Raw genomic sequence first — 57,188 nt, 5'->3', positions numbered from 1 at the left:
CCGGTTCGGTCGCGCAGGCGCTGGACGCGATGTACGGGCAGTCGGGCATCACCACGTTCTGGAACGGCGACAGGACCACGGTCGACGATCCGAAGAACGTCGCGGCGCTGGAGAAGTACGTCGGGCTGTACAAGAAGACGACGCCCGAGGCCGACGTCAACAACGACTTCGCCAAGATGGTCGCCCAGTGGGACTCCGGCACGATCGGGATGCTGAGCCACAATCTCGGCTCCTACCAGGACCACGTGAAGGCGCTGGGTGAGGAGAAGTTCGCCGGCATCCCGAATCCGACCGGGCCCGGCGGCGTGCGCGTCCAGGTGTCCAACCCGGTGGACGGTCTCGGCCTGTTCAAGGCGAGCAGGAACAAGGCCGCGGCGTGGAAGTTCATCGAGTTCGCGGCGTCGCACGAGTCGAACAGCAAGTGGAACGAGGCGGCCGGCGCGATCCCGGCGAACACCGACGCGGCGAAGGACGCCTGGATCAGCGAGTCGGAACCGACGAAGCTCGCCGCCCGGTCCCTCACCGACGGCAGCACGAAGATCGTGCAGCTTCCGTACTACCTGCCCGACTGGAACGGGATCACCAAGGCCGGCAACGAGCCCGAGTTCCAGAAGGTCCTGCTCGGGAAGTCGACGCCGGAGGCCTTCCTGGACAAGCTCGCCGGTGAGCTGAACGAGGCGCAGGCCGAGCGGAAGCAGCAGAACAAGTGATCAGCCGTCGGCGCGTCCTGGCGGCGACCGCCGCCGCGCTGCCGCTCGCCGCGGCCGGCACCCCGCCGGCCGCGGCGGGCGCTCAGGAATCCCGAAGGAGCCGAGGACCTCACCGTATGCGTACCGTCTTTGTTGCCGGAGACTCCACCGCCGCCGACAAGTTGGTCTCGGCCGCACCCGAGACGGGGTGGGGCATGGCGCTCCCCTTCTTCCTGCACGAGCACCTCGGGGTCGCGAATCACGCGGTGAACGGCCGCAGTTCGAAGAGCTTCATCGACGAGGGGCGGCTTACGCCGATTCTGGAGGCGATCCGGCCGGGCGACTTCCTGCTCATCCAGTTCGGTCACAACGACCAGAAGCGTGAAGACCCCACCCGGTACACCGAACCGTGGACGAGTTATCAGGAGCATCTGCTCCAGTACGTCGCCGGGGCGCGGGCCCGCAGTGCGCTTCCGGTGCTGCTGACGTCCGTGGAGCGCCGGCGGTTCGACGCGGCCGGTACGGCTGTGGCCACGCACGGCGCGTACCCGCAGGCTGTGCGGGCGTTCGCGGCGGAGCAGGACGTACCGCTGCTCGACATCGCCGCGCTCTCGCTCGCCCTGTGGCAGAAGCTGGGGCCCGAGCCGAGCAAGAAGTACTTCCACTGGCTGGCGCCGGGCGAGTCCCCCAACTACCCCGACGGCGTGGCGGACAACACCCACTTCCATCCGCCCGGCGCCATCGAGGTGGCCCGGATGACGGCGCGGGCACTGGAGAGCGAGCAGGTACTCGGCGCGCACGAGTTGCGTCGCCTGAGTGCGGACATTCCCGAGACCTGGCTGACCTGGCACGAGGAGCCGTAAATGCGCAGACCCACCTCCCCCGCACGCCTCATGGCTTTGGCCGTCGCGGCGCTGACGCCCGGCCTGCTCGCCGCCGCCCCGGCGGCGCCCGCTCATCCCTCACCGGCGCGCGGGGCTCACGTCCTTCCGGCGAACGACGGGTGGGCGTCGGCCGACGGCGGCACCACGGGCGGTGCCGGGGCCGACGCGGCACACACGTACACCGTCACCACCTGGGACGAGTTCAAGCAGGCCCTCAAGGACGGCGGCGACGCGCCCAAGGTCATCAAGGTGCGCGGCACGCTCGACGGCATGGGCGGCCGGAGCTGCGAGGACTTCGCCACCGATGGTTACACCCTGGACGCGTATCTGGCGGCGTACGACCCGAAAATCTGGGGCACCGCCCCGCCCTCCGGCCCGCAGGAGGAGGCCCGCGCCGCCTCGGCCGCCGCGCAGGCGCAGCAGATCAAGGCGTACGTCCCGGCCAATACGACGATCCTCGGCCTCGGGCGCGGCGCGCGCCTGCTCGGCGGGTCGCTTCAGATCAAGGACGCCGACAACGTCGTGGTCCGGGGCCTCACCTTCGAGGACGCCTTCGACTGCTTCCCGCAGTGGGACCCCACGGACGGGGACAGTGGCGCCTGGAACTCGGAGTACGACAACCTCGTCGTGTACGGCTCGACCCATGTCTGGATCGACCACAACACGTTCACCGACGGGCGCCGGCCGGACAGCGAACAGCCCTTCTACTACGGCCAGTTGTTTCAGCAGCACGACGGCGAGCTGGATGTCGTGAGGGGCGCGGACCTGGTCACTGTCTCCTGGAACGCCTTCACCGACCACGACAAGACCCTGATGATCGGCAACAGCGACAGAGCGGGTGCGACCGACCGGGGCAGATTGCGCGTCACCCTCCACCACAACCTGTTCCGCGACGTCGTCGAGCGGGCGCCGCGCGTGCGGTTCGGCCAGGTCGACGCGTACAACAACCACTTCGTGGTGGCGGCGCGGGGGTACGCGTACAGCTTCGGCATCGGGCTGGAGTCCCAACTGGTGGCGCAGAACAACACCTTCGCCCTGGCGCGCGGCGTGAGTGCGGCGAAGATCCTGAAGAAGTGGAAGGACGCGCCGGTCACCGTGCGGGGCAACCACGTCAACGGCCAACCGGTGGATCTGCTGGCCGCGCACAATGCGGCGAACCCCGGCAACCCGCTGCGTGCGGGCGCGGGCTGGACTCCGGTGCTGCGCACCCGGGTCGACGCCCCGCGAGCCGTCCCGGCGCTGGTCACCAAAAACGCGGGCGCGCCCCGCCGGCGCTGACCTCCCCGCCCACAGCCCCCTCAGCCCCCTCCGCGCCAAGGAGCCCCGCATGCCCGGCCCCCACCCCACCCGCCGCACCGCACTCCTGACCGCCGCCGGCCTCGGCACAGGCGCCGCGGTCGCGCTCACCGGCGCCCGGCCCGCTTTTGCCGCCCCCCGGCCGTTCGGCCCCTACGGGTCCCCGACCCGGCGCCTCGGACCCCGCACCCTCTACGTCGACCCGCACGGCCGCGGTGACCACACCACCGTGTCCGCCGCCGTCACCGCGGCCGCAGGCGCAGGCTGGACGCTGGTACTCGCCCCGGCGACGTACCGCGAGACAGTGACCGTTCCCGCCGACCGCACCTCACTCACCCTGCTTGGTGCGGCGGCCGACCCCCGGAACACGGTCATCGTGTACGACAACGCGGCGGGCACGCTCAAGCCCGACGGCACGCCGTACGGGACCGGGGGGTCGGCCACCACCCTGGTGCAGGCCGACGGCTTCACCGCCCGCCGGGTCACCTTCGCCAACGACTGGCTGCGCGCCGAGCACCCCGACATCACCTCGGGCACCCAGGCGGTCGCGATCCGCGTCCTGGGCGACCGCAGCGCGTTCCACCACTGCCGCTTCCTCGGCCACCAGGACACCCTGTACGCCGATACCCGCTCGCTGGGCGTCACGGCCCGCCAGTACTACGCTCATTGCCACATCGAGGGCGACGTGGACTTCGTCTTCGGCCGGGCCACCGCCGTCTTCGAGGACTGCCGCTTCCACACCCTCGACCGGGACGTCGGTTTCACCCCGTACGGCTTCGTCTTCGCCCCCTCGACAGCGAGGGCCACGGCGCTCGGCTACCTCGCCACCCGCTGCCGCGTCACCAGCGCCGCACCCGACCGGGCGTACAAGCTCGCCCGCCCGTGGGTGCCGAGCTCCGACACCACCGCCCGGCCTTCCCTGGTCGTACGTGAGACCTGGCTGGGCCCCGGCATCGACGCCGCGGTTCCGTACGCCAACATGCGCGACGCCCACCCGTGGCAGGACCAGCGCTTCGCCGAGTACCGCAACAACGGGCCGGGCGCCCGCGTCACCGCCCCCGCCGAGCGGCCGCAACTGACGGCGGCAGGGGCCCGCGCGCACACGCGCGAGACCTACCTGGGCGACTGGACTCCCCCGCGCACCGGCTGACACCGGCGAGTGCGCCGGCTGTACGCCGGGGGGGGGGGACGGCGGAGTGACGGCGGAGTGACGGCGCCCCCGCACCACCGGTCCACGGCCGGTGGTGCGGGGGCGCCTTGCCGCGCCGGTGGCGCTACAGCGCCGGGTGGGCGTTCTTCATGAGCTCCTGGAACTGGGCGGAGAACCAGTGCCCGGAGAGCGGGGCGTTCGGCAGCGCCCCCGACATGTTGTTGTTGTTCCGGGGATTACCGGTGTACGTCGGGTCGCACATCCGGTCGAAGCCCTTGCCCTCGTTGTTCGGGATGGCCTTGCTGGAGCCGTCGGACTCGCCCGGCGGCTTCATCCAGACGTACGCGTCGATGCCTGCGGCCGGGGCTGACCGGGGCCGCTCACCGAGGCCCGCGCCCGACTGGTTGCACCAGTTGCCGAGGTGGATACGCCGGTCGTAGCGGCCGCCGTCGACATAGGTGTCGACGCTGGTCCGCGCTCCCGGCGCGGTGGGCCTGGCCGTGCCGCCCCAGCCGTTGCGGGAGGTGTCGATGAGCATGCCGAGGCCGGAGTCGAAACCGAGCGAGACCAGCTTGGCCCGCATGGCCTGGGCGTACGACAGCTCGTCGGTGTACCGGTTCCAGTCCACCCACTTGGACTGCCGTACGGACACCCCGTTCACGCTGTCGTCGATGGTGAAGTGGTCCTCCTTCAGCGCGCTGTAGTTGGCCGTGTTGACGATGAAGCCGTGCACCTTGGCGAGGCTGGAGCCCTCGGCGGTCGCCGCCTGCTTGAAGAGTTCGGCCGAGGCACTGAAGTTGTCGTCCCAGCCGAGCCAGCCGTGGTGGCCGGCGTCCACGTAGTTGTAGACCCCTGGGAGCGCTCCCAACTTGTTCAGCGCGTACCCGACGCCCTTGATGTAGTTGCCGTTGGCTTTCATGGTGTCGCAGTTGGGGGTGGCGGTGGGGCGCGGTGTGGTGTTGGTGACGAGGTTCGGCAGCGAGTCGATCTCGACCGTGTTCACGATCCGCAGCCCGGCGTACTTCGGGTCGGCGAGTATCGCCGCGATCGGGTCGATGTACTGCGTCTTGTACTTGTCGATCTCGGCCGGGCCCAGTTCGCCGTTGGAGGCGAGCGCGGCGCAGTCGCGGCCCGGCAGGTTGTAGATGACCAGCTGGACGACGAGTTGGCCGGTGCCCTTCTGCCTCAGGGCCTCGTCGAGGTGGGCGCGCAGCCCCATGGAGCCGTTCGTGCCCGCGATGGCGGCGGTCCGGTCGAGCCAGACACCGGTGGGCTGGCCGGCGATTCTGCTGCCGCCGGGCTCGGCCGCGGCCTTGGCGGACCACTCGGGGTTCACATACACCTTGGCACCGGCGTACGGGTTGTCGACGCGGCCGCCGGGCGGGTCGGTCGGGCCCGGCGGGTCGGTCGGGTCCCCCGGACCGCCGTTACAGGTGACGCCGTTCAGCTTGAACACCGTCGGCACGGCGTTGCTTCCGCTGTACGAGGCGTTGAAGCCGAACCCGGTGGAGGCTCCGGTGGCCAGAGTGCCGTTGTGCGAAACGTTCTTGGCGGTGACCGCCGACCCGGCCTGGGTGATGTCGGCGTTCCATCCCTGGGTGACCTTCTGGTCGCCGGCGTAGGACCACTCCAGCTTCCAACTGCTCACCGCGTCACCGGTGTTGGTGACGGTGACGGCGGCGCCGAAGCCGGTGTTCCACTGGTTGGTGACCTTGTAGTCGACGGTGCAGCCGGGAACGGCGGCACCGGCCGGGGTGGTCAGGGCGGCGGCGGTCCCGCCGGCTGCCGCGATCACGGCGCAGGCCGTGATCAGGGCGCCGCGCCGTCGGGAGGGCGCGTTGATGCGGCTCATGATGGTGTGTGCCTCTCAGTCGAGGGCGCGCGAGCGTCGCGCGGCCCGAATACCGAATGCGGGGGCAGGCGAAGCGGTGCGTTGGATGTGCCGACGTGCCGGGCCTCGGCCGGATCGGAGATCACGGCGTGGCGTCACGGCCAACGCCGTCGGTGGTCCCCGCCACCGGCGGCAGTCGTGGGGGTGGTACCTGAGCGACTCCTTGTCTGTCGAGATCAACTGACGGAATCGCTCCCACTGGTGAGCTGGAAGCTAGCACCGAGTCGCCGCGGGGAACAGAAAAGGTTGCCAGGTTTCTCAAAATTGGTTGTCGAATTAATTCGACGACCCGATACGCACGGGAGGTCTTGACACCTCCTGCCGGCGAAGCCATTTTGGGAGCGCTCCCACTGGTTCCCGCACTTTCGCCGATCTCCCCCTCATTCACCAGGAGATGACGCACATGCGCGCCCCCACCTCGCCGGCTCAGCCGATCGGAAGGGAGACGGGCGTAACGCCCCGAGCCGCGTCGACGGGGCTGTGAATACGGCCGGCCACCAAGTCCTCGACTCGCGCGGCAGCGGAACGGAGGCCTTCACCGCGACGCTGTGGCACGACGGCCGCCCGCCGATAGGGCTCGGCTTCGGCGTCACGCGGTTTCCCATGCTCCGGGCGGGCCGTGCCGCTCGTAGGTTCCGCATTCCGTTCCTTCCCGCCGCGCGGGGAAGGCGCGCAAGCCGGCGCGCCGCAGCCCGCTTCGGCAGGAGGCACATCGGGAACGGCCTTCGCGGTCTGAACGCCACCCGTTGCGGCATCCGGCCGGGAACGGGGGGCGGCTGCCGGGGAGTCGAGCACCCACCTCTGCTCCACTGAGCTGTCGCGGATCTTGACCACCACATCGGCGCCGTTCTCCGCGGACGTGGGAACGACGGCCAGGCCTTCGGCCCAGCGAGGCAACAGCTGACCCTGCACCGTCAGGTCGTAGCGCAGGTCGTCGACGTTCGCGGCGGAGGAAGGGCCCACGCACCTGCGGAGGGTGGTCGCACCGTCGTCCGCACGGGAGTCGAGACACAGTTCCAGATCCGCGAGACTGCGCAGCAGGCCGTCACTTCCGTACGACCACTGCTGGTTCTTCGCGGCGGAGCACTCCGCCATGGTCGTCCCGGCGCCGGGCTTCGCCGCGCCCCGGACGTCCAGGCACAGGTCCGTCGCGGCATTGCGGAGTCTGGCCTGGCCTGAGACTCCGGGAAGTCCGGCGGACTCGGCCGGCGGCGGCCCGGCCGACGGAAGCACGGGACGCGGGCTCGGTGAGTCCAGGTGACCGCCGGCCGCCCCCACAGACGCCGCGGACCCCGGATGGCGGCCGTCGTCCGACCAGAGGCTGGTGACGAGAACGGCCGAGAGAACGGTGGCTGATACGAGGCCAAGGCCGCTGAGCAACGGCTTCGAGTGCTTCCGCGACGGTGCGAACCGGTGGACCGGCGGGATGGCCCCGGCGAGCAGACGGTGGCGTCCGCCTTCCGCGCGCCGGTCGACCCGACCGGTGGAGGTCCCGGAGGGCGACTTGTCGCCACCGCGCCCCGGCCGCGACTCGAGATAGCGCCGGGCGCCCCAGCCGAGCACGGCATCGGTGAGCAGTACGCCCACATCACCCGCGCAAAGGGCGAGTTGTTCGGCGGCGTCCCGGCAGTAGCGGCACGCCAGCAGATGCTGCTGGACGTCGGGCAGCAAGGCGCCCCCGCGTCGAATCGGGATGTCCAAAAGGCGGTTGTAGAAGCGGCATTCCGTGGTCGGCGCGAGTTCCCTGTGGGCCCGGACGCAGCCCTCCCGCAATTGTTCGCGCGCCTGTTCCAGTACGGCCGTCGCGGTGTCCGCGTCCAGGGCCAGCAGACCGGCGGGTACGGCTATGGGCTCCCCCTCGACCTGGGTGTGCCACAGCAGACACCGGGCGGGCCCCGCGAGGGTCCGGAAAGAGCGCTCGGCCAGCTCACGTTTTGTGGACGCCATGGACTTCGCGGCCCGCATACCGCGCCCCCCGGCCGATTTCGTCAGTTCCGGCAGGGCACCGGATATGCCGTCGTCGGCGGACCACGCCCTCACGGTGCCCCGTACGGTCACCAGGAGCCGGGGACGCAGGGCCTCGGCCGACTGTCCTCGCCCCAGGGTCTCGAACACCTGGTGGAAGGCCGCGGCGGTGGCCATCGAAGCGACGCTCCCCGAGGACGCGAGGCAGATGGCCGCGTAGTCGTACGCCGCCTGCCAGTGCCGCGCCAGCAGCAGCGCCACGGGGCGGCCGGTCGCTCCCTCCGCCCGCCCCCGAAGCCGGGCGCCGAGGATTTCGTCGGATTCCCCGGACACGACACCGGGACGAGGAGAGTAAGAGGGGCGAGGGGGGTGGGGGGAGTACACGGAACCGATTCCTTCCAAGGCGCCGGACGGAAAGGTGCGTACCTTTCTGGTCTGCGGGAGAGAAAAGCGGTCCGCGCCCGGAAGAATGGCATGGACCAGTGTGCCTGTGTGAGGGGGTTCACCCTCGCACAAGTGACTGACGGGAAACAAGCAAAACGAGTGACATCCATTCAGCAAGGAAAGGCTGCCGCCGGGTTGCCCCGAACCTGTGTGAGCGAGAGGTATGACGCCGGCCCGCACCAGCAGGACCTGTGTGAGCACGCCAAATAATGGGCCGGTGAAATTTCACCGATGGCCGGCTTTCATTCCGCCCGCCGCACAGGTCCCGCGAGCATCTGGTCCCCAGATCTGTCCCTCCGAGGCTCCGCGGGCTTAAATGTGATCCCTGAGCCGCTCATCCAGCGGCCACCGCGTCCGCGGTGCGCGGGCTCGCCCGGCGTATGCGGGAGGTGTAGAAAGAGGTCATGGCCGGACGCAACGGCCGCCCGCGCTCGGTTTTGCGGATGCGAACTGTCGCAGGTCAGGTCTTCCTCCTGCAGGTGGCGATCGTCGTCCTGCTCGTCGCCAGCGCCATGGCGGTGCTGGTGCTGCAGTCAAGGACCGACAGTGAACGCGAGGCCCGCAACCGGTCGGTCGCCGTGGCCGAGACCTTCGCCCATGCGCCGGGTATCGAGGAGGCCTTGAAGAGTCCCGACCCGACCGCCGTGCTGCAACCGCCGGCCGAGGAGGCCCGTAAGCGCTCCGGAGTCGATTTCATCGTCGTACTGAACCCGGACGGGACCCGTTACACCCATCCCCTGCCTGACCGGATCGGGAAGAAGTTCGTCGGCAATCTGGCGCCCCCGCTGGCCGGTCAGGTCGTCACCGAGAAGATCACCGGGACGATCGGTCCCCTGGTGCAGGCCCAGGTGCCCGTCACCGACCGTGACGGCAAGGTCATCGGTGTGGTCTCCGCCGGGATCACCATCGAGAAGGTGAGCGGCGTCGTCGAAGAGCAGATTCCGCTGCTGTTCGGGGCCGCCGCAGCGGTGCTGCTCCTCGCCACGGGCGGGACGGCACTGGTGAGCAGAAGGCTGCGCCGCCAGACGCGCGGTCTCGGCCCGGCCGAGATGACCCGGATGTACGAACATCACGACGCCGTCCTGCACGCCGTACGGGAGGGGGTGCTCATCGTCGGCGGTGACGGCCGGCTGATGCTCGCCAACGACGAGGCGCGCCGGCTGCTGGGTCTGCCGAACGAGGTGGAGGGGCTGCATGTCTCGGACCTGGGTCTCGACCCGCAGACCGCCCAGTTGCTCGCGTCCGGCCGGGTCGTGACGGACGAGGTCCATCCGGTCGGAGACCGTCTGCTCGCTGTCAACCAGCGCACCACGGACCAGCACGGCGGGCCGCCCGGCAGCGTGACGACGCTGCGGGACACCACCGAGCTCCAGGCGCTCAGCGGAAAGGCGGATGTGGCTCGCGAGCGTCTGAAGCTGCTCTACGACGCCGGTACGGAGATCGGCACCACCCTCGACGTGGTGCGCACGTGCGAGGAGCTGACGGAGTTCGCCACTGCCCGCTTCGCCGACTACGCCACCGTGGACCTGGTGGAGGCCGTGCTGCGCAGCGAGGAGCCGACCGCCACGGCCGCGGGCACGGGTGTGGACCTGCGCCGGGTGGCGTTCAGCGGCCTCAGCGAGGACACGTCGCTCTACCCGCTCGGCAAGACGATCCGCTTTGTGCCGTCCACGCCGGTCGGGTTCAGCCTCGGCAAGGGCGAGGCGGTCCTCCAGTCACATTTGGCCGGCTTCTCCGGCTGGCAGGAGCAGGATCCGGAGCGGGCCCGGCAGCTCGTGGAGCACGGAATCCACTCGATGATCGCGGTTCCGCTGCGCGCTCGCGGCGTCATTCTCGGTCTGGCCATCTTCTGGCGCTCCGAGAAGCCGGAGCCCTTCGAGGAGGAGGACCTGTCCGTCGCCGAGGAGCTGGTGGCGCGCGCCGCCGTGAGCGTCGACAACGCCCGTCGCTACACGCGTGAGCACACCATGGCGGTGACACTGCAGCGCAGTCTGCTGCCCCGCAGTCTGCCCGAGCAGAACGCCGTCGAGGTCGCCTACCGGTATCTGCCCGCGCAGGCCGGGCTCGGCGGGCTCGGGGGCGTGGGCGGGGACTGGTTCGACATCATCCCGCTGCCCGGTGCCCGCGTGGCGCTCGTCGTGGGCGACGTCGTGGGTCACGGGCTCCATGCCGCCGCCACCATGGGGCGGCTGCGGACCGCGGTCCACAACTTCTCGACCCTGGACCTGCCGCCCGACGAGCTCCTGTGGCACCTCGACCAACTGGTCGTCCGCATCGACCAGGACGAGATCGGTGACGACGCGGACGCGGGCGTCACCGGGGCCACCTGTCTGTACGCGATCTACGATCCGGTGACCGGGCACTGCGCCATGGCGCGGGCCGGCCACCTCCAGCCGGCGATCGTCCATCCGGACGGCACGACGGTCTTCGCCGATGTGCCCGGCGGCCCGCCGCTCGGGCTCGGCGGACTGCCCTTCGAGACGCTGGACGTGCGGCTGCCGGAGAACAGCCGGCTGGTCCTGTACACGGACGGGCTCGTCGAGGACCGGGACCGGGACATCGACGAGGGGCTCGCGCTCCTGCGCCGTACGCTCGGCGACCATGCCGGCCGGACACCCGAGGAGACCTGCGAGGAGGTGCTCGCCGCGCTGCTGCCCGAGCACCAGCGCGACGACATCGCGCTGCTCGTCAGCCGTACGCGGGTACTGGGCGCCGGCCGGGTGGCCGACTGGGACGTGCCGCCCGATCCGTCGGCCGTGGGCGAGGTACGGGCCGCGGTGACCCGCAAGCTGGCCGAGTGGGACATGGCGGAGGAGTCGTTCACCACCGAGCTGATTCTCAGCGAGCTGGTCACCAACGCCATTCGCTACGCCTCGGGTCCGATCCGCGTACGGCTGATCCGTGACCGCAGCCTGATCTGCGAGGTCTCGGACCACAGCAGCACCTCTCCGCATCTGCGGCAGGCGGCGAGCACGGACGAGGGCGGGCGGGGGCTGTTCCTGGTCGCGCAGTTCGCCGACCGCTGGGGCACCCGGTACACCGGGCACGGCAAGGTCATCTGGACGGAGCAGCCACTGCCGGACGGCCAGGCGCCGCCGGACTTCCCGTGAGGCCGGGGCGCGAACACGGTGACGTGACAGTGACAGTGACGGTGGTCAGGGTCTGAGGTCTCCGACCACGTCCGCGGTGGCGGCGATCCCGTTCTGGATGGTCGGCGCCATGCTCGTACCGGCCAGGAAGAAGCCGAGCAGGGCGCAGACGAGCGCGTGCGAGACCTTCAGGCCTCCGTTGCGCAGGAAGATCACCGCGAGAAGCAGCAGGAGCAGTACCAACGAGATCGAAATGGCCATGGTCAACCTCCTCCGCCGCGCCTGAATTGCGGCATTCGGCCGCCAGTCTGGCGTAGCGGAGGGCCCGTCCGGGCGGAAGACACGTCCGCCGTACGGGTGTTGACTGGTTGTGATGACCGGCTACGCGTCGTGCGTACGGAGGAAACGCTCCAGGCCGGCGAGGTCGTCGGTGTTGATGTGGTCCACGTCCGCGGCGAGGAGCTCGGTCCAGACGGCGTCCCGCGCCGGGCCCGGCAGGTCGGGTGTGGCCCAGAAGCGGACGCGCTGCCCGCGCGTGTGGGCAGCGGAGACGAGGGCGTGCAGTTTCGACCGTTCGGCCGCGGGGAACGGGCCGGCGCCCTGCCAGGTGAAGCTGTGCGTCCAGTTGCTGCTGATCAGCGGGATGAAGGAGGCGGGGGCCGGGTCCACGGCGCCGAGGTCGTCGAGCCGCCCGTCGTAGAAGGCGTGGCGCACCCGCTGTGCCTCCATGGGGGCGCGGGCGGCGCGGTCGCCGGAGATGACGGGCGTCACCGCGCCGGGACGGACGTGGCCGTGCGCGTACGTGCTCAGCATCCGGCGGTGGCCGCGCAGTTGGCGGTGCAGTTCGAGGTAGGCGGCGGCGCCGTCGTTCTTGATGTCGATGAGCAGTTGCACGGGACGGCGGTATCCGCGGTACACGGAGCCGTGGTTGGCCCTGACTCTGGCGGCGAGCGGGGCCAGGTAGAGCGATTCGAGGGTGCGGGAGGGGTCGAGGTCGACCGGGTCGTGGGCGACGAGGAGCTGTCCCTCCACGAGGAAGACGTCCGCCTCGACACTCGTGAAGCCGTGGGAGAGCGCGTCGTGAAGGGGGCGCGCGTGCTCGTAGTCGTTGTGCGCGTGGGCCCGGCGCAGCGGCCTCCGGCCGGGCTGCTGACCGGGTTTCCTCCCGGCGGCCTCGGCGTGCGCCGGGACGGCGAAGGTTCCCGCGACGGCGGCGGCGAGGGTCGTGACGACTCTGCGGCGGGTGGGCGCGGCGACGGCCATGGTGCCTCCGGAGGTGTACGGGGCGTTCGGGACTCCGGCGAGTATCCGCTCCGTACGGCCCCAATGGGCAGGGCCCTGACAAGAGTTCGACCACCCGTCGCCCGCGGTTCAGACCGACTGGAGGTTCGTCAGGTCATGGGCGGCCGGCCCGGACGCGGGGGCTCGGCTGGAGAAGCCGAAGGTGGTCTGCTGTCCAGGCAGCAGCGGACGAAGTCCCGGACGACGGGGTCGGTGTCGTCAGTGGCTGACCAGGCGACTGCGACATGAGTGGGGGTGACGCCGCTGACGGGCCGGTAGGTGACGCCGGGGCGCGCGTAGAAGCGCGCGGAGGATTCGGGGGTGAGGGCGATGCCGTAGCCGTTGGCGATCGCGCTGAGCCACTCGTCCGGCTGGTCGGTGACGGCGCCGACGCGGACCGGTTGGCCGTCGCGTTCGTCGGCGGCGAGCCAGTAGTCCCGCCACGGTCCGGTTTCGGGTGGGGCTGCCACGAACGGCTCGTCCCACAGGTCCCGGAAAGAGATCAGGTCGCGTGCGGCGAAGGGGTGTGCCGTCGGGAGCGCGACACAGCGAGGTTCGGTGAACAGCTTTTCCACTCGCAAAGCGTCCTGACCGGGGAAGGGCAGCCGCACCAGGGCGGCGTCGACGTCTCCGGTTGCCAGCCCGGCGCTCGGGTCCGACCATGCGGCCTGCCGCATCTCGGCCCTCCAGCCCGGCCGGCGCCGGGTGAACGCCGCGATGATGCCCTGCGTGGCCTCGTTGGCGGCGCTGGCCAGGAAGCCCACCCGCAGCACGCGGGCGGCCCGGACGGCCGAGCCCCTCGTGTCCCGCAGCGCCCGGTCCCAGCCGGCCAGCAGGGCGGGCACCCGCTCCGCCAGCACCTGACCCGGTTCGGTGAGGGCCATGCCGGCCTTGGACCGCGTGAACAGCCGTACGCCGAGCCGGTCCTCCAACTGCCTGATCTGCTTGGTCAGGGCGGGCTGGGACACGAACAGCCGTTCCGCAGCCCGCGTCAGGCTCCCCTCCTCCGCGACGGCGACGAAGTAGCGCAGCAGCCGGGTGTCGACATCCATGCCGTCAGGTTATAGATGCCGGTATTGGACGCCACGCCGGGACTTGATGAGGCTTGACGCCATGTTCATCACTTACGCAGTCGTCACCGGCGTCGCGATCGCGGTCAACGCCGCGGAAGCCGTCACGAACTTCCTGAGGTCCAGGGCCGTCCTCGCCAACTCCGCCGAAGTGGGTGTCCCCCCGTCCTGGCTGCCGGTGCTCGGCGCCCTGAAAGGTGCCGGAGCTGTCGGGCTTCTGCTGGGGCTCCTTGGCGTCCCGTTCATCGGCACAGCCGCCGCGGCCGGGCTTGTGCTGTTCTTCATCGGCGCCGTCGTGGCCCATGTCCGCGCCCGCGTCTTCCACAACATCGCCTTCCCCGCGAGCTTCTTGGCGCTGGCCGCCGCCTCGCTGCTCCTCGCCGTCGCGCGATGAAGCCGGAAGCTCAGGCCGTCGTGACGTCCTCCCAGCGGACTGTACGGTCGCACCAGCGCTCCAGCAGGACGCGGTCGTGGCCGACGGTCAGCAGGCCCGCGCCGCGTTCGCGCCGGTACTCCTCGACCACGGCGACCAGGGCTGCCGTCGTCGACGCGTCGAGCATCGCCGTCATCTCGTCACACACCAGCCAGCGCGGGCGCAGCACCAGGGCGCGGGCCAGGCAGGCGCGTTGCAGCTGGCCGTCGCTCACCTCGTGCGGGCGGCGGCCGAGGAGGTCCTCGCCGAGTCCCACGGTCCTGGACAACTCGCTCACGGTGGCGGCCGCTTCGCCGCGCCGTCCGGTGGCGCGCAGTGGTTCGGCGATCAGGTCGCGCAGGCTCAGGCGGGGGTCGGCGGACAGCCGGGGCTGCTGGAAGACCACGCCGATCGCGGTGCGCTGCTCGCGCGGGGCGCGGTGGCGCCAGCCCGTGACGGGGCGGCCGTCGAGGGTGACGGTGCCCGCGTCGGGGCGGTGCAGCAGGGCGGCGACCCTGGCGAGCGTCGACTTGCCGCAGCCGCTGGGTCCGAGGAGGCCGACCGCTTCGCCGGGTGCGACGGTGAGGTGCGCGTCGCGTACGACCGGAGACCCGCGCTCGTAACCAGCGGTGATCGCGTCGAGTTCAAGCACGGGCACGCTCCTCGGCCGGCGGGTGGTGGCAGGCGACGCCGTCCGCGAAGTGCGGCTGTGCGGCGCAGGCGTCGGTGGCGTGCGTACAGCGCGCGGCGAAGGCGCATCCCGGCGGCAGGTCACCGAGCTCGGGCGGCATGCCGGGGATCGGGGTGAAAGCGCGCTCGGGAAGGGCGTTCAGCAGACCTCGGGCGTACGGGTGCTGGGGTCCCGGCGTTCCGAAGAAGCGGGCGGCATCCGCGAGTTCGACGATCCGTCCGGCATACATCACCGCGACGCGGTCGGCGATGCGCTCGGCGGCCGCGAGGTCATGGGTGATCATCAGCAGGGCGTGGCCCTCGTCGACGTGCCGGCGCAGCTCGTCGACGGTGCGGTCGACGAGGTCTCGGTCGAGGCCGGTGGTCGGCTCGTCCGCGAGCAGCAGAGGGGCGTCCCCGACGAGGGCGAGGGCGGTCGCGGCGCGCTGTGCGAGTCCGCCGGACAGCTCGTGCGGGTAACGGTCGAGGTGGTCCACGGGGAACGCAGCCCGCTCGGCCGCCGCGCGGGCCGCCCGGCGCACGTCGTGCTTTTGCGTACCGGTCAGCTCGCGCAGCGTCTCTTCGAGCTGCGCTCCGACGGTCCGTACGGGGGTGAGGTGCGCGGCGGGACTCTGCGGAACGAGTCCGATGCGGCGCCCCCGCACCGTACGCGCCAGGGTGCGTTCGCCGGCGGTGAGCAGATCGACGTCCCCGAAAAGCGCGGAACCCGCGGTCCGGGCGTTGCCTGGGAGCAGTCCGAGCAGCGCGGAGGCGAGCACGGACTTGCCGCACCCGCTCTCCCCGACGAGTGCGAGGCACTCCCCCTGTGCCAGGTCGAAGCCGGCGTCGGCGACGGCGGCGATGTGCCGCCCGCCCCGCATCCGGAACCGCACGGAGAGACCCCGTACGGACAACAGGGGCGTACCGGGTGTGCCGTCGCGCGGGGAACCGGACGTCTTGCGAACGTTCGACGGAACGGATCCGGGCGCGACACGGGACGCGTTCTCGTGCGGTGCCGGAGGGATCGTCACGGCCGCTTCCGTGGCGGGCGCGGTGGTCGCGGCACGGGCCCGCGCACCGGCGTCGGCCGTGTCCGGGGCCACGGCCGGGGCCGGGGCAGGGCCCTGGGGAGCAGCCGGCCTGGCGTTCTGAGGCGTCGTCACAGCATCAGCTCCGATCGGCGGCGCGGGTTGATCCGTTCCCGCCAGGAGCCCGCAAGGCCCGCGATGGCGAGGGTCGGGATGATCAGGAGGAGGCCGGGGAAGAGCGTCGGCCACCAGTCGCCGGCCAGCAGCGAACTGCGCGCCGACTGGACCAGGTTGCCCAGGCTCGCCTGGTGCGTCGGCAGGCCGAGGCCCAGGAACGAGAGCGCCGACTCGTGCCACATCGCGTGCGGAACCATCAGCACGGCGGCGAGCCCCGCCTGCGGCAGTACCCCCGGCAGCAGGTGCCGTACGGCGACCCGCCACCGCGACGCGCCGCCCGAGACCGCCGCGTCGATGTACGGGCGCGAGCGCAGCGACAGCACCTCGGAACGCACGATGCGGGCCGTGGACAGCCAGTGGGTCAGCGCCACCGACACGATCACCGGCCACACGCCCGGCCTGAACATCGCGACGATGAAGATGCCGAGCAGCAGGTGCGGGATCGAGGAGAAGGTGTCGACGATGCGCATCACCACGCGGTCCGTCCAGCCGCCGAACGCCGCTGCCGCCGCCCCCACCGCCGTACCGATGAACGTCGCGACGAGCGCCGCGACGAGCCCGACCAGCAGTGAGACGCGCAGCCCGTACACGCAGCGCAGCAGCAGGTCGCGGCCGACGTCGTCCGTCCCGAAGGGGTGGGCCGGGGACGGTGGCCGCAGCTTCATCGACAGGTCGACGGCCTGCTGGTCGAGATGGGCCAGCGGCGGTACGACGAGGACCGCCAGAACCACCGCGGTCACGATCACCGCCGAGGTGCGCACGCGCAGCGTGCGCGTGGAACGGCGGGTGCGCCCGTGCGAGCGCCACACAGCCGGTTCGGCCGCGAGTTCACGAGTGAGTTCAGCCATCGAAGCCCACCCTCGGGTCCGCGAGTCCGTACAGCAGGTCGGACAGGAGGTTTCCGGCGAGGACGGCCGCCGTGGCGAGGACCGTCAGCGCCGCCAGCAGCGGGAAGTCCACCGATGTCGCCGCCTGTACGGTCGCCGCCGCGATGCCCGGCCAGCTGAAGACGGTCTCGACGAGAAGGGCGCCGGTGATGAGTTCGGGCACGCGCGAGCCGACGAGCGTGAGCGTCGGCAGCATCCCGGAGCGCAGGGCGTGTCCGAGCAGTACGGTGCGTTCGTTCAGCCCGCGCGCGCGGGCGCCCCGTACGGGGTCCTCCTCCAGTGCGTCGGCGACGCCCTGGCGCACGTAGAGGAAGAACCAGGGAAGCTGCGAAACGCCGAGAACGGCCGCGGGCAGCACCAGGTGGGTGGCGACCTGTCCGAACGTCACCACATCGCTGTCCGTGTCGGTCAGGCCGCCTGCCGGCAGGACGCCCAGCCGCAGCGCGAAGAACCACATGGCGAGAAGGCCGAGCCAGAAGGCGGGCGCCGCTTCCAGGGTGTACGCCGCCGAGCTGACCGCCCGGTCCAGCCAGCCGCCCTGCCGGCGCGCGGCCAGTACGCCCAGTGACGTACCGAGCAGGATCGCGACGAGGAACGCGGTGACGGCGAGCAGCACCGACCAGCCGAGGCGTTCGGTGATGACGTCGGCGACGGGCTGGCGCATGACGCTGGAGTCGCCGAGGTCTCCGGTGACGGCCGAGGTCAGCCAGTGCCACCAGCGTTCGACGAGCGGCTGGTCGACGCCGAGGTTGGCGCGGAGCTGGTCGAGGTTCTCCTGCGAGGCGGTGAGGCCCGCGGTGCCCGCGTACGCCTTGACGGGGTCGAAGGGTGAGGCGGCGGCGACGGCGAACACGCCGAAGGTCACCACCAGCAGGACGGGGGCGGCGAACAGGGTCCGCCGCCCCGCCATCCTCGCCATCGGCCCCCAGGGGAGCTTCCGGTCCGGGTATGTCACTTCTTGGGCGTCCAGTCCTCGACGTTCCACCACGGGCCGGAGGCCAGGCCGTGGTCGTGCGGCTCGGTCTGCGTCGTCAGCCCCGACCACTTGTCGTCGACGACGTAGAGGTGGTCGATGTGGGTGAGGAAGGTGTAGCCGGGGTTCTTCACGAGCTCGCGCTGGACGGTGTCGTAGGCGGCCCTGCGGTCGGCCGTCTCGCCGCTTTCGCGGCCCTTCTTGAGCGCCTTGTCGACGGCGGGGTTGTCGTACCAGGCCATGTTGTTGAAGGCGTCGCCCGCGAGGGAGGACTGCAGCAGCGTGTACTGGTCGAAGTCGGGGTCACCGGGCGCGCCGCCGCCCGCGAGCACGGCGTCGTGCTTCATGCGCGGCATGATGACCTCCCAGGTGCCGGCCTGGGTCTTGATGTCGATGCCGGCCTTCTTCGCGTCGGACGCGTAGGCGAGGGCGTGGTCCTGGCGGAGCTTGTCGCCGGAGAGGTACCAGAGGGGGAACTGGGCGCGTACGCCGTCCTTGACGCGGATGCCGTCGGTGCCCGGCTGCCAGCCCGCCTCGTCGAGGATCTTCTTCGCCCTGGCGAGGTCGTGCGTGCGCTCGGTGCCCTTGGCGAACCAGGGGCTGTCCGTCGGCACGGGGCCGTAGGCCGGCTTGCCCGCGCCTTCGAGGATCTTGTCGACCATGGCGCGGCGGTCGACGGCGACGTCGAGTGCCCGCCGTACGTCCGTGTCGCCCGCGACCTTGTTGTGCGTCGGCAGGGTCACGGTGCGGTAGTCGAAGGACCGGGCGGCGTACGTCGTCCTGCCGTCGTCGTCCTTGAAGGTCTTGGCGAGGTTGGGCGGCAGGATGGCGCCGTCGAGGTCGCCGGTGCGCAGCCGGGTGGCGCGCACGTCGTCGTCCTTGATGATCGCCATGGTGAACTTCTTCACCTTCGGCGCGCCGCCCCAGTAACCGGGGTTGGCCTTGAGGCTGAGCTTCTCGCCCTTGGACCAGCCGGTGAGGATGTACGGTCCGGTGCCGACCGGCTTCGTCGTGAAGGAGCCGCTGTTGACGTCCTGCTTGCTGGCGACGTGCTCGGGAGCGACGGGCAGGACGGTGCGCTCGGCGAACGGCGCGTACGGGTACTTGAGCGTGAAGACGACCTTGTGGTCGCCGTCGGCCCTGACGTCCTTGACCGCGTCGAGTTCCGTCTTGGACGCGTTGTTGGTCTTCTTGTCGAGGATGGTCTGGTAGGTGAAGACCACGTCCTTCGACGTGAAGGGCTTGCCGTCGCTGAACTTCACACCCTGGCGCAGGGTGTACGTGTATGTGCGGCCGCCGTCGGTGACTTCGGGCAGCTCGGTGGCGAGCGCCGGCCGGAGCTTCATCTCTTCGTCGAAGGTCAGGAGTCCGTCGAAGATCTTGGAGTTGCCGTCCTTGCCGTAGCCGAGGAGCGGGCTGAGCGTCTCCGGCTCGTACGCGATGCCGACGACGGCGGAATCCCCGGCGTGCCCGGCGGCGCCGCCCGCGCCCGGCTTCGAGCAGGCCGCCGCGGTGATGGCCAGGGTTCCGGCCAGCGTCGCGGCGGCCGCCCCACGTATCGATCGGGACAGCATGGCTCTCCACACCCCTAATAAAGATCAACGGTTATTGCGAACAGCTCGCAATTAAACCGTATGTAAAGGGGTGCTTGCGCCACCGCCCCTTACCGGGGCGCGGGCAGATCCACGAGTTCCGCCACCGCCTGCGTGTGCCTGCCGGGCGCGCCCAGCGCGATCGAGTCGGCCTTGGCCCGCTTGAGGTACAGGTGCGCGGGGTGCTCCCAGGTCATCCCGATGCCGCCGTGCAGCTGTACGCACTCCTCGGCCGCGTGCACCGCGACGCGGGAGCAGTACGTCTGCGCGACGGCCACCGCGAGGGGCGCGTCCTCACTGCCGGTGGCCAGGGCGTCGGCGGCGTTGCGGGCGGCCGCCCGCGCGGAGACGACTTCGAGCCACAGTTGCGCCATGCGGTGCTTGAGCGCCTGGAAGGAACCGACCGGGCGGTTGAACTGCTTGCGGTCGCGCGTGTAACGGACCACCTCCTCAAGACACCACTCGGCGAGCCCGAGCTGCTCCGAGGCGAGCAGCCCGGCCCCGGCGAGCAGTCCGCGCCGTACGGGGGCCGCCGCCGAGCCGGCGAGCCGGCGGCCGGGGGCCCCGTCGAGGGTGACGGTGGCGAGCGGCCTGGTGAGGTCGAGCGGCGTCAGCGATTCGACGGTGACGCCGGGAGCCCGCGTCTCGACCGCGTACAGCCCGTCCTCGGCCGGTACGAGCAGGACGCCGGCGGCGGCGGCGTCCGCGACGGCGGTGATACGTCCGCCGAGGGAGCCGTCGTCGGCCCGTACCGCACGTGGCACGTCGGCCCCCGGAGCGGCGGAGAGGGGAACGGCGAGCGCCACGACCGTACGGCCGCCCGCGAGCGCGCCGAGCAGTTCCGCGACCGCCGCCTCCTCGGTGTCGCACCCCAGCAGCGTCTCGGCGGCGACGACCGCTCCGGTGAGGTACGGGGCCGGGGCGACGCTGCGGCCCAGCTCCTCCAGCACCACCGCGGCCTCGCGGTGCGTGGCGCCCTGGCCGCCGAGCTTCTCGGGGACGAGGAGCCCCGCCAGCCCCATTTCGGTGGCCAGCGAGGCCCACAGCCGCGGGTCGTACGGGGTGTCCGACTCCGCGCGGGTGAGGACGGCCGCGGCGTCGCAGCGGTCGGCGAGGAGGGAGCGTACGGCCGCGCGCAGGTCGTCCTCGGCCTCGGAGTAGAGCAGATCAGTCATCGAGCCAGGTCCTTCCAGGCGATGTCCTTGTCGCTGCGCGGCTCGGACGGCAGGCCGAGTACGCGTTCCGCGACGATGTTGAGCAGCACCTCGCTCGTACCGCCCTCGATGCTGTTGCCCTTGGAGCGCAGGTAGCGGTAGCCGGCGTCGCGGCCGGTGAAGTCGACGAGTTCGGGACGGCGCATGGTCCAGTCGTCGTACAACAGCCCTTCCTCGCCGCGCAGTTCCACCTCCAGGCCGCTGATCTCCTGGTTGAGGCGGGCGAAGGCCAGTTTCATGCCCGAGCCCTCGGGTCCCGGCTGGCCGGCCACGAGCTGCTGGCGCAGCCGCTCACCGGCGAGGCGGGCGACCTCGGCCTCCACCCACAGGTCGAGCAGGCGCTGGTGCAGGTCGTGGGTGCGCAGTCCGGGGCGTTCGCGCCAGGTCCTGGCCACGGGGCCGATCATGCCGCCCTCGCGCGGGATGCGGGAGCCGCCGATCGACACGCGCTCGTTCATGAGCGTGGTCTGCGCGACCTTCCAGCCCTCGCCGACCGCGCCGAGGCGCCGGCTGTCGGGGATGCGTACGCCGGTGAGGAAGACCTCGTTGAACTCGGCCTCGCCGGTGATCTGGCGCAGCGGCCTGACCTCGACGCCCGGATCGGTCATGTCGCACACGAAGTACGTGATGCCCTGGTGCTTGGGCAGAGTGGGGTCCGTACGGGCGATGAGGATGGCCCAGCGCGCCACATGGGCGCTGGAGGTCCACACCTTCTGCCCGTCGACCACCCAGGTGTCACCGTCGCGCACCGCGCGCGTGCCGAGCGCCGCGAGGTCGGAGCCCGCGCCCGGCTCGCTGAACAGCTGGCACCACACCTCCTCGCCGACCCACAGTGGCCGCAGCAGGCGCTGCTTCTGCTCGTCCGTACCGAAGCGCAGGATGGTCGGCGCGGCCATGCCGAGGCCGATGCCGATGCGCCGCGGGTCGTTGTCGGGCGCGCCGGCCGCCGCCAGCTCCGCGTCCACGACAGCCTGGAGGGAGCGGGGCGCACCGAGGCCGCCGAGACCCACGGGGTAGTGCACCCAGGCGAGTCCGGCGTCGAAGCGCGCCTTGAGGAAGTCCGTACGGTCCGTGGTGGCCGGCGGGTGGGCCGCCAGCAGCTCCTTTGTCAGGCTTCGTACCGCGGCCGCGTCCGTCATCGGGCCACTCCCTCGGGTACGACGACCACGCGTCCGGTGGTCGTGCCGTCCGCCACGCGCTGGACGGCTTGCGCCGCGTCCTTCATGGCCACGCGCTCGCTGATCAGAGGCTTGATGGCACCCTCGGCGGCCAGCCTGGTCAGCTCCTCGTGACAGGCGAGGACCGCGGCCGGGTCCATGGTGTTGTAGAGGCCCCAGTGCAGACCGACGATCGAGTAGTTCTTCACCAGGGCGTGGTTGAGTCCCGGCGAGGGGATCGCGCCACTGGCGAAGCCGACGACGACGATGCGGCCCTCGAAAGCGACGCACTTGACCGACTTGGCGTACGCGTCACCTCCCACCGGGTCGTAGACGACGTCGGCGCCCCGCCCGCCGGTGGCGTCCTTGACCTTGGCGACGATGTCCTCGGTGCGCCGGTCGATGACCAGGTCGCAGCCCAGCTCGCGGGCGATACGTGCCTTCTCGGGTCCGCCGGCGACGCCGATGACGGTGGCGCCCGCCGCCTTGCCGAGCTGTACGGCCGCGCTGCCGACGCCGCCCGCCGCCGCGTGCACCAGCAGCGTCTCCCCCGCCTGGATGCGCGCCCGGCGGTGCAGCCCGAACCAGCCCGTCTGGTAACCGATGTGCAGGGCGGCCGCTTCGGCGTCGTCCAGCGAGTCCGGCGCGGGAAGCACCGTGGCCGCGTCGACGACGACGTACTCGGCGAAACCGCCGTGCGGCAGCGCCGGGTTGGCGATCACGCGGCGGCCGTCCTCGGTCTCGCCGCAGACCTCGACGCCCGGAGTGAAGGGCAGCGGCGGCCGCACCTGGTACTGGCCGCGGCAGAGCAGGGCGTCGGGGAAGTTGATGTTCGCGGCGCGCACCTTCAGCAGAAGCTGCCCTTCCGCCGGCGTGGGCCGCTCGACCTCGTCGAGCCGCATCACCTCGCCCGGCTCGCCGTTCTCGTGCACTCGCCATGCCTGCATCCGAGATCCTCCACAACACCGTAGGCAGTACCGCGCTCGGCGCATACTAAGCGGTCGCTTGCCCCGATGGGAACAGTCTCGGCCCGATCACCCGGACTTCGGCCGGGCCCGTACGTGCATGCGCTCGCCCTGTGGCCCGAAGAGGCTGAGGAACTCCGCCGGCCCGTCGCCCACCGGACCGAACCAGTGCGGCACGCGCGTGTCGAACTCCACCGCCTCGCCGGGGCCGACCTCCAGATCGTGCGGGCCCAGCACCACGCGCATCCTGCCCGACAGGACGTACAGCCACTCATAGCCCTCGTGCGTGCGCGGCTCGGGCTCCTCCCGTGTGGGCCGGCAGATCACCTTGAAGGCCTGGAGCCCGCCGGGCTGGCGGGTCAGCGGAAAATACGTCCGCCCGCCCCGCTCGATCGGCTTCGCCCGCACCCGCGGGTCGCCGACCGGGGGCGCGCCCACCAGTTCGTCGAGCGGCACCTGGTGGGCGCGGGCGATGGGCAGCAGCAGCTCCAGGCTCGGCTTGCGGCCGCCGGACTCCAGCCGCGACAGGGTGCTCACCGAGATCCCGGTCGCTTCCGAGAGGGCGGCGAGCGTGGCTCCGCGCTCCTTGCGGACCTTGCGCAGGCGCGGGCCCACGCCGTTCAGTACACCGTCGAGATCCTGGTCCTCAGCCATGAGGACATTGCAGAATCAGCAAGGCCGCTTGTCAAACCACTGGGCGCCTCAGGCCGGGATCGCGCCACCCGCCGCCGGCCCGACGAGCTCTTCCAGTACGTCCTCCATGGTGACGAAGCCGATGACGGTGCCCTTGTCGCCGGTGACGGCGGCCAGGTGCGTGCCCGCGGCGCGCATGGCGGTCATGGTGTCGTCGAGCGGTGTGTCGATCTCGACCCGGATCACCGGGTGCAGCGCGGCACGCGGGAACGGCCGGGTGCGCTCGACGACGCCGAGGGCGTCCTTGATGTGCAGATAGCCCAGCACCTCGTCGCCCGGACCGGTGACCGGCAGCCGGGAGAATCCCCAGGTCGCCGCGGCCCGCTCCAGTTGCTGCGGGGTGGTGGTGTGGTCGACGGTGACGATCCTGCTGAGCGGCACCATCACCTCACCCACCGGGCGGTTGCCCAGTTCCAGGGCGTCGCGCAGGCGCTCGCCGTCGGCCGGGGCGAGCAGACCGGCCTCGCTGGAGTCCTTGACGAGGCGGGCGAGTTCGTCATCGGTGAAGACGGACATCACCTCGTTCTTCGGCTCGACCCCGAGCATCCGCAGCAGCACGTTGGCGAACGCGTTGATGCCGAAAATGACCGGCCGCAGGGCGTGGGTCAGGGCCACCAGCGCCGGAGCCAGCGCCAGCGCGGTCGGCACCGGAGCGGCGAGCGCGATGTTCTTGGGAACCATCTCGCCGACGAGCATGTGCAGATACGTCGCCAGCGTCAGCGCGATCACGAAGGCGATCGGGTGGATCAGCGCTTCCGGTACGCCGACGGCCTGGAACGGCGGTTCCAGCAGGTGGGCGATGGCCGGTTCGGCGACCGCGCCCAGCACGAGCGAGGAGATCGTGATGCCGAGCTGGGCGGTCGCCATCACGGCGGACAGGTGCTCAAGGCCCCACAGGGTGCTCCTGGCACGGCGGCTGCCGTTTACGGCGTGCGGCTCGATCTGGCTGCGCCGTACGGAGATCAGTGCGAACTCGGCGCCGACGAAGAACGCGTTGGTGAGGAGGGTGAGTGCGCCGATGGCGAGCTGGATGGCGGTCATCGGACTTCCTCCGCGATCTTCACTGCGGAACGGGACGCAGGCGTGGACGGTGATGCGGATGCCGATGCCGACGCCGACGCGGGAGCGGTGATCCGCACCCGGTCCGCACGGTGGTGCTCGACATCCAGGACGGCGATCTTCCAGTCGTCGACGTCGAGCCGGTCGGCGGGCTCCGGAATGCGCTCCAGGCGCGTCGCGATGAGCCCGGCGAGTGTCTCGTACGGGCCGTCGGGGGCGCTGAAGCCGATCTCCTGGAGCTGGTCCAGACGGACACTGCCGTCCGCTTCCCACACCGCGTGGCCGTCCGCCGACGGGTCCCTGGGCTCAAGCCCGGGGCGCTCGTGCGGATCGTGTTCGTCGCGTACCTCGCCGACGACTTCTTCGACGACGTCCTCGACCGTGGCGACGCCTGCCGTGCCGCCGTACTCGTCGATGACCACAGCCATGGTGCGGCTCCGGCGAAGCTGCTGGAGCATCCGGTCGACAGGCAGGGAAGTGGGTACGAGCAGCGGCTCGGTGGCCAGGTCGGTGACCGGAGTCCGGGCCCGCTTCGTCTCGTCCAGGGCGAGTACGTCGCGGATGTGGACGGTGCCGATCACCTCGTCCAGCGTGTCGCGGTAGACGGGGAACCGGGACAGGCCGGTGGCCAGGGTGAGGTTGGCGGCGTCGGCGGCGGTGGCGCGGGCCTCCAGGGCCTGGACGTCCACGCGCGGCGTCATGACGTTCTCCGCGGTCAGCTCGCCCAGGTGCAGCGTACGGACGAACAGTTCGGCGGAGTCCGGCTCGATCGCGCCCTCGCGGGCGGAGTGCTGCGCCAGTGCGACCAGTTCCTGCGGCGTACGGGCGGACGCCAGTTCCTCGGCCGGTTCCAGGCCGAAGCGGCGGACCAGGTGGTTCGCCGTGTTGTTGAGGTGGCGGATCAGCGGCCCGAAGGCGGCGGTGAACGCGCGCTGCGGGCCGGCCACGACCTTGGCGACCGCCAGGGGGCTGGAAATCGCCCAGTTCTTCGGGACGAGCTCGCCGACCACCATCAGGACCACGGTGGACGCGGCCACTCCGAGGACCGTCGCGACCGTGGACACGGCCCCGGCGGGCAGCCCGGCGGCCTGGAGGGGGCCGCGCAGCAGCACGGCCAGGGACGGCTCGGCGAGCATGCCGATGACCAGTGAGGTCACGGTGATGCCGAGCTGGGCGCCCGAGAGCTGGAAGGTGAGGCGCTTGGCGGCCTTCAGGGCGCTCACGGCGCCCCGTTCACCGGCCTGCGCGGCTCGTTCCAGCTCGCCACGCTCGATGGTGGTCAGCGAGAACTCGGCCGCGACGAACAACGCGCACGCGAGAGTGAGTGCGAGAGCGAGGAGCAGAAGGAGAACTTCGGTCACCGTGCCACCTCCGCCCCACGGTTCGACGGGGCGGGAATGGCACGGCTCGTACTGGGAGGCTCACCCATTGCGGGACTGCAGCTCCTTCTTGGATCAGGTGTCTGGGCGGGGCGGGTAACCCTGCCCCCCAATAGTAAAGGGGGCGCAAAAGCGGTGTCGGGTGACGGCGGTCACACCCACGGCCCGCCTGGGCACGGCGCGGCCCCCGGAATTCGCCGTCGCCCGGGGGCCGCACCCGCACCCGCACCCGTACCGCGTCCGCTACCGCTACCGGACGATCACCTCCGCGATCTGCGGCGTACTCCCGCCCTCGTCGCTCCAGAGCAGGCGTACGGCCGAGACCGGTTCACCGTCCACCGTGAACTCGCCGTAGCCGCCATCGAGCTCGCCGGCCGTATCCCAGTCGCCGTCCGGGGTCCGCACCTGCACGGCGGCCTGCGCGGAGCCGCCCTCCGGCTGCAGGACGGTCACGGACGACACCTCCCGCGTGCCTCCGAGGTCGACCTGGAGCGCCTCGCGCGACTCGGGTGCGCGGGCGGCCCGGTAGACGCTCGTCACGTCTCCGTCGGCCGCCGCGCGCAGGCTGCTGCCCGCCGCCGGCGGCGGTCCGCCGGTCACCGAGGCGTCCTTCGTCTCGACGGTGAACTCCCTCACGACGAGCCAGTTCGTCTGCCCGGCGGTGGCCCGCGCCCGCACGTACCGGGCCTCGGTTCCCGGCGGGGCGGTCGCTGTCACGACCGCCTTTCCGGAGAACGCCGTGAGCTGTTCCCAGGAGGAGCCGTCCGACGAGTACTCCAGTACTCCCTGACGCATGTAGTCGTTCACGCTCCCCGGCTTGCCCATGGCGAGCGAGATGTCGCCGATCTCACGTTCCTTGCGCAGGTCGACCGTCGCATGGTCGCCGGTGCGGACGGCGCGGCTGCTCCAGAAGAACGTGCTGTCGTCGCCGTCGAGCATCCGCTCTATCGCGTGGCCCTGGTACGCGGGCAGGTTGGTGAGGCCCTTGACGGCGCCGGTGACGCCGAGCAGCCGGTCGTGCTCGGCGGCCGCGTCCTCGGTGAACTTGTCGAGCACCCCCTCGCCCACGACGACCGGGATCTTGCGCCCGTCGAGGTCGGTGTACGTGAAGGACTTCGCCGCGGTGACGAGCGCGGGCAGCCGCTGCCGCTCTTCCCACGCCTCGGCGCCGTCTCCGTCACGGGCCAGTTCGACCAGCCGCAGAGCCGCGCGCGCCGCGACTCCCCACGCCTCGGCGGCGTCGAGCCACGGCTCGCTGTCGTGGATGAACTCCTGCTCGGCGATACGGTCGCGCAGTACGTCCGGGGACCTCTGCAGGCCGTACAGCGCGCTGTCCAGCTCGGCCGCGTCCCCGTCCTCCCAGAACCGCGCGATCTCGGCGGCCAGAGCGGGTGCCTGCTGCGCGTTGATGCGGGAGCTGTAGTTGACGTCGGAGAAGATCCGCAGGGCCCTCTCGGTCCTCGCGTCGCCCGCCGCGTACTCGGAGATCGCCGTCCGCCACGATCTGCCCGGATCGTAGGCCGCGTCGTTCCACGTGTAGTCGGCGACCGTCATGAGCGGGATCTTCGAGGCGTACGCCTGGTTCATCGGGTTGGCGGTGATGCCGGAGCCGAGTTCGGCGGGCATCCCCTTCTCCCGGCCGTTGTACGGACCGAGCAGCAGCCGGTTGGTGACGTAGTCGTTCACCGGATAGTTGTCCCAGAGCAGGATCGGGTGCGCGAAGACGTCACGCGCCGCCTTCGCCTGCGCCACCGTGATCACCGGAGCGATGACACCGACACCGGTCCACTCGACCACCACGTCCTCGTCGAGCTGCTCGGCGAGCGCCTTCTTGTACGGGGACGGGGTGACGTTGTAGTACTCCGTCGGCACCATCTGGAGCGGCGCGGCGCCCGGATGGGTGGCGATGAAGTCCCGGTTGACCCGGTTGAGGAGGTACGCCTGGGCGGCGCCCGCGGCGGCCGCCCCTGTACCCCACTTGTCCTGGTCGGCCTGGCAGTTCCACTTCGTGTAGCTGATGTCGTCGAGCGGTACGGCGTAGGTGCGCACGCCGAGGTCCCAGACCGTCCGGAACTTGTCGGTCAGTGCCTTGATGTCGGCCTCGGAGCTGTAGCAGACGCTCAGTCCGGGCGACAGCGCGTAGGTGAACTCCACGTGCCGGGCGCGGGCCCGGTCGACGAGCTCCTTCATCTTCGCGAGCTGGGCGGCGGGGTACGGCTCCCGCCACCTCTCACGCAGGTACGGGTCGTCCTTGGGCGAGTAGACGAAGATGTTCATTTTGTGCTCGCCGTAGAAGTCGAGCTGGTCGAGGCGGGCCGCGTGGGTCCACGGGATGCCGTAGAAGCCCTCGATGACACCGCGGATCGCGGTGGTGGGCCAGTCCCGGATCTCGGCCCCCGCGATCCTCGCGCCGGGGCCCTTGCGCTCGGGCAGGAGCTGGCGCAGCGACTGGGCGGCGTAGTACGTACCGGCCCTGTCCTTGCCGGAGAGCGCGATACGGCGCTCACCGATGCCCAGGACATATCCCTCGGGAGCGAGTTGGCCGGGGCCCTCGATGCCGAGGGCGGTGAGCGCTTCGGCGGTCTGCGGGGTCTCCCCCGGCCCGCCGACGTAGACGGTCAGCCGGCGCGCGACGGGGCGTTCGCCGCGTACGACCTGGTGGGCGCCGGCGTCGAGGAGTGCCTGCTGGGTCACCTTGAGGGCGGCGGCGTCGGCCTTGGCGCCGGCGACGAGCGTCACTGTCGGGGTGACGGTGACGCGGTCGTCGCGCGGGCGCAGATCCTGCGGTGTCGGGGTGATGGCGGGGTCGGTTCTTCGGCTGCTGGTGTCCTGGGGACCGGCGGCCGCCCCGACGGCCGGAACACCGAGTACCAGGGCGAGAGCGGAAGCGCAGGCGAGCATGGCGAGCGGGCGCGGGCGGAGCGTCACACGTCCTCCAGGGGTCCCGGCGAAAACTGTGGGCAGTCGCGCATCTCAACGCCACAGAATCCTCCAGGGGCCTGACAGGCTGTCAATGGCGCGCACGTCTTAATCAAGACGTTTCCGCAAGTTGGCCACCCCCAGTCATCTTTCGGCCGGATAGCCGTAACCCTGGGGCAGTCGCGTCCGCCATTCGGCGGCGGGGGACATACAAAGTGGATGTCTGGGCAGTCGGAGGGAACGGAGCGATCAGAAGAGAGGCGGGAAAATGACGACAACGCCGGTGCGGACTTCGGAAGTTCCGCGGACACAGGTCGCGACGAGCGCGGCGCGGACCGGGGCGGCCCCCGGCGCGAGCGAGCTGCCGTGGATCGAGGACGCGGGGAAGGTGGCCCCGAAGGACGCCCGCAGTCTGTCGAAGGCGTTCCTCGACCAGCTTCAGGTCCTCGAAGAGGGCACACCCGAGCACCAGTATGCCCGTAACACCCTTATTGAGATGAACCTCTCGCTGGTGCGATTCGCCGCCGGACGCTTCCGCAACCGCGGTGGCGGCGACATGGAGGACATCGTCCAGGTCGGCACCATCGGCCTGATCAAGGCCATCGACCGGTTCGATCTGTCCCGTGAGGTGGAGTTCGCGACCTTCGCCGTTCCGTACATCGTCGGGGAGATCAAGCGGTTCTTCCGCGACACGACGTGGGCCGTTCACGTCCCCCGGCGGCTGCAGGAACTGCGGGTGGAACTCGCCCGGGCCAGGGAGGATCTCGCCGTCGTACTGGACCGGGACCCGACGGTCAAGGAACTCGCCGGGCACCTGAAGCTCAGTGAGGACGAGATCGTGGAAGGTCTCGTGGCTTCCAACGGCTATACCGCCGGCTCCCTGGACATGCCCACCGATCCCGGCGACGACGGCCGCGCCAACCCCTCGCGTACCTTCGCCGATGTGCTGGGCGAGGCCGACCCCGCCATGGAGACGGTGGAGGACCTGCACGCCCTGGCGCCGCTGCTGGGCAAGCTCGACGACCGGGAGCGGAACATCATCGAGATGCGCTTCGGCCAGGAGATGACACAGTCACAGATCGGAGCGGAGCTGGGCATCTCGCAGATGCACGTCTCCCGCCTCCTGACGCGCACCCTCACCAAGCTCCGCGCCGGCATGCTCAGCGAATCCTGAGCTCTGCCGGCTTCGGGCTCCCGGCTTCAGGCTCCCGGCTTCAGCGGCTGAAGACCTCGAAGGTGACGGCGGGCTTTCCGCCGAAGCGCTCCGCCGCTCGCTGCGCGTTCTGGGTGAGGAACGTGCGGCAGTACGTCTCGGGGTCGTCGTCCGTCAAAGCCTCGATGTACGCGCGGTGTTCGAGCAGCGACTGTACGGACCGCTCCAGGCCGGGTGCCGCGTCCACGGCATGGGTGGGCGTCGTGGAGCCCGCGACGGCGACCCAGCGCACGCCGTCCCACGGCGCGAGCCCCTGCGCGGTGAGCTCGGGGAAGATCCACCGGTTCCCGGCGTCACCCGCCGCGTCCAGGGTGGCCCGGCCCACCGCCCGGTGGTCGGGCGTGTTCCAGACGACGCCGCCCCACGTGTCGCGGTGGTTGAGGGTGATGACGAGTTCGGGACGGTGCTTGCGGATGGCGGCGGCGATGTCCCGGCGCAGAGCGGTCCCGTACTCGATCACGCCGTCCTGGTAGTCCAGGAACTCGACCGTCGTCACACCGACGACCGCCGCACTGGCCCGCTGCTCCCGCTCGCGCAGCGGGCCGCACTTGTCCGGTTCCAGACTGTCGATGCCGGCCTCGCCGCGGGTGGCGAGGAGGTACGCCACTTCGCGGCCGCCGTCGGTCCACCCCGCGATGGCTCCGGCGCACCCGTACTCGAGATCGTCCGGGTGCGCCACCACGGCGAGGGCACGCTGCCAGTCGGAGGGCATCGGCTGAAGCTGCTGAGAGGGCTGAGGCTGCTGAGGCTGCTGTGTCGGCTCGGTCGTCATGCGCGCAGAATAAGCGGCGAAGCGTCCGTTCCGGTTCCGTGGGCGTCCTGGCGGCGGTTACTCGTACAGTCGCGGCCCGTGTGCACCCCGCGCCCGCCACTCCTACCGTGGCGTACATGATCCGGTTCGAGCAGGTCGGCAAGGTGTACCCGGACGGCACGGCCGCAGTCCACGACCTGTCCTTCGAGGTGGCCGAGGGCGAGCTGGTCACCCTGGTCGGTCCTTCCGGCTGCGGGAAGACGACCACCATGATGATGGTGAACCGCCTGATCGAGCCGACCTCGGGCCGGATCCTCGTGGCCGGCGAGGACATCGCGGCCGTCGACCCGGTCAGGCTGCGCCGCCGTATCGGATACGTCATCCAGCAGGTCGGCCTCTTCCCGCACCGCACCGTCCTCGACAACACGGCCACGGTCCCCTTCCTGACCGGCTGGAAGAAACCGAGGGCCCGGGCGCGGGCGGCGGAGCTGCTCGACCTGGTGGGGCTCGATCCGTCCGTGTACGGGTCGCGCTACCCGGACCAGCTGTCCGGCGGGCAGCGCCAGCGGGTCGGCGTCGCCCGGGCGCTCGCGGCCGATCCGCCGGTGCTCCTGATGGACGAACCGTTCGGCGCGGTCGACCCGGTGGTGCGCGAGCGGCTCCAGGACGAATTCCTCGGCCTCCAGGCAACGGTCCGCAAGACGGTTCTGCTGGTCACCCACGACATCGAGGAAGCGGTGCGGATGGGCGACCGTATCGCGGTGTACGGACAGGGGCGCATCGAGCAGTTCGACACGCCGGCCACGGTGCTCGGCGCGCCGGCCACCCCCCGCGTGGCCCAGTTCGTGGGGGCGGACCGGGGCCTGAAGCGGCTGTCCGTGACCGAGATCGAGGCCGACGACCTGGAACAGCCGCCGTTCGCCCGCCTGGACGAGCCCGCGCGGAACGCGGCGGCCCGGCTGCGCGCGGACGGCGCCCGGTGGGCGGTGGTGCTCACCGACGAGAACGACCTGCACGGCTGGGTGTCCACCGAGGAGCTGAGCAGCGCGGGCCGTGGCGGCGCCGCGGTGGGCGACCTGGCCCACCGGATGGAGGCATGGGTGCCGGTCGGGGCGCCGCTCAAGCATGCCTTCAGCGAGATGCTGCAGTACGACGCGGGATGGGTGGCGGTGCTGGACGGGGCGAGGTTCGTCGGCGTACTCACTCCGGCGAAGCTGCACGAGGCACTGCGCCGCTCGGTCGACGCCGACGCGCAGGGTGTGCCGCGCGACCAGGTGGCCTTCGACTCGGTCTCGGACGCGTGACCGGACGTCAGTCGTCCGCCGGGATCAGCTTCTTCGACTCCAGGTAGCTCCTGGCGACGTCCTCGGGCAGCCTGCGCCAGCTGTCCACCTGCTCATTGAGGGACGCCAGGTCCTCGGTCGTCAGTACGGTGTTGAGCTTGTTCAGCGCCCGCTTCACACCGGCGGACCCGGCGCGCGACCGGTTGACCACGGGCACGATGTGGTCGGCGTTCTGCAGACGCTTGTCGTCCTCCAGCAGGACCAGCCCGAAGTCGTCGAGGGTCGCGTCCGTCGTCGTGGTGAGGACCATCTGGTCCTGGCCGCTCTGGACGGCCTGTTTCGCCGGGGTGGTGCCGACTCCCTTGGGGTCGACGGCGGTGATGTCGATGCCGTACGTCTTTCTGAGGCCGGGCGCGCAGTAGGGACGCTCGACGCACTCGTCGCCCGCCGCGAGGCGCACCGGCTGTCCGGATCTGCCGAGGTCGGAGAGGGTCTTCAGCCGGTGCTTCGCGGCGTACGACGCCGCGACGGCGAAGGCGTTCTGGTCGACGGCGCGGCCCGCGTCGAGGACGCTGAGGCCGCGCGGGGCCGCCAGGGCGCGCAGGGCGGTCATCGTGGCGCCGAGGTCGGGTGAGCCGACGGGCGGGGCGTCGGCGCCGTTGGTCTTGGAGTTGAGCCAGTCGGCGAAGGTGGCGGCGTACTCGGGGACGACGTCGATCTGGCCGCCTTCGAGGGCGGGCTCGTAGAGCTCTCGGTTCGTGACGGACAGGATCGTCGTCTCGTACCCGGCCCGGTCGAGGAGGAGCGCGTACATCCGGGCGAGCAGGTCGCTCTCGGTGAAGCCCGCCGATCCGACGGTCAGCTGCCGGCTGTCGCCCGGCGGCGCGGTGACCTTGCCGCGCTCCTCCAGGGCGGGCCCCGTGGCGCAGGCGGTGAGGGAGACGGTGAGCAGGAACGCGGCGGCGGCGACGCGGACGGCCGTCATGACGCGCCCCTCCTCGCCCACTGGGGCGCGAGCCGCTGCGCGGTCTCGAACACCCCTTCCACCAGCAGCGCGAAGAGGGCGACCAGCACGGCTCCCGCGACCACCTGCGGGGTGCTGGCGAGGTTGAACCCGGCGGTGATGATCCGCCCGAGGCCGCCACCGCCCGCGAGCGCCGCGATCGTCGCGGTGGCGACGAGCTGCACGGCTGCGACGCGCACCCCGGTGAGGATCAGCGGAAGGGCCAGCGGGACCTCCACGCGCCACAGCAGCTGGCCGCCCGTCATGCCCATACCGCGCGCCGCCCGTACGGTGTCGCGGTCGACGCCGCGCATGCCGACGTAGGCGTTGGTGAGCAGCGGCGGTACGGCGAACAGCACCAGCGCGATGATCGTCGGCCACTGGCCGTGCCTGCCGACGGGGGTGAGCAGCAGCAGGACGAGGACGGCGAAGGTGGGCACGGCCCGGCCGGCGTTGGAGATGTTGACGGCGAGCGCGCCGCCCCTGCCGAGATGGCCGAGCACGAGGGCGACGGGCAGCGCGATCAGGCAGCTCAGCAGCAGGCAGAGGACGGTGAGGAAGAGGTGCTCGCCGAGCCGGTTCCCGATGCCGCCCTCGCCGGACCAGTTCGCGGCACTGGTGAGCCAGTCCCAGGCGGCGGAGAGGGTGTTCACGCGCGCGCCTCCCGCAGCCAGGGGGTGAGCACCCGCTGCACGCCGAGCAGCAGTACGTCGGCGGCGACGGCGATGACGACGCACAGGACGGAGGCGGCGAGGACCTGGGCCTTGAAGTAGGTGTTCATGCCGGAGTAGATGAGGTTGCCCAGGCCGCCGTACCCGACGATCGCGCCGATGGTGACGAGGGAGACCGCGGAGACGGTGGCGATGCGCAGGCCGGCCATGGCGGCGGGCAGCGCGAGGGGCAGCTCGACGGCGAGCAGCAGCCTGACGGGTCCGTAACCCATGCCCCGTGCGGCCTGCCTGGTCTCTTCGGGCACCGCGCGCAGTCCGGCGAGGATGTTGCGTACGAGCAGGGTGAGCGAATAGAGGACGAGCCCCGCGATCACAAGCCAGGCGGACAGGCCGTACACCGGCAGCAGCAGCGAGAACATCGCGAGCGACGGGATCGTGTAGAGGACGGTCGTCACCCCGAGCACGGGACCCGCTGCCCCACGCCATCGACGGGCGGCGACGGCGAGGGGGACGGCGAGCACGAGGCCGAGGAGGACGGAGACGCCGGTCAGCTGGAGGTGCTGGAGTACGGCGTCCAGGAGGATCTCGCGGCGGGTCGAGAGGTACTCGCCGCAGAGCCACTCATTACGCGCGAGGCAGTCGTCCGGAGGCGCGGTCACCCCTCCATTGCAGCGCGCGGCGGGGCGGTGCCGCGCGTCATGGTGGACTGTTCGGGGACGTTACGCCGCTCTGGGGCAAGGCCTTGCGGCAGGGCGGGAGGCTGGTGTAGGGGGCCGAGGGCGGCGCCCTCCCTGGACGCGGTACGCGGAGGCGAGCATCCGGCCCTGGTTTCGCGGTCCTCGGTGGCGACGACGCGTCCGCGTGCATGGGCGGTGGCACCGACACCGGCTGGTAGCCCCGCCCCCGTACCTCCACGTGATGACGGACGCCCGCAAGGTCGCCCCGCGATCGACGCACGCGGGCGTCACCTCCGCACGACTGGCGCGCCCTGCGCCGGGTCTGTCCACCGTCACGGCGCGCGCGCCGGGGTCGGCCGGGCTCCCGGATTTTGGCGCGTACGCCGTCTGGACCTCCGCGCCGCGCGGGTCCAGTGTGGTGCCTCGTCACCGGGCGGGAAGGGGAGAGGCGTGAGGTGCGGACGATTCGCGGTTTTCGCCGCACTGGCGCTGGCCTGGGTGACCGCTTGCTCGGACCCCTCGGACGCCACCACCGCCGCCGCTCCCCCGCCCGGCGCACGGACGGCAGCCCCCGTTCCGGCCCCTGCCCCGGAGTCACCGCCGAAGTCGCAGCCACCGCGCGGGAAGTCACGCGTGCTCTACCTCGGGGACTCGCTGGCCATGGAGAGCCGGCGCGTCCTCGCCGACCGCGTCGCCGCCGGGGAGCGGGCGACCGTACACAGCGCGCCGTACTCGGGTACGACGTTGTGCGACTACCTGGAGGGAACGGCGCGCGACTCCCTCGTACCGTCCCGGCACAAGGCGGCCGCCCTGGTCAGGTCGCAGCGGCCGCGGGTCGTCGTGCTGCAGTTCTGGGGCAACGCGTGGGCGTACACGCCCTGCATGGACTCGATCCCCCAGGGTGGCGGCTCGCGCTACTACGCGCGGTACGCGGCCGACGCGAAAGCTCTCACGGAGCAGATCGCGGCGGCGGCACGCGGTGCCGGCATCCAACGGCCCAGGATCGTCTGGGTGTTGCAGGCCCCGGACGCCTTCTCGCCGGACCGGGTCCGCCGGGTCAACGGCATCTACCGGGACCAGGCGGACGCCGGCGAGGACACGGTGGCGGACGCCGGCCGGGAGGTGAGCCCGGCGGGCAGCCGCTACACCTGGGTGCAGCGGCTGCCCTGCAACGACGACGAGCGGGCCCGTCCTGGCGACTGCCGCGGCGGACTCACCTCGCTGCACCGGGACGACGACCACCTGCACTTCTGCCTCGCGCCGACCACGAAGACACCACGCCCGTGCCCGGTGCGTTCACCGGGCATCGTGCGCTACTGCGAGGCGATCGCCGAGACGGTCGACGCCGTTCTGCGCCGACCGCCACCCGCGACCGGCAGGGACCGGGCCGGACCGCCGGCCGCGCGGTAGTCAGCCGTCGCGGCCTCCGGCTCCCGGTCCCGGCTCCCGGCTCCCCGGCTGGCGGGCCGCCGAATCCGCTGTTACGGCGCCATCTCGTACGCCCCGGACAGCGCCGCCACGCGCTCCCAGACGCGGGCCGAGCGGGCGTCGTCGACGACCGGGCGCCGGACCGCGTCCAGCGCCCAGCGCTGCTGCTGCCCGGTGGCGGAATCCTTGCCGTACAGCTCGACGGCGTGCGCCGAGAAGTCCCGTACGAGGACGGAGAACAGCTCGTCCAGCACGTCCTCCTCCAGTCCGGTCAGGCGCGCCTGCTCCAGGATCAGCTGGCCGTGGACGACCAGCGCGAAGAGCTGGCCCACCGCGAGCAGGAGGTCCAGGTCGCGGCTCTGCTCCTCGTCGGGGGCGGCGGTCCTGACGAACTCGCACAGGGCGTCCGCCTGCTCGCGGAAGCGGCCGACGTTGGGCACATGGGCGTACGCGTCGTACGCCGTGCGCCAGTCGTGGAAACGTACGGAGCCCAGGCCGCGGGCCGGTCCCTGCCGGAAGAGGAAGTCGTCGTCCGCCGCGTCGAGGCGGGTCGGTACGGGCGCGTACCCGGCCGGGTCGAGCAGGTGGTTGCGCATGAACTTGAGGATGAGGGCGAGGTTGACGTGAACCGTGCCCTCCAGCTTCGGCAGCCCCCGGATCTCGACGGCGGCCTGCGCGAAGTAGGTGTCCTTCTCGAAGCCCTTGGCGGCGATGACGTCCCACATCAGGTCGATGACCTTCTCGCCCTCCGTGGTCACCTTCATCTTCGTCATCGGGTTGAAGAGCAGGTAGCGGCGGTCGTCGGGGCCGGCCGAGCGGAAGTAGTCGACCGCGCGGTCGCTGAAGAGCTTCATCCCGACGAGGCGGACGTACGCGTCGGTCAGCTCCCGGCGCACGTGCGGGAAAGCGGTGACGGGGCGGCCGTAGAGGACGCGGTTGTGCGCGTGGGTGACGGCCTCGTACATCGCGTGCTCGCAGATGCCGATGGAGGCGGTGCAGAGGTTGAACTTGCCGACGTTGACGGTGTTGAGGGCGGCGTCGAAGGCGGCGCGTCCGGTGTGCAGTACGTCGTCGGGGCCGACCGGGTAGCCGTCGAGGCGGAACTCGCTCACGTACTTCGAGGAGTCGACGACGTTCTTCACGAGGTGGTACGCCGGGTGGCGGCTGTCGGCGGCGAAGAAGACGTACCCGTCCGGGCCCTCGACGTCGGTGCGGCGGCCGAAGACGGAGACCAGCCCGGCGGCGTTGCCGTTGCCGATGTAGTACTTCGAGCCGCTGGCCCGGAAGCCGCCGGCTCCGTCGGGATCGAGCAGCATGTCGGTGGAGTAGATGTCGGCGCCGTGGGACTTCTCGGACAGGCCGAAGGCGAACACCTCGCCCTGGGCGAGGAGTTCGGCCGCGCGGGCGCGGGCGGCCGCGTTGTCGCTCTGCCAGACCGGGCCGAGGCCGAGGACGGTGACCTGCCACGCGTACCAGTAGTCGAGCCCGTAGAAGCCGAAGATCTCGTTGAGGGCGGCGATCCTGGCGGTGTCCCAGCGCTTGTCCTGCTGCCCGTCGGCGGCGGAGGCCGGAGTGAGGAAGGTCGCGAACAGCCCTTCCTTCGCGGAGAACGCGAGGAAGTCCGCGAGCCAGGCACGGGAGCGGTAGTCCTCTATCAGCTTGCGCTTGCCACGGTCCTCGAACCAGTCGACGGTGGCGCGCAGCAGCCTGCGGGTCTCCGCGTCGAAGTGCGCCGGGTCGTAGGTGTGCGGGTTGAACAGCAGCGGGTCGGCCATGGAAGTCCGCCTTTCCGGGGTGAGGGTTGAGGTTGAGGGATGAGGGTCGTGTGCGGTGAGGGGTGCGCGTCGGTGTGCCGGTTCAGTGCGCGCCGCCGAGCCGGTGGAGCGTGGCGAGTACGTCGTCGAGCCAGGCGAGCATCATCCGCTCGTACGCGATGCCGCCGCGCAGCACGACATGCTGGAGCTCCCGGCCGGCGTCGGGCACCGCGCCGGCCTCCGGTCCGGTGAAGTCACGCCGCTCCCCCGCGAGATAGTGCGCGAGCCGGTCCGTGTGCGCCTGGTGGTGCCGCTCGACCTCGCTGATCAGCGCGGCCGGGTCGTCGAAGGCAGCGCCGCGGATCTTCACGGCGAGGTCGTGCCGGACACTCTCGGGTTCGATCGGCTCGTGCAGCCACTGCGCCAGCGCGGCCCGGCCGGGGGCGGCGACGGAGTACTCCTTCTTGTCCGGCCGGGCCTGCTGCGGCACCTCGCGTACGTCGATCCAGCCGTCGCTCTCCATCCGCTTGAGGACGCGGTAGATCTGCTGGTGGGTGGCGTTCCAGAAGTAACCGATGGACCGCTCGAACCGCCGGGCCAGCTCATAGCCGGAGCCCGGCTTCTCCAGCAGGGAGACGAGAATCGCGTGTTCGAGCGCCATGCCCCGATCCTTCTATGCAACTCGTTGCATAGACAAGCGGCACGGCCAGGGTGAGACACGGTTCACGTCAGCGGTTCACCTCAGCGGGGGGCGGGCCAGGAGCACCGCCACGTCGTCCTGCGCGGGGCGGACCAGCACCTGTTCGAGCATGCTTTCGCAGAGATCTTCCAGCGGCTGTTCACGGTGCCCCAGGGCCCGCGCGAGTTTGTCCATGCCCTCGTCGAGGTCACTGTCACGGGCCTCGATGAGGCCGTCGGTGTACAGGACCAGCAGACTGCCCGGCGGCAGCGGCACCCGTTGCGTACGGAAGTCCCGTCCTCCCGTCCCCAGGGGCACCCCCGGCGAACCGTCGAGGAAGGTGATGTCTCCGCCGGGGGTGGCCACGGCCGGCGGTGGGTGACCGGCCCTGGCGATCACGCACTGGGCGGTCGCCGGGTCATGGACGGCGTAGACACAGGTCGCCATTTCGTCCTCCCCCAGGTCGGTCACGACGGCGTCGAGGGAGCGGAGCATCTCGGCAGGGGGAACGTCGTGGCGGGCGAGCGTACGTACCGCTGTGCGCAACTGTCCCATGACGGCGGCCGCATGGATCCCGTGGCCCATCACGTCGCCGATGACCAGTGCGGTTCTGCCCTCCGGCAGCGTGATGACGTCGAACCAGTCGCCGCCGACGTCGTGGTCGCTGGCGGGGAGGTAACGCCCGGTGAGTTCGAGGCCGGTGACGTCGGGCAGCACGCTGTGCGTCAGGCTGCGCCGCAAGGTGAGGGCCGCTTGCCGCTGGCTGGTGTACAGACGCGCGTTGTCGATGTTCAGCGCGGCGCGCGCGACCAGCTCGTCGATGAGTACGCAGTCCTGCTCGTCGAACGGCTCACGGGTGCGCAGTCGCGTCACCACGACCGCGCCGAGCACCTTGCCGCGGGCGACCAGGGGGATCAGCCGCGCGGAGCCGAGGGTCGTGAGGTACGCACGCAGCCGGTCGGCGCGGGGGTCCGTGATCAGCGCCGGGACGTCGGACTGGTACAGGTTGATGGGGTGTCCGTCGGCGATGACCCGCTCGTACAGCGAGCCGAGCGGAATCTGCGAGGTCGTGCCCGGCACCAGCTTCGCCGTGGGGGCGGACGGATCGGGGAACGCGGCCGCCATCCGGCGGACCACGCCGCGGGTGGACGCGGCGGCCTCGTCCGGTTCCAGGAGCTCTTCCAGCAGTTGTACGTCGGCCGAGTCGGCGAGCTGCGGCACGAGCAGCCGCACCACCTCCTCGGAGGTCTGCCGCAGGTCCAGGGTGGTGCCGATCCGGGTGCCGGCCTCGGCGAGCAGGGCGAAGCGGTGCCGGGCCCGTTCGGCCTCGATCTGCGCCTGCTGGCCTTCGGTGATGTCGATCAGGGAGGCGATGAGTCCCAGTCTGCGGCCGGCGTTGTCGAGCAGCGGGGCGTAGGAGCACGACCAGGTCCGCTCGCGGCCGGGGTCGGCCGGGGTCCGGCCGGTACGGCGGGCATCGACGACGGGCGTACCGCGGTCGAGGACGTGCCGCATCATCGACTCCAGCGCCGCGGCGTTGACTCCCGGCACCACCTCGGTCAGCCGCTTGCCCAGGTGCTCGGCCGCGGGGACACCGTTCATCCGGGCCAGGGCGTCGTTGACCCGCAGGAACCGCAGGTCGGGGCCGAGGGTGGCCAGGCCGATGGGTGACTGGGTGAAGAGGCTCTCCAGGGCCGCCAGCGAGTCCCGCATGCGCAGGACCTCTGAGGTCTCGACGGCGATCAGGAGGGTGCCGGGCCGGCCCCGCGGGTCGGTGGCGGGGACGATCCACATCTCCATCGGCACCTGGTGACCGTCGCGATGCCGTACGGGCAGGGTTCCGACCACGGTCTCGCCCGCCTGGACCCGCCGCGTCAGCTCGTCCGCCAGTTCCCGGTTGGCGTCGGGGACCAGTACGGGCGAGGCGGGGCGGCCGAGGACGTCCTCGGGCTGATGACCGAGCAGGTCGCGGGCGGCGAGCGACCACTCCACGATGCGCCCGTCCGCGTCCTCGCGCCACAGCGCGATCGGAAGCAGTTCGCGGAGCACGCCCGCGTACCCGACCACGCCCGGAGGCTGCCCCGGCACCTCGCCCGACGGCTGGTATGTGTCCAAAGCATCGACCTAACCCCGGAAGGGCGCGTTTCCTACTGAAACACCTTATCCGAGGCATCGATGCGGGGCCTTCTCCCGCTCCGGGGCGGCCGGGGCCGCCCGGCCCCACCGATGCTCCGCGGGACGCCGCTACGCTCTTCCTGACTCCGGCCCAAGTCACCGCCCGGCGCGCGGCAGGTCTGCGGGGCCTGGTGAAGGCAAGTCCCGACGACAAGGAGTACGACGCGTGTCCCCTCTCTTTCCGGCCCTGGCCGCGGGCTCGAACCGTCAGGCACTGCGCTTCGGCGACCGCTCGCTGACCCATGCCGAACTGGCCACCGCCGCCGGCGCGCTGGCCGGCCGGCTCCGAGGGGCGGGCCGCGTCGCGGTCTGGGCCACGCCCACCCTGGAGACCGCTGTCGGCGTGGTCGCCGCGCTGCTCGCCGCCGTGCCGGCCGTGCCCCTGAACCCGAAGACCGGCGAGCGCGAGCTGGAGCACATCGTCTCCGACAGCGCGCCGGCACTGGTACTGGCCGCGCCGGGTGACGCACTTCCGCCGGTGCCGGCCGCGCTGGAGCGCGTCGACGTCGACGTACGGGCGACGGGGTCCGTGGCACTCCCGCCGGAGCCGCCCGCCGAGTCCCCCGCCCTGATCGTCTACACCTCCGGCACCACCGGGCCGCCGAAGGGCGCTGTCCTGCCTCGCCGGGCGATCACCTCCACCCTGGACGCGCTGGCCGACGCCTGGCAGTGGACCGCGGACGACGTACTCGTCCACGCACTGCCTCTCTTCCATGTACACGGACTGATCCTTGGCATCCTGGGTCCGCTGCGACGCGGCGGCGCCGTCCACCACCTCGGCCGCTTCGACACGGACGCCGTGGCCCGCGAACTGGCCGCCGACGGCACGATGCTCTTCGGCGTCCCGACCATGTACCACCGCATCGCCGAGGCGCTCCCGGACGACCCGGCGCTCGCCAAGGCCCTGTCCGGTGCCCGTCTGCTGGTCTCCGGGTCCGCCGCGCTGCCCGTGCACGACCATGAGCGCATCGCCGCCGCGACCGGACGACGCGTCATCGAGCGGTACGGCATGACGGAAACCCTGATGAACACGAGTGTCCGCGCCGACGGCGAGCCCAGGCCGGGCACGGTCGGCGTGCCGCTCGACGGCGTGGAGCTGCGGCTGGTCGACGAGTCCGGCGAGGAGATCACGGCGTACGACTGCGAGAGCGTCGGCGAGATCCAGGTGCGTGGGACGAACCTGTTCACCGCGTACCTGAACCGGCCGGACGCGACCGCCGCGGCGTTCGACGGCGACTGGTTTCGTACCGGCGACGTGGCGACGCGCGACCCTGACGGTTATGTACGCATCGTCGGCCGCAAGGCCACCGACCTCATCAAGAGCGGCGGTTACAAGATCGGCGCGGGCGAGATCGAGAACGCGCTTCTCGATCATCCCGGAGTGCGGGAGGCGGCGGTCACCGGGGAGCCGGACGCCGACCTGGGCGAGCGGATCGTCGCCTGGATCGTGCCGGCGGACACGGAACACCCGCCCACCGCGGACGAGTTGGCCCGGCACGTGGCAGGCCAGCTGGCACCGCACAAGCGGCCCCGCGAGGTGCGGCTGCTCGGCGCGCTGCCGCGCAACGACATGGGCAAGATCGTGAAGCGGGCGCTGCATGGCTGACATCTGGACGGCCCGAGAAGCGATCGCCGCGGTGGTGGACGGCGGACGCTTCACCGAACTGCCCGACGCGGCCCACAGAACGGACGCGTCCGGGGAATCCGACGGCCCGATCGGCTGGCCGGGTTACGGGCAGTCGCTCGCCCGCGCCGAGGAGCACACCGGTGAGCGCGAGTCCGTCGTCTGCGCGACGGGTTCGATCGGCGGCACGGACGCGGTCGTCGTCTCCTTCGAGTTCGGGTTCCTCGGGGGCTCCCTCGGGGAGCGCACCGGGGACCGCCTGGAGGCGGCGTACACCGTGGCCCGCGAGCGGCGTCGCCCGCTCGTCTCGCTCATCGCCACCGGCGGCAGCCGCATGCAGGAGGGCATGCGCGCGCTGGCTCAACTACAGCGGGTGGCCCGCCAGTCCGCCCTGCTGCGCAGCTCGGGGGTGCCGCAGTTGGCCGTCCTGCGCGACCCCACGACGGGCGGCGGGTGGGCGACGCTCGGTGCGGGCGCGGACGTGATCCTGGCCCTGCCCGGTGCACAGGTCGGCTTCGCCGGGTCGAGGGTACGGCCGCCGGGAGCCGATCCGCAGGCGTACACCGCCGAGGGGCAGTTGGCGGCGGGGCAGATCGACGCGGTCGTACGTCGCGAGGACGTACGGGACTCACTCGCCCAGTGGCTGCGCCACCTCACCGCGACGCCCTGGGACGGGCCGCCCGAGCCCCCCGGCTCGCTCACCCCGTACGGGAGCCACTCGCGCACCCCGACCGGCTGGGAGACGGTACTGCGGGCCCGCTCCCCCGAGCGCCCGCGCGCCGACGCGTACCTCACGGCATACTTCGACCGCGTCCAGGAGATCAGCGGTGACCGCTGCGGGGGCACGGACCCGGGCATGCGCTGCGGTTTCGGGCTGCGCCACGGCCGCTCCATCGCGTACGCCGCCCAGTGCGGCACCGCCACGCTCCCCGCCGGCTACCGCACGGCCGCCCGCCTCGTCCGCCTCGCCGGCCGGCTCGGCGTCCCCGTGCTCACCCTCATCGACACACCGGGCGCGGCCAACGACGCCGAAGCGGAACGAGCGGGGGCGGGCGCCGCCATCGCTGACCTCTTCGGCGCGATGGCCACCGTGCGCGTACCGGCCACCACGCTCCTCATCGGCGAGGGCGGCTCCGGCGGCGCGCTCGCCCTTGCCGCACCCGGCAATCTCTGGGCCACGCACGACAGCTACTTCTCCGTGATCGCCCCGGAGGCGGCGGCAGCCATCCTCAAGCGCGCCCCGGACCGGATCCCGGAAACCGCCGGCCAACTGCGCCTGGGCCCCTGGGACCTGGTGGATCTGGGCATCGCACGCGGGGTGATGAGCTGACCGTCCAGGCAGCGGCCCGGCCGGTACGTTCTCCCCCGCGTCACCGAGCGGTGTCGTGGGGTGCGGCCTTGTCGGCCGGCTGCCCCGCCGCGGCCAGGGCGATGTTGCGGGCCATGCCGCCGAAGACGACGGCGTGGAACGGCGAGACACCCCACCAGTACGCGTGGCCGAGCAGACCACGGGGGGGGAACAGGGCCCGCTGCCGGTAGCGGGTGCGGCCGGCCTCGTCCTGGTCGGCGTACATCTCCAACCAGGCAAGGCCCGGCAACCGCATCTCCGCCCGCAACCGGAGCAGCCGGCCGCGTTCGATCTCCTCGACCCTCCAGAAGTCGAGCGAGTCCCCTACTCGCAGCCGGTGGGCGTCGCGCCGGCCACGCCTGAGCCCGACACCGCCGACCAGCCGGTCGGCCCAGCCGCGCACCGCCCACGCGAGGGGGAAGGAGTACCAGCCGTTCTCGCCGCCCACACTCTCGATCACCCGCCACAGGGCCTGCGGCGTGGCGTCGACGGTCCGTTCCCGCCGGTCGGTGTAGAGGCTGCCGCCGGACCAGTCGGGGTCCGTGGGCAGGGGGTCGCTGGGGGCGCCGGGTACCGATGCCGACGACCAGCGGGTGGTGACACGGGCGTCCTGGACCCGCTGGAGCGCCAGGGTGAGCGCCGTGTCGACGCCGATCGGGCAGCCGGGCGGGTCGGGGACGTAGGAGGCGATGTCGTGCTCGTCGCAGACGACCTCGTGGCGCAGGGACTCGGCGAGCGGCCGGGCAATCGTGTGGGGCACCGGTGTGACCAGGCCGACCCAGTAGCTGGACAGCCTCGGCGTCAGGACCGGCACGGGGAGGATGAGACGCCTGGGCAGTCCCGCCACCGCCGCGTACCTGCGCATCATGTCCAGGTATGTGACGACGTCCGTGCCGCCGATGTCGAACGCGCGGTTCACGTCGCCGGGCATGTCCGCGCTGCCGACCAGGTAACGCAGGACGTCCCGCACGGCGATCGGCTGGATACGTGTACGCACCCAGCTGGGTGTGACCATGACCGGAAGACGCTCTGTGAGGTAGCGGAGCATCTCGAAGGAAGCGGAGCCGGAGCCGATGATGACCGCTGCGCGCAGTACGGTCGTCGCCACCCCCGACCGCAACAGGACCTCGCCCACTTCGCGGCGCGAGCGCAGATGCGGCGACAGCTCGTGTTCCGGTACGCCGTGCGGCGTCAGCCCGCCCAGGTAGACGATGCGCCGCACGCCTTCCGCGCGGGCCTGCTCGCCGAAGATCTCGGCGGCCCGGCGGTCCGTCCGCTCGAAACCGGCGCCGGTACCGAGGGCGTGGACCAGGTAGTACGCGACATCAATGCCTCGCATCGCCTCGCGTACTGAATCCTCGTCGGTGACATCGCCGCGCACTACTTCGACCCGGCCGGCCCAGGGGTGGTCGCGCAGTCTGCCCGGCGAACGGGCCAGGCAGCGCACCTGGTACCCGGCGTCGAGCAGTTCGGGGACGAGCCGGCCACCGATGTAGCCGGTGGCGCCGGTGACCAGGCAGCGAAGCGGCGGTGTTCCGTCCACGTGCGTCATGGGGCGCCTCCGTCTCGACCGGCGTTCGGTCGCCGCCGTTCCCGGTCCCCCACTGCACATCTTCAACCCACGGTGGAGTGCGCGGGCGCGGCAGACACCGCCCTGTGGGCCGATCAGGTGATGGGCGGCCGGAGCGAGGCTGCCTGAGCGGTGAGCGGAACAGCCTCAGCCAATCGGTGCGTACAGCATCCCCAGCTTGTCGATCTCGCTTCCCGAGCGGCCCGTGAAGCCGACGATGTGCCAGCCGGCGGGGGCTGTGTGGGTCATGGTGTCCGTGGTGGCCGAACCGGCTTTCAGGGTGCGGGACTTGTCCGTCGTGAAGGCGGCCGAGAAGACGCGGGTACAGCCGTCCTTCTGCCCGCGCGTCAGCGTCACCGAGGTGAGGTGTTCGTCCGGGGCGAGGGTCAGGGACGCGGCGGCGCCGCCCGTGCCGCCGTGAGTCAGCGACGTACCGTCGTCGTGTGTGAGCGCGACCGCGTCGAGGCGTGAGGCCCCGCGGAGCGTCAGCGTGCGGGGTGAGACGGGCGACGGGAGGTCGTCCGCGTCGTTGAACGCCGTGCCGTGCGGGCCACCGAAGAAGTCGCCGGCCCGGAGCGCCGGGTGCGGCGTCCAGGAGAAGTCGACGGCGTGCGGGAAGTGGTCGGAGAGGTTGCCGCCCCTGGAGTCGAGGAAGGACGCCCACTCGTTGGTGTAGCGGACGGCTGAGAGGCTGACCAGGTCGCTGCCGCGGTAGAGGACCTTGTCCACCACCTCGCACTCGTTCGTCGGGGCCGTCTTGGGGCAGACGATCGCTTCGCTTCCCTGCGCCGGGGCGTTGCCGCCGCGGGCGAGCTGGACCCAGGCGTCGGTCAGGCCGTTCTCGGTGGCCAGTGTGCGGATGTTGTCCCCGGAGCGCGTGTAGCGGGTGTTGGTGTCGCCCATGACGATCACCGCGTTGCCGGCCGAGTTCGCCTGGATGAAGTCGGAGAGCTGGTCGATGTTGGCGCGGCGGGCGGCCAGCGCCGCGTCTGTCACGTCGGCGTTCGTGTGGACGTTGTAGAGGTCCACGAACACGCCCTCGGCCAGCCGGACCCGGGCCAGGGTGAAGCCTTTCGGCGTCAGGCAGTCGGTGCCCGTACAGTCGCTCCAGTCGACCCGCTCGAAGTCCTCGAAGGGGTAGTCGGAGAGGGTGTTGAGGCCGTCACCGATGCCGGCGCCGCCACTGGTCGCGGTGCGGTACGGGTGCTTGTCGCCCGCGTACAGCGCCGCGTGGTGGTTGAAGTCCTCCTGGACGTTGACGATGTCGTACGCCGCGAGACGCGGGGAGATCAGCGGGGTGTTGGTCTCCGGATTGCCGGAGCTCAGGCCCTGCGGAAGGCCCGCGACGTTGTACGTGAGGACGTTGAAGGTGCCTGACGTGTCGGCGGCAGCGGCGGGCGCCGAGCCCGTGGTGGCAAGCCCGGCGAGGGTGAGGGCGCCTGCCACAAGGGTGCCGATGAGTCTTCTCATGGGGCGGGAGTCTCCAGACGCGACGCGGAGGAAGATCGACGGCGCACACGATGGTGCAGCAACCCCCTTTCCCAGAGGGAACCTTGGGAAACTGCGCCCCTTGCCCATGGGCGACCGGGTCAGTCCGTCTCCGGGTCCTCGACCTGGTACGTCTTGGTCCAGGCAGCCCCGCACCGGCAGCCGAACTGCTCGATCAGCTCGCCCTCGTCGGAGACCGACATTCCTTGATTGATGCGGACGTGTACATGCTGCTTGCTCATGGGAACCACTCTTCGTCGCGGACGCATGTCCGGCGGGATCGCCCCTCATGGTGGGCATATGTCAGGCAATGCACCAATGACTCAGGTCACACTCCGCCCCTTCACCGTCCGACAGAGGCGCGACGGCGCGACGGCGCGACGGCGCGACGATCACTAACGGCCCGATGACGGGGCGGTTGCGGATCGACCACTGGGCGCTTCCCGTGGCCGGCGCCGGACGTTGGAGCGGGCATGGAGATTTTCAGTAGCGAATCGATGCCGGCGCCCCGGACCTCGCCGCTCGGCGCGCACTGGCTGAACTCGCCACCGCACGCGAGCGACGGCTGCCCGCGGTGTCTGCGGATGGGCAGGGCCGGCGGACAAAAGACCCACGTCACCGCTGCGACCGGGTCGCCCGCCCGCCGCACCGCCCCACAGACGTCGCCGAAGTCCGCGGCCAGTCGGCTGGCGGTGCTGGCGGTGCCGGCGCGGATGGTGATAGTCGCCGTCGCCGTTTGCACCGTTCTTTCAGCGATGCTCGCCGTCGCGCTGACGTGATGCCGCGCGGTGGCGACCGCCGAGCTCATTTCACGGCGTAGTCGGCGAGCGAGCCTTCCAACAAGCCGAAGACGCGATGGGCCGCGACGGTCACCGTTTCGGCGATCCGTTCATTGCTCTGGCCGTCGAGGGTCAGGTCCAGGATGCGCTGGAACAGGATGCGGTGGACGCCGCCGAGCTGGGCCGCCACCGCGCGGGGTGTGATGTCGCCGGGGGCGGCACCGGTCTCGGTGGCGAGGACCCCGGCCAGCGCGTCCTCGCGCAGGTCGTGCAGGTCACGCAGGCGGGCGAGCAGCGTGGGACTGTCCGCGATCATCCGGGCGAACACCTTTCCGGAGAACCCCATGACCGGGTCGTGCCGCTCCACCCCGTCGAGGAACTCACGCCGCAGCGCCGTGAGCGCCGACTCCCCCTCGGCCCGGCCCGCGACAGCGCGGGAAAGGCTCGCGACGAACTCGTCCCCGTGATCGAAGGCCAGGTCTTCCTTGCGAGCGAAGTAGTTGGTGACCGTCTTCTTGGCGACCCTGGCGGCTGCGGCGATCTCGGCAATCGTCGTCGACTCGAAGCCGTTCTCGATGAACAGCCTGGTCGCGTGGTCGGAGATGAGCTGCCGGGTCTCTTGCTTCTTGGACTCGCGGAGCCCCATCGGTTCGATACTCACGAGAGAATCTTACACCCGTAGTAACTTTACCCTTGACGAACTTACAGCACTCGGGCTAAAATTACGTCCGGCGCAACTTTTCCCCACCCGCCGTCACCCCTGCCGCACCCAGAGAGGCCGCACATTGACCGTGCCCACTTTCGATGTCGGCACCGAGTTCGACCGCCAGGTCCAGACGCTGGTCGAGCTGGGATACCCGCGCCTCGCCGGCATGTCCGACACCGCTTTCCGCAGCATCGCCGCCCCGCTGCGCGGGACTGTTCTCGCCCGGGCGGCCACGATGCAGCCGCCGACCGAGGGCCGGGTCCCCTTCCTGCTGGTGGTCAGCAGGGCGCTCGTACCCCTGGAGGAGTCCGTTCCGCTGACCACGCTCGTCGGCAAGAGCAGCCCAGGAGTCATCGAGCGCTTCTACGCCCCGGGCGAGCTGGAAAGGTTCGTCTCGCTCAAGGAGCTGGAGGTCCCCGAAGCGGACGTGTACGTCGCCTTCGACATCGACAGGGGCGAGGAATTCTGCGGCGTCGTCCCGCTGGAGGCCCTGGAGGCGGTCGCGGGGCGCGAACGCACCCCGCTCACCATCGAGGAGGGAGTGGCGTTCATCACCCAGCACCCGCAGGCGCTGGCCAAGAACACATGCTTCTCCCTCGGCGGGTCCCGCCTCGGGGACCGTCGGGTCCCGGCCCTGTGGATCAGCAAAGGCGCCCCGAAGCTGGGGTGGTGCTGGGAGGGCAACCCGCACACCTGGCTGGGCCTGGCCTCGGCCGGCGACCGCGGTCACTGAGGACCGAGTGGGCTACGGCCGGCGGCGAGGCTTGCCGCGCTTGCCGCCTTTCGGGCCGCCGCCCTTGGAGCCGCCGGTCTTAGCGCCCCCGGCTCCGCTCCGGGGACTCTTGCCGCCCGCCTTGCCCGCTGCCGGCTTTCGCCGTGCGCCGCCGGCATCGGGGCTCTTGCGCTTCGGCTCTTCCGGCTTCAGTGAGCGCCCCCGTGAGCTGTTCACGGTTCGCCCGCGGACGATCCCGATGAACTGCTCCACCAGATCGGTGGTTTCGTCCTGCGGCCACGACAACGCGACGCTCGCCTGCGGGGCGTCCGGGACCGGCCGGTATGTGAGGTCCTTGCGGTGGTGCAGGCGGGCGAGTGACTGGGGGACGACGAGCAGTCCCACTCCTGCCGCCACCAGTTCCATGGCGTCCGCCGTCGTGGCAGGGCGCTCCTTCGCGGGCTGTCCCGGCAGACGCTCCCAGACGAGGGTGTCGTCGAGGGGATGCAGCACGATGTCGTCAGCGAGATCCTCTGTGGACACCTCGTCGGCCGCCGCCACGAGATGGTCCTTGGGGACCACCACCACCGTCGTCTCGGTGTAGAGAGGGATCGCGTGGAGGTCCGTCCGGTCGACCGGCAACCGCACGAAACCCGCGTCGGCGTCACCGCGCCGCAATACGTCGAATGCCTCGGCGGCGGACACCCCGATGAGGGTCAGTGGGATCTCGGGCAGCCTCTCGTTCCAGACCCGCACCCACTTCGTGGGCATCACTCCCGGTACATAGGCGAGCCGGAACGAAGGGGAAACATCCGAGCTTGTCACTCCGCCAGGTTACCGTCATGGTCAGAGGCAGTACGCACGCTCGATACTCTTGACACCATGACGTCGCACCAGAACACCCAGACCATGAAGCCCGCGACCGCGGCGAAGAAACTGGGTGTGTACCTCGAGGCCACCCCCGCCGAGTTCCGGGAGGGTGTCGTCTCGCGCACCGAGTTGAACGCCCTGCAGACCGATCCGCCCGAGTGGCTGCTGGAACTGCGACGCAACGGCCCGCATCCCCGGCCGGTGGTCGCGGCGAAGCTGGGCGTCTCCATCGCCGGTCTCGCCCGTGGCGGAGTAACGGAACCCCTCACCACAGAGCAGATCGACGCACTGAAGGCAGAGAGTCCCGAGTGGCTGCAGCAGGAACGCGCCACCCTGGCCGAGGTCCGCAAGGAAGCGGTACGCATCAAGGAGAAGAACGCTGAGCGAGCCGCCCAGCCCCGCCAGCCGCGCCGCTGACCTCCCCGCCCACGACTGACCGTGGGCGGTGACCCGTCGGTCCGCGAGGGCGGTGCCCCGTCGGTCCGCGAGGGCGGGAAGCGGGCAGCGACGCGGTCAAGGCCGGCTCGGCGCCCCGTACCGGCGGCGGCATGCGCGTGCGGCGGCGAGCAGTGCCTGGACTTGGCCGCCGGCCTCTGCGGCGTCACGCAGCGGAGCGGGGAAGGGCAGCCGCACGTCGTGGTGCGCGCCGGCGTGTTCGAGCCGCAGTGTGATCCCGTACCGGTCCATGGACACGGGGGCGACGCGCAGTACGCCCTGCATGAGCCGCGGGTCCACGAGTCGGGTGAGCAGGGCCACGACGTCGCTGTGGTCGTCGACGAGGTGGGTGAGCATGTCGGCCTCGTAGGCGGCCAGAGGGTCGGGGCGGGCCAGAGTGAGTTCGTCAAGCCCGACGGTGACCGTCCCCGCCGTGGTTTCCAGCTCGGCGTGCGCGAAGTCCAGGCGCAGGTCTAGGCCGCAATCCCCGGACGTCCCGCCGACCGGAACGAACCAGCCGGTCAGCGTCACGCGGGCGCGCACCCGGTCGCGCACCGCGGTGGGTGCGACGTCGGTGAACTTCAGCACGGCGGCCACGATGCCGCGCGGCGCGAGGGCCACCTCGGTGGCCAGTGCGCAGTCGTCCGGCACCCGCAGCAGCAGTCGCCCCCGGTCGTCGAGGGTGTGCAGCCCGGCCGGCTCACAGGAGTGCCGGTCCGTGACCACCATCAGCGATCCGGCCGCGGCGACCACGGTGCGGACCTGTTCCGCGCTGGTCGGCCGGGCCACGCACGCGTCCACAACACCCATCCCGGAGCCTCCATCCTGAGTAAGCTTAGGCTTGCCTAACTTAGCTCAGGGTGGACCTCTATGACCAGCGGACGGTTCTCCCGCTCCGTAACACGAGAAGTGCACCGCGGAGCTTCACGTCCGCGGCTCAGGTGAGCGTTCGATTCCGCGCCGTCAGTCGTGCGGTGGTCTCCATCAGCGAGACGGTGAACGGGTGCTGAGGCGCGGTGAGGATCTGCCGCGCCGGGCCCTCTTCGACGAGGTCGCCGGCGTCCAGTACGGCGATCCGGGTGGCCAGCGCGGCCGTGTCCAGGTCGTGGGTGATCAGGACCAGGGACAGGTCGTGCCGGTCGCGCAGGAGGCCGGCGAGCGTGTCGAGGATGCCGCGCCGGGTGACCGTGTCGAGGCCGGAGGTGATCTCGTCGCAGATCAGCACGCGCGGCCGGGCCAGCAGGACCCGCGCGAGCGCGGCCCGTTGGAGCTCGCCTCCGGACAACTGCGCCGGGCGGCGCCGTACGAGCTCTTCGGTCAGGCCGAGGCCGGTGACGGTGGCCAGGGCTTCGGTCAGGGCGTCCGCCTCGGGCACTGAACGCAGCCGTACCGCCGTGCGGGCCACCTGGTGCAGGACAGGGCGATGCTCGTCGAACGCCGCCCTGGCGTCCTGGAAGACGTACTGCACAGCGGCCAGTTGCCGGCGCGTACGCTCACGCAGGCTGCGCGGGAGCGGGGCGCCGTCGAGGAGTATCTCGCCGTCGTGGTCCCGGTGCAGGCCCGCCAGGCACCGGGCCAGCGTCGTCTTTCCGCTGCCTGAGCGGCCGACGACGGCCAGGCACCCCCCCGCGCGCAAGGTGAGTCCGGGGGCCCGGAGCACCGTCGTCCTGCCGTGCCGGGCCGTGAGGGGAAGCGTCTCGAGTACGACGCTTCCCTCACCGGTCGGTTCCACGGGGCCGGTGGTGCTTTCCGCCGCCAGGAGTTCGGCCGTCCAGGGATGCCGCGGTGCGAGCCACAGGCGCTCCGCCCGCCCGGACTCCACCACGCGTCCGTCGCGCATGACCAGGACCTCGTCGGCGAGTGCGCGTACGACGTCCAGGTCGTGGCTGAGCAGGACGACTGCGATGCCCTGCCGGGCCACGGCGGCGAGCTGGTCGACGATGCGCCGCTTCGTCAGAGCGTCCTGACCGGTGGTCGGCTCGTCCGCGACCACCACCCTGGCGCCCAGCAGCAGCGCCTGCGCCAGGACGACGCGCTGCTGCTGGCCGCCCGACAGCTGGTGAGGGTAGCGCCTCAGCATCGCCTCGGCGTCCGGGAGCTGGGCCAGGGAGAGGGCGTGCAGGATGCGCTGCCGGGCGGCGGCCCGGCGCTCGCCGCGGGGCAGGCGCCGTACCTGAGTACGGGCGATGTCCCTCAGCAGCGCGCCGATCCGGCGCGCAGGGTTCAGGACGGCACCAGGGTGCTGGGGCACGTAACCCACCAGGCCGTCGGGCACGCGTACGTCGCCGGTCACGCGGGCGCCCGCCGGGTACTCACCGAGGAGCGCGAGGCCCGTCGTCGTCTTGCCGCTGCCGGAGGCGCCCACCAGGGCGGTGATCCTGCCGGGGAGGACCCGGAGGTTCACTCCGTCGACGATCAGCCGGCCGCCGGCCTCCACGCGCAAGTCCTTGATCTCCGCGACCGCGTTCACGTGCGCTTCCTCTTCTCCAGTACGGCGTCGACGAGCAGGTTGCCGCCCATGGTGAGGGCGACGATCAGCAGAGCGGGCACGACCACGGCCCAGGGCTGGACGAACAGCCCGGTGCGGTTGCGGTCCACCATCACCGCCCAGTCGGCGGCGTCCGGTTCGACGCCGACGCCGAGGAACGCCGCGGTCGCCACGAGGTACAGGACCCCGGTCAGCCGTACGCCCGCGTCCGCGGCCAGCGTGCGCGCGACCGACCTGCCGACGTACCCGACCGCCGTGCGCCACCACGTCTCGCCCTGCATGCGCAGCGCCTCGACCGCCGGACGCGAGGCCGCTTCGGCCGCGGCGGCGTGGACGATCCGGGCGGCGTCCGGGATGTTGACAAGCGCCACCAGCAGCGCGAGGCCCACCGCCCCCGGTGTGAAGACGGAGGCGACGAGCAGGATCATCAGCAGCGACGGCACGGCGAGCAGCACGTCCAGGGGCCGCATCAGCAGTTCTTCCAGCCAGGTGCGGTGGGTGAGCGCGCCGGCCAGCCCCACGGGCAGCGCGACCAGGTAGGCGAGTACGGTCGCGGCGAGCGCGATGAGCACCACCGACCGGCCGCCGAGCAGCACCTGCCACCACACGTCCCGGCCGACGAAGTCGGTGCCCAGCCAGTGCCCGCCGCCCAGGGTGAACGACGGGGCGCGCGGCCCTGGATCGCCCGCGAACAGCGGCCCCAGCAGGGCCAGGGCGAGCGGTACGCCGACGATCAGCGCGCCCAGCGCGAAGCGGTGCCTCACGCGGCCACCTCCGCCCGTGGCGCGAAGCGGCGGGCGACCAGGTCGGCGCCGAGGTTGAGGACGACGGTGGTGACGCCGAAGACGACGGCGAGGCCCTGGACGACGGGGACGTCGCGTTCGGCGACGGCGTTCATCAGGACGGTGCCGAGTCCGGGAATCACGTACAGCGCCTCCACGACGATGACCCCGCACAGCAGCCAGTCGATGGTGCGGGCGAGTTGCTGGGCGGCGGGCGCGATGGCGTTGGGCAGGGCGTGTCCGTACCGGACGCGGGCGCCCGGTACGCCGTAGCGACGGGCCTGCGCGGCGTACGGCGAGGCCAGCGCGTCGATCATGCCGGCGCGTACGAGGCGGGCCAGGGAGCACACCGGCCGGGACAGCAGGACCAGGACGGGGAGCACCAGGGCCGCGGGGTGGGCGAGCAGGTCGGTGCCGTATCCGACGGCCGTCGGCGGCAGCCAGCCCAGGCGCAGGGCGAAGACCGTGATGAGCAGCACCCCGAAGGCGAACTCGGGTACGGCGTACACGCCCAGCGTTACGGAGCTGACCAACCGGTCCACGAGTTTCCCCTCGTGGCGGGCGGCCAGCACACCGAGGCCGACGCCGACCGGCACGAGCAGCGCCACCGTGAGAGCGGCGAGCAGCAGCGTCGGGCCGAAGCCGTCCGTGATGTACGTGCTGACGGGCCGCCCCGAGGCAAGCGACGTACCGAAGTCGCCGTGCGGCAGACCGGCGGCCCAGTCGGCCAGGCGTTCGTGCGCGGGCCGGTCCAGCTCCATCGCCTCACGGATGGCCGCGATGCGCTCGGGGTCGGGCTGGTCCCCGGCGAGGGCGACGGCGGCGTCGCCCGGCAGCGCCTCGGTGAGGGCGAAGACGAGCAGCACGACGGCCACCGTCTGCACCACGCCGAACAGCAGCCGCCGGGCGACCCAGGAGCGCAGTCCGCTCACGCCAGCCAGACCTTGTCGAAGCGGGCCCAGTCGAGGGAGTTGGCGGGCGCCTTTGCCTCGACGCCCCGGACGTTACGGGCGGTGGCGAGGATCCAGTCGGCGAAGCCCCAGACCAGGAAGCCGCCTTCGGCGTACAGGCGGCGCTGCATGCGCTCGTAGACGGCGGCGCGCTGCTGCTTGTCCTTGGTGGACTGCGCCTGCTGGTACAGGTCGTCGAAGTCCTTGTGCTGCCACTTGGTGGCGTTGGTGGTGGAGCCGGTCAGCAGGCGCTGGGAGATGTGTGCCTCGATGGGCATGGCACCGGAGCGGTAGGAGCAGAGGGTGCCGGAGTCGAGGATGTCCTTCCAGTAGCTGTCCTTGCTGCCGGTCTTGATCCGGACCGTGACGCCCGCCTTGGCGGCCTGGTCGCGGAAGATGGCGGCGGCCTCGGTGAATCCGGCGGCGACGGGCGAGGTGTCGAGGGTGACCTTGAGGTCCGCGGCACCGGCCTGCTTCAGGAGTGCCTTGGCGCGGTCGATGTCCTGTTCGCGCTGGGGCAGGCTGTCGGCGTAGTACTCGTATCCCTTGCCGAACAGGTCGTTGCCGATCTCGCCGGCACCGGACAGGGCGCCGTCGACCAGCTCCTTGCGGTCGGCGATCAGGAAGAACGCCTCACGTACCCGCTTGTCGTCGAAGGGCTTGCGGTCGGTCTTCATCGCGAACGACTGCATGGCGCTGTTGCGCAGCCGGACGATCTGGACCTGGCCCTGGTCCTCGTGGGCGCGGGCGGTGGTGGGGTTGAGTTCGTGGGCGTACTCGACCTGGCCGCCGAGGAGGGCGTTGATACGGGCGGACTCCTCGTTGGCGACGACGAATTCCAGTTCGTCGAGGTACGGGGCGCCGTCCCAGTAGTCCTCGTTGCGCTTGCAGACGGCCGACTTGCCGGGGGCGAAGGAGACGAAACGGAACGGGCCGCTGCCGACCGGCTTCTCGTCGAAGTCCTGGGCGCCCTCGGGGACGATGTATGCGCCGAACGCCGCGAGCAGGTTGGGGAATTCGGCGGTGGGGCGCTTGAGGACGAATTCGACGGTCCGCTGGTCCACGGCGCGGCTCGCCCTGAGGTCGATGGGCTCCAGGGACGCCTTGGCGCGGTACGCCTTCTTGGGGTCGGTGATGCGGCGGTAGCTGTAGAGGACGTCCTGGGCGGTGACCGGCTTGCCGTTGTGGAAGGTGGCCTCCCGGAGGGTGACCTTCCAGCGGTCCAGTCCCGCGTTCGGCTCCCACTTGGAGGCGAGGCGCGGCTGGGCGGACAGGTCGGGGCCGTAGTCGGCGAGCTTGTCGAACAGGGCCTTGGCGCGGGCGACATCGGCGAAGAGGTTGCTCAGGTGCGGGTCGAGGGTCTCGCTCGCGCCGCCGCCGGCGAAGGCGGCGCGCAGTCGTCCGCCGCGCTTGGGCTTGCCGTCGGCCTTGCCCGAGGTGCCGGCGGTACTGGAGCCGGCGCATCCGGTGAGCGCGAGCGCGCCGAGGCCGGCCGCGCCGCCGGCGACGGCGAGGAAGCCGCGGCGCCGCAGACCTGGGAAGCGGGGGTCGTTCACGGGCGCGTCGTTCACGGGCGCGTCGTTCATGGGGACGTCGTTCATGGCGGTGTCCTTGCTGGTGTGAGCGGAATGAAGGCGTGGGGGGCGGGCGCGTGGGGTCAGCGGTGGTGCGTCAGGCGGGCCACGAGGTGCAGCCGGTCCGCGTCGGCGGTCTCGGCCGGGAGGTCGCCCTCCCGCCACGGCGGCTCGGTGCGGGGCCCCGGCCCGTCGTACAGGGCGAGCACCTCGAAACCGTGGGCGGCCAGGACGTGGCGCAGTTCCTGGGGGAAGAGCAGCCGCCAGGCGGATCGCTGCTCGACCGGCGGGCAGCCGTCGTCGGCGGTCCAGGTCCGCGTGCGGCGCAGGAGCTGCGCGGTCCGGTCGACGTACAGGGTGGTGGTGGAGCGGTAGACGGTGCCCTGCCAGGTGAAGCGGTTGGTGGTCGGGGCGTCGAGCAGTTCCGTACGGCCGAGGAAGAAGGCTCCGTTGCGCATTTCCGCGACGAGCAGGCCGCCGGGCGTCAGGCAGCGGCGGCAGGAGGCCAGGAACCCGTCGAGTTCCTCGTTGGTGTGGCAGTACAGCAGCGCGCTGTCCAGGCACACCACGGCGTCGAACGGCTGCTGCCCGAGGTCGAATTGGCGCAGGTCGGCCCGGACGTACTCGGGTCCCGGGTGGTGGGCGCGGGCGTACTCCAGCATCGTGTCGGACAGGTCGGCGCCGGTGACCGTCCGGCCGGCGCGGTGCAGGTGCGCGGCGTCGCGGCCGGTGCCGCAGCCGATGTCCAGGACGCGCTCGCCCGCCCCGTACCGCCGCAGGCAGTCCTCGGCCCAGCGCCCGGCGATCCGTTCGCGGTCGGGGAAGCGGGCCTCGTAGAGCTCGGGGTTGTCGGTGAGCAGGTTCGCGGCAGTGCTCGCGGCAGTGGTGGTCATGCGTCGCTCGCTTCTCGTGCTGTCACGGGTACGGTCACGGGGCGGCCGGGAAGAATCCGGCGGCGGTGCAGCCAGGCCACGCCGCCCGCGGAGGCGAGCCCGGACACCGCGCAGCACATCCAGGGCAGCCAGGGCGCGTCCGCTTGCTCACCGGCGTCCATGGCCCAGCCGACGACCGTGTTGCCGACGGCGGCGGCGATGCCGGAGACCACGTAGAACAGGCCGAAGTACGTGCCGGTGAGCTCCGGCCGCCCGAAGTCGGGGATCAGTTCCATCACGAACGGCTGGGCGGTCATCACGCCCACGTAGAGCAGCAGGGCGCCGGCCAGGACGGGCAGGGCGCGCAGCGCCGCGTCCGCGAGGCCGTCGGGAGCCGTCCCGTAGCCCGACACCACCATCGGCGGTATGAAGGACAGTCCCATCAGCGCGAGTCCGGCGCTGATCCATCGTGC

50 protein-coding genes (2 of these 50 cut by a window edge) are annotated in these 57,188 nt (G+C 71.4%); 14 read left to right on the top strand and 36 right to left on the bottom strand.

Going from position 1 to position 57,188, the window contains the following annotated elements:
• The 4 genes in view from G412_RS0113895 to G412_RS0113880 are tightly spaced (at most 49 nt apart) and all read left to right on the top strand, a layout consistent with a single transcriptional unit that may run on beyond the window.
• Positions 1-710: the 3' portion of an ABC transporter substrate-binding protein gene (locus tag G412_RS0113895; RefSeq protein ID WP_028812627.1), read on the top strand. It extends 625 nt beyond the left edge of the window; only the last 710 of its 1,335 coding nucleotides appear in the window; its start codon lies beyond the left edge, outside the window; the stop codon is at positions 708-710.
• Entirely contained in the window at positions 707-1,552 is an 846-nt protein-coding gene (locus tag G412_RS0113890) for a rhamnogalacturonan acetylesterase (RefSeq protein ID WP_037648759.1), read from the top strand. The genes G412_RS0113895 and G412_RS0113890 overlap by 4 nt, the downstream gene beginning before the upstream one ends.
• Positions 1,553-2,851, top strand: coding sequence for a pectate lyase family protein (locus G412_RS0113885; protein ID WP_028812625.1), 1,299 nt, complete (start codon positions 1,553-1,555; stop codon positions 2,849-2,851).
• 49 nt (positions 2,852-2,900) lie between these two features.
• The gene (locus tag G412_RS0113880; RefSeq protein ID WP_028812624.1) at positions 2,901-4,019 is read left to right on the top strand and encodes a pectinesterase family protein; all 1,119 of its coding nucleotides are present in this window, start codon (positions 2,901-2,903) and stop codon (positions 4,017-4,019) included.
• Between the two features lie 124 nt (positions 4,020-4,143).
• Here G412_RS0113880 and G412_RS0113875 read toward each other — a convergent pair whose 3' ends face one another.
• Both G412_RS0113875 and G412_RS34345 read right to left on the bottom strand, forming a co-directional pair.
• Positions 4,144-5,871, bottom strand: a complete 1,728-nt coding sequence (locus G412_RS0113875) for a glycoside hydrolase family 6 protein (RefSeq protein ID WP_028812623.1) — start codon at positions 5,869-5,871, stop codon at positions 4,144-4,146.
• Positions 5,872-6,336: 465 nt separating this feature from the next.
• On the bottom strand, positions 6,337-8,208 hold the full coding sequence (locus G412_RS34345; protein WP_244282953.1) for an RICIN domain-containing protein: 1,872 nt from the start codon (positions 8,206-8,208) through the stop codon (positions 6,337-6,339).
• A 515-nt stretch (positions 8,209-8,723) separates the two neighbouring features.
• Between G412_RS34345 and G412_RS0113865 the strand changes: the two genes are divergently transcribed.
• Positions 8,724-11,429 carry a SpoIIE family protein phosphatase gene (locus G412_RS0113865; RefSeq protein ID WP_028812622.1) on the top strand — a complete coding sequence of 902 codons (2,706 nt, stop codon included), beginning with the start codon at positions 8,724-8,726 and terminating at the stop codon, positions 11,427-11,429.
• A gap of 45 nt (positions 11,430-11,474) precedes the next feature.
• On the opposite strand, the gene G412_RS0113860 is transcribed toward G412_RS0113865, so the two are convergent.
• From G412_RS0113860 to G412_RS34340, 3 genes are all read right to left on the bottom strand, one after another.
• Complete coding sequence (locus tag G412_RS0113860; RefSeq protein WP_028812621.1) at positions 11,475-11,669, bottom strand: hypothetical protein; 195 nt, start codon at positions 11,667-11,669, stop codon at positions 11,475-11,477.
• A gap of 120 nt (positions 11,670-11,789) precedes the next feature.
• Positions 11,790-12,671 (bottom strand): phosphatidylinositol-specific phospholipase C/glycerophosphodiester phosphodiesterase family protein, encoded by an 882-nt coding sequence (locus G412_RS0113855; RefSeq protein WP_028812620.1) that lies wholly within the window; start codon positions 12,669-12,671, stop codon positions 11,790-11,792.
• 128 nt (positions 12,672-12,799) lie between these two features.
• Positions 12,800-13,741, bottom strand: coding sequence for a LysR family transcriptional regulator (locus tag G412_RS34340; protein ID WP_051338334.1), 942 nt, complete (start codon positions 13,739-13,741; stop codon positions 12,800-12,802).
• A gap of 61 nt (positions 13,742-13,802) precedes the next feature.
• Here G412_RS34340 and G412_RS0113845 point away from each other — a divergent pair, with 61 nt between their 5' ends.
• Positions 13,803-14,153, top strand: coding sequence for a DoxX family protein (locus tag G412_RS0113845; RefSeq protein ID WP_028812619.1), 351 nt, complete (start codon positions 13,803-13,805; stop codon positions 14,151-14,153).
• A 10-nt stretch (positions 14,154-14,163) separates the two neighbouring features.
• On the opposite strand, the gene G412_RS0113840 is transcribed toward G412_RS0113845, so the two are convergent.
• From G412_RS0113840 to G412_RS0113785, 12 genes are all read right to left on the bottom strand, one after another.
• A complete protein-coding gene (locus G412_RS0113840; RefSeq protein ID WP_028812618.1) occupies positions 14,164-14,823 on the bottom strand; it encodes an ABC transporter ATP-binding protein in 660 nt (219 codons plus the stop codon).
• Positions 14,816-15,757 carry an ABC transporter ATP-binding protein gene (locus G412_RS0113835; RefSeq protein ID WP_037648820.1) on the bottom strand — a complete coding sequence of 314 codons (942 nt, stop codon included), beginning with the start codon at positions 15,755-15,757 and terminating at the stop codon, positions 14,816-14,818. The genes G412_RS0113840 and G412_RS0113835 overlap by 8 nt, the downstream gene beginning before the upstream one ends.
• A gap of 242 nt (positions 15,758-15,999) precedes the next feature.
• Entirely contained in the window at positions 16,000-16,893 is an 894-nt protein-coding gene (locus G412_RS0113830) for an ABC transporter permease (protein WP_028812616.1), read from the bottom strand.
• Positions 16,886-17,851, bottom strand: coding sequence for an ABC transporter permease (locus tag G412_RS0113825; protein WP_028812615.1), 966 nt, complete (start codon positions 17,849-17,851; stop codon positions 16,886-16,888). Before G412_RS0113825 ends, G412_RS0113830 begins: the two co-directional genes overlap by 8 nt.
• A 32-nt stretch (positions 17,852-17,883) precedes the next feature.
• Positions 17,884-19,479: an ABC transporter substrate-binding protein gene (locus G412_RS0113820; protein WP_028812614.1), complete on the bottom strand. Its 1,596-nt coding sequence runs from the start codon at positions 19,477-19,479 to the stop codon at positions 17,884-17,886.
• 89 nt (positions 19,480-19,568) lie between these two features.
• Positions 19,569-20,672, bottom strand: a complete 1,104-nt coding sequence (locus G412_RS0113815; protein ID WP_037648755.1) for an acyl-CoA dehydrogenase family protein — start codon at positions 20,670-20,672, stop codon at positions 19,569-19,571.
• Positions 20,669-21,850, bottom strand: a complete 1,182-nt coding sequence (locus tag G412_RS0113810; RefSeq protein WP_028812612.1) for an acyl-CoA dehydrogenase family protein — start codon at positions 21,848-21,850, stop codon at positions 20,669-20,671. Before G412_RS0113810 ends, G412_RS0113815 begins: the two co-directional genes overlap by 4 nt.
• Entirely contained in the window at positions 21,847-22,815 is a 969-nt protein-coding gene (locus tag G412_RS0113805) for an NADPH:quinone oxidoreductase family protein (RefSeq protein WP_028812611.1), read from the bottom strand. Before G412_RS0113805 ends, G412_RS0113810 begins: the two co-directional genes overlap by 4 nt.
• Before the next feature lie 87 nt (positions 22,816-22,902).
• Positions 22,903-23,487 carry a helix-turn-helix domain-containing protein gene (locus tag G412_RS0113800; RefSeq protein WP_028812610.1) on the bottom strand — a complete coding sequence of 195 codons (585 nt, stop codon included), beginning with the start codon at positions 23,485-23,487 and terminating at the stop codon, positions 22,903-22,905.
• Between the two features lie 48 nt (positions 23,488-23,535).
• Complete coding sequence (locus G412_RS0113795; protein WP_028812609.1) at positions 23,536-24,567, bottom strand: hemolysin family protein; 1,032 nt, start codon at positions 24,565-24,567, stop codon at positions 23,536-23,538.
• A complete protein-coding gene (locus tag G412_RS34335) occupies positions 24,564-25,946 on the bottom strand; it encodes a hemolysin family protein (RefSeq protein ID WP_051338333.1) in 1,383 nt (460 codons plus the stop codon). The genes G412_RS0113795 and G412_RS34335 overlap by 4 nt, the downstream gene beginning before the upstream one ends.
• A 267-nt stretch (positions 25,947-26,213) precedes the next feature.
• Complete coding sequence (locus G412_RS0113785) at positions 26,214-28,865, bottom strand: glycoside hydrolase family 84 protein (protein ID WP_028812608.1); 2,652 nt, start codon at positions 28,863-28,865, stop codon at positions 26,214-26,216.
• A gap of 286 nt (positions 28,866-29,151) precedes the next feature.
• Here G412_RS0113785 and G412_RS0113780 point away from each other — a divergent pair, with 286 nt between their 5' ends.
• Positions 29,152-30,057 carry an RNA polymerase sigma factor SigF gene (locus G412_RS0113780; RefSeq protein WP_028812607.1) on the top strand — a complete coding sequence of 302 codons (906 nt, stop codon included), beginning with the start codon at positions 29,152-29,154 and terminating at the stop codon, positions 30,055-30,057.
• A 40-nt stretch (positions 30,058-30,097) separates the two neighbouring features.
• Here G412_RS0113780 and G412_RS0113775 read toward each other — a convergent pair whose 3' ends face one another.
• Positions 30,098-30,868 (bottom strand): PIG-L deacetylase family protein, encoded by a 771-nt coding sequence (locus G412_RS0113775; RefSeq protein ID WP_051338332.1) that lies wholly within the window; start codon positions 30,866-30,868, stop codon positions 30,098-30,100.
• 116 nt (positions 30,869-30,984) lie between these two features.
• Between G412_RS0113775 and G412_RS0113770 the strand changes: the two genes are divergently transcribed.
• Complete coding sequence (locus tag G412_RS0113770) at positions 30,985-32,151, top strand: ABC transporter ATP-binding protein (RefSeq protein WP_028812605.1); 1,167 nt, start codon at positions 30,985-30,987, stop codon at positions 32,149-32,151.
• Between the two features lie 7 nt (positions 32,152-32,158).
• Here G412_RS0113770 and G412_RS0113765 read toward each other — a convergent pair whose 3' ends face one another.
• Genes G412_RS0113765 through G412_RS0113755 form a run of 3 tightly spaced genes read right to left on the bottom strand, consistent with a single transcriptional unit; the run spans position 32,159 to position 34,463 of the window.
• Complete coding sequence (locus tag G412_RS0113765) at positions 32,159-33,115, bottom strand: ABC transporter substrate-binding protein (protein WP_028812604.1); 957 nt, start codon at positions 33,113-33,115, stop codon at positions 32,159-32,161.
• Complete coding sequence (locus tag G412_RS0113760) at positions 33,112-33,786, bottom strand: ABC transporter permease (protein ID WP_028812603.1); 675 nt, start codon at positions 33,784-33,786, stop codon at positions 33,112-33,114. Before G412_RS0113760 ends, G412_RS0113765 begins: the two co-directional genes overlap by 4 nt.
• On the bottom strand, positions 33,783-34,463 hold the full coding sequence (locus G412_RS0113755) for an ABC transporter permease (RefSeq protein ID WP_028812602.1): 681 nt from the start codon (positions 34,461-34,463) through the stop codon (positions 33,783-33,785). The genes G412_RS0113760 and G412_RS0113755 overlap by 4 nt, the downstream gene beginning before the upstream one ends.
• Positions 34,464-34,931: 468 nt before the next feature.
• Between G412_RS0113755 and G412_RS0113750 the strand changes: the two genes are divergently transcribed.
• Positions 34,932-35,891 (top strand): hypothetical protein, encoded by a 960-nt coding sequence (locus tag G412_RS0113750; RefSeq protein ID WP_028812601.1) that lies wholly within the window; start codon positions 34,932-34,934, stop codon positions 35,889-35,891.
• A gap of 71 nt (positions 35,892-35,962) precedes the next feature.
• Here G412_RS0113750 and G412_RS0113745 read toward each other — a convergent pair whose 3' ends face one another.
• The 3 genes from G412_RS0113745 to G412_RS0113735 all read right to left on the bottom strand — a co-directional run bounded on the left by G412_RS0113745 (position 35,963) and on the right by G412_RS0113735 (position 40,457).
• Complete coding sequence (locus tag G412_RS0113745) at positions 35,963-37,684, bottom strand: acyl-CoA dehydrogenase family protein (protein ID WP_028812600.1); 1,722 nt, start codon at positions 37,682-37,684, stop codon at positions 35,963-35,965.
• An 82-nt stretch (positions 37,685-37,766) separates the two neighbouring features.
• Complete coding sequence (locus G412_RS0113740) at positions 37,767-38,324, bottom strand: PadR family transcriptional regulator (RefSeq protein WP_028812599.1); 558 nt, start codon at positions 38,322-38,324, stop codon at positions 37,767-37,769.
• 75 nt (positions 38,325-38,399) lie between these two features.
• Positions 38,400-40,457, bottom strand: coding sequence for a SpoIIE family protein phosphatase (locus G412_RS0113735; protein WP_028812598.1), 2,058 nt, complete (start codon positions 40,455-40,457; stop codon positions 38,400-38,402).
• Positions 40,458-40,683: 226 nt separating this feature from the next.
• On the opposite strand from G412_RS0113735, the gene G412_RS0113730 reads away from it, so the two are divergent.
• Complete coding sequence (locus G412_RS0113730) at positions 40,684-42,123, top strand: acyl-CoA synthetase (RefSeq protein WP_028812597.1); 1,440 nt, start codon at positions 40,684-40,686, stop codon at positions 42,121-42,123.
• Entirely contained in the window at positions 42,116-43,471 is a 1,356-nt protein-coding gene (locus G412_RS0113725; RefSeq protein WP_028812596.1) for a carboxyl transferase domain-containing protein, read from the top strand. The genes G412_RS0113730 and G412_RS0113725 overlap by 8 nt, the downstream gene beginning before the upstream one ends.
• A gap of 40 nt (positions 43,472-43,511) precedes the next feature.
• On the opposite strand, the gene G412_RS0113720 is transcribed toward G412_RS0113725, so the two are convergent.
• From G412_RS0113720 to G412_RS40145, 3 genes are all read right to left on the bottom strand, one after another.
• On the bottom strand, positions 43,512-45,041 hold the full coding sequence (locus G412_RS0113720; RefSeq protein ID WP_028812595.1) for an SDR family oxidoreductase: 1,530 nt from the start codon (positions 45,039-45,041) through the stop codon (positions 43,512-43,514).
• A gap of 165 nt (positions 45,042-45,206) precedes the next feature.
• Positions 45,207-46,529 carry a jacalin-like lectin gene (locus tag G412_RS0113715; RefSeq protein WP_028812594.1) on the bottom strand — a complete coding sequence of 441 codons (1,323 nt, stop codon included), beginning with the start codon at positions 46,527-46,529 and terminating at the stop codon, positions 45,207-45,209.
• 119 nt (positions 46,530-46,648) lie between these two features.
• Complete coding sequence (locus G412_RS40145; RefSeq protein WP_167546459.1) at positions 46,649-46,789, bottom strand: hypothetical protein; 141 nt, start codon at positions 46,787-46,789, stop codon at positions 46,649-46,651.
• Positions 46,790-47,020: 231 nt separating this feature from the next.
• On the opposite strand from G412_RS40145, the gene G412_RS0113705 reads away from it, so the two are divergent.
• A complete protein-coding gene (locus G412_RS0113705) occupies positions 47,021-47,326 on the top strand; it encodes a hypothetical protein (protein WP_028812593.1) in 306 nt (101 codons plus the stop codon).
• Between the two features lie 25 nt (positions 47,327-47,351).
• Here G412_RS0113705 and G412_RS0113700 read toward each other — a convergent pair whose 3' ends face one another.
• Complete coding sequence (locus tag G412_RS0113700) at positions 47,352-47,972, bottom strand: TetR/AcrR family transcriptional regulator (protein ID WP_037648752.1); 621 nt, start codon at positions 47,970-47,972, stop codon at positions 47,352-47,354.
• A 145-nt stretch (positions 47,973-48,117) separates the two neighbouring features.
• On the opposite strand from G412_RS0113700, the gene G412_RS0113695 reads away from it, so the two are divergent.
• Positions 48,118-48,765: a DUF5701 family protein gene (locus tag G412_RS0113695; protein WP_106964097.1), complete on the top strand. Its 648-nt coding sequence runs from the start codon at positions 48,118-48,120 to the stop codon at positions 48,763-48,765.
• Between the two features lie 12 nt (positions 48,766-48,777).
• Here G412_RS0113695 and G412_RS0113690 read toward each other — a convergent pair whose 3' ends face one another.
• A complete protein-coding gene (locus tag G412_RS0113690) occupies positions 48,778-49,569 on the bottom strand; it encodes a LysR family substrate-binding domain-containing protein (protein ID WP_028812590.1) in 792 nt (263 codons plus the stop codon).
• A gap of 57 nt (positions 49,570-49,626) precedes the next feature.
• Between G412_RS0113690 and G412_RS0113685 the strand changes: the two genes are divergently transcribed.
• Complete coding sequence (locus G412_RS0113685; RefSeq protein ID WP_028812589.1) at positions 49,627-50,031, top strand: DUF5997 family protein; 405 nt, start codon at positions 49,627-49,629, stop codon at positions 50,029-50,031.
• A gap of 96 nt (positions 50,032-50,127) precedes the next feature.
• Here G412_RS0113685 and G412_RS0113680 read toward each other — a convergent pair whose 3' ends face one another.
• The 7 genes from G412_RS0113680 to G412_RS0113650 all read right to left on the bottom strand — a co-directional run.
• Positions 50,128-50,859, bottom strand: coding sequence for a DUF2470 domain-containing protein (locus tag G412_RS0113680; protein ID WP_028812588.1), 732 nt, complete (start codon positions 50,857-50,859; stop codon positions 50,128-50,130).
• A 127-nt stretch (positions 50,860-50,986) separates the two neighbouring features.
• On the bottom strand, positions 50,987-52,519 hold the full coding sequence (locus tag G412_RS34330) for an ABC transporter ATP-binding protein (RefSeq protein ID WP_037648747.1): 1,533 nt from the start codon (positions 52,517-52,519) through the stop codon (positions 50,987-50,989).
• Complete coding sequence (locus tag G412_RS40845; RefSeq protein ID WP_028812587.1) at positions 52,516-53,301, bottom strand: ABC transporter permease; 786 nt, start codon at positions 53,299-53,301, stop codon at positions 52,516-52,518. The genes G412_RS34330 and G412_RS40845 overlap by 4 nt, the downstream gene beginning before the upstream one ends.
• Positions 53,298-54,251 (bottom strand): ABC transporter permease, encoded by a 954-nt coding sequence (locus G412_RS0113665; protein WP_028812586.1) that lies wholly within the window; start codon positions 54,249-54,251, stop codon positions 53,298-53,300. The genes G412_RS40845 and G412_RS0113665 overlap by 4 nt, the downstream gene beginning before the upstream one ends.
• Positions 54,248-55,870, bottom strand: coding sequence for an ABC transporter substrate-binding protein (locus G412_RS0113660; RefSeq protein WP_425274474.1), 1,623 nt, complete (start codon positions 55,868-55,870; stop codon positions 54,248-54,250). Before G412_RS0113660 ends, G412_RS0113665 begins: the two co-directional genes overlap by 4 nt.
• 56 nt (positions 55,871-55,926) lie before the next feature.
• Entirely contained in the window at positions 55,927-56,736 is an 810-nt protein-coding gene (locus tag G412_RS0113655; RefSeq protein ID WP_028812584.1) for a class I SAM-dependent methyltransferase, read from the bottom strand.
• Positions 56,733-57,188: the final stretch of an MFS transporter gene (locus G412_RS0113650; protein WP_028812583.1), read on the bottom strand. 822 nt of this gene lie beyond the right edge of the window; 456 of the gene's 1,278 nt are visible here — the last part of the coding sequence; its start codon lies off the right edge, out of view — the gene reads right to left on this strand; the stop codon is at positions 56,733-56,735. The genes G412_RS0113655 and G412_RS0113650 overlap by 4 nt, the downstream gene beginning before the upstream one ends.

The organism is Streptomyces flavidovirens DSM 40150 (genome assembly GCF_000429085.1).
Classification (GTDB): Bacteria; Actinomycetota; Actinomycetes; order Streptomycetales; family Streptomycetaceae; genus Streptomyces; species Streptomyces flavidovirens.
This window is presented reverse-complemented; position numbering and strand designations above follow the sequence as displayed.

Excerpts from the sequence above, each read along its gene's own strand:
- G412_RS0113885 (WP_028812625.1), top strand. The coding sequence starts at position 1,553 with ATGCGCAGACCCACCTCCCCCGCACGCCTCATGGCTTTGGCCGTCGCG.
- G412_RS0113880 (WP_028812624.1), top strand. The coding sequence starts at position 2,901 with ATGCCCGGCCCCCACCCCACCCGCCGCACCGCACTCCTGACCGCCGCC.
- G412_RS0113875 (WP_028812623.1), bottom strand. The coding sequence starts at position 5,871 with ATGAGCCGCATCAACGCGCCCTCCCGACGGCGCGGCGCCCTGATCACG.
- G412_RS0113865 (WP_028812622.1), top strand. The coding sequence starts at position 8,724 with ATGGCCGGACGCAACGGCCGCCCGCGCTCGGTTTTGCGGATGCGAACT.
- G412_RS0113860 (WP_028812621.1), bottom strand. The coding sequence starts at position 11,669 with ATGGCCATTTCGATCTCGTTGGTACTGCTCCTGCTGCTTCTCGCGGTG.
- G412_RS0113855 (WP_028812620.1), bottom strand. The coding sequence starts at position 12,671 with ATGGCCGTCGCCGCGCCCACCCGCCGCAGAGTCGTCACGACCCTCGCC.
- G412_RS34340 (WP_051338334.1), bottom strand. The coding sequence starts at position 13,741 with ATGGATGTCGACACCCGGCTGCTGCGCTACTTCGTCGCCGTCGCGGAG.
- G412_RS0113845 (WP_028812619.1), top strand. The coding sequence starts at position 13,803 with ATGTTCATCACTTACGCAGTCGTCACCGGCGTCGCGATCGCGGTCAAC.
- G412_RS0113830 (WP_028812616.1), bottom strand. The coding sequence starts at position 16,893 with ATGGCTGAACTCACTCGTGAACTCGCGGCCGAACCGGCTGTGTGGCGC.
- G412_RS0113825 (WP_028812615.1), bottom strand. The coding sequence starts at position 17,851 with ATGGCGAGGATGGCGGGGCGGCGGACCCTGTTCGCCGCCCCCGTCCTG.
- G412_RS0113820 (WP_028812614.1), bottom strand. The coding sequence starts at position 19,479 with ATGCTGTCCCGATCGATACGTGGGGCGGCCGCCGCGACGCTGGCCGGA.
- G412_RS0113815 (WP_037648755.1), bottom strand. The coding sequence starts at position 20,672 with ATGACTGATCTGCTCTACTCCGAGGCCGAGGACGACCTGCGCGCGGCC.
- G412_RS0113810 (WP_028812612.1), bottom strand. The coding sequence starts at position 21,850 with ATGACGGACGCGGCCGCGGTACGAAGCCTGACAAAGGAGCTGCTGGCG.
- G412_RS0113805 (WP_028812611.1), bottom strand. The coding sequence starts at position 22,815 with ATGCAGGCATGGCGAGTGCACGAGAACGGCGAGCCGGGCGAGGTGATG.
- G412_RS0113800 (WP_028812610.1), bottom strand. The coding sequence starts at position 23,487 with ATGGCTGAGGACCAGGATCTCGACGGTGTACTGAACGGCGTGGGCCCG.
- G412_RS0113795 (WP_028812609.1), bottom strand. The coding sequence starts at position 24,567 with ATGACCGCCATCCAGCTCGCCATCGGCGCACTCACCCTCCTCACCAAC.
- G412_RS0113785 (WP_028812608.1), bottom strand. The coding sequence starts at position 28,865 with ATGCTCGCCTGCGCTTCCGCTCTCGCCCTGGTACTCGGTGTTCCGGCC.
- G412_RS0113780 (WP_028812607.1), top strand. The coding sequence starts at position 29,152 with ATGACGACAACGCCGGTGCGGACTTCGGAAGTTCCGCGGACACAGGTC.
- G412_RS0113775 (WP_051338332.1), bottom strand. The coding sequence starts at position 30,868 with ATGACGACCGAGCCGACACAGCAGCCTCAGCAGCCTCAGCCCTCTCAG.
- G412_RS0113770 (WP_028812605.1), top strand. The coding sequence starts at position 30,985 with ATGATCCGGTTCGAGCAGGTCGGCAAGGTGTACCCGGACGGCACGGCC.
- G412_RS0113765 (WP_028812604.1), bottom strand. The coding sequence starts at position 33,115 with ATGACGGCCGTCCGCGTCGCCGCCGCCGCGTTCCTGCTCACCGTCTCC.
- G412_RS0113745 (WP_028812600.1), bottom strand. The coding sequence starts at position 37,684 with ATGGCCGACCCGCTGCTGTTCAACCCGCACACCTACGACCCGGCGCAC.
- G412_RS0113740 (WP_028812599.1), bottom strand. The coding sequence starts at position 38,324 with ATGGCGCTCGAACACGCGATTCTCGTCTCCCTGCTGGAGAAGCCGGGC.
- G412_RS0113725 (WP_028812596.1), top strand. The coding sequence starts at position 42,116 with ATGGCTGACATCTGGACGGCCCGAGAAGCGATCGCCGCGGTGGTGGAC.
- G412_RS0113720 (WP_028812595.1), bottom strand. The coding sequence starts at position 45,041 with ATGACGCACGTGGACGGAACACCGCCGCTTCGCTGCCTGGTCACCGGC.
- G412_RS0113715 (WP_028812594.1), bottom strand. The coding sequence starts at position 46,529 with ATGAGAAGACTCATCGGCACCCTTGTGGCAGGCGCCCTCACCCTCGCC.
- G412_RS40145 (WP_167546459.1), bottom strand. The coding sequence starts at position 46,789 with ATGAGCAAGCAGCATGTACACGTCCGCATCAATCAAGGAATGTCGGTC.
- G412_RS0113705 (WP_028812593.1), top strand. The coding sequence starts at position 47,021 with ATGGAGATTTTCAGTAGCGAATCGATGCCGGCGCCCCGGACCTCGCCG.
- G412_RS0113700 (WP_037648752.1), bottom strand. The coding sequence starts at position 47,972 with ATGGGGCTCCGCGAGTCCAAGAAGCAAGAGACCCGGCAGCTCATCTCC.
- G412_RS0113685 (WP_028812589.1), top strand. The coding sequence starts at position 49,627 with ATGACGTCGCACCAGAACACCCAGACCATGAAGCCCGCGACCGCGGCG.
- G412_RS0113680 (WP_028812588.1), bottom strand. The coding sequence starts at position 50,859 with ATGGGTGTTGTGGACGCGTGCGTGGCCCGGCCGACCAGCGCGGAACAG.
- G412_RS0113660 (WP_425274474.1), bottom strand. The coding sequence starts at position 55,870 with ATGAACGACGTCCCCATGAACGACGCGCCCGTGAACGACGCGCCCGTG.
- G412_RS0113655 (WP_028812584.1), bottom strand. The coding sequence starts at position 56,736 with ATGACCACCACTGCCGCGAGCACTGCCGCGAACCTGCTCACCGACAAC.